Genomic DNA, 56143 nt, shown 5'->3' with positions numbered 1-56143 from the left:
CGGCTGAGCGGCTGAGCCCGCGGCGCTGTCCACAGGCCGGTGGACAAGTGATCCCGGCCTGTGGGGAAACCCGCAGGTCGGGGCGTACGTCTGAGCGCGTATGCCCACAGGTGTGCGTGAGCGTCCGGGTTTAGGCTCGGACGTAGGTACGAAGGTGCCACTCACGCCACAGCAACCTAAGGAACCACTGATGGAGCTCGGTCTCGTCGGCCTCGGCAAGATGGGCGGCAACATGCGCGAGCGGATCCGCCGCGCAGGCCACACCGTGATCGGATACGACCGCAACCCGGACCTCGCCGATGTCCACAGCCTGGAAGAGCTTGTGGGCAAGCTCAAGGGCCCGCGCGTGGTCTGGGTGATGGTCCCCGCCGGTGCCCCCACCCAGGCGACGGTCGACGAGCTGGCCGAGCTGCTGGAGCCGGGTGACGTCGTCGTGGACGGCGGCAACTCCCGCTGGACGGACGACGAGAAGCACGCCGAGGAGCTCGCGGCCAAGGGCATCGGGTTCGTGGACTGCGGTGTCTCCGGCGGCGTCTGGGGCCTGGAGAACGGCTACGCGCTGATGTACGGCGGCGACGCGGAGAACGTCGCCAAGGTGCAGCCGGTCTTCGACGCCCTCAAGCCCGAGGGCGAGTTCGGCTCGGTGCACGCCGGCAAGGTGGGCGCGGGCCACTTCGCGAAGATGGTCCACAACGGCATCGAGTACGCGATGATGCAGGCCTACGCCGAGGGCTGGGAGCTGCTGGAGAAGGTCGACTCCGTGACCGACGTCCGGGAGGTCTTCCGCTCCTGGCAGGAGGGCACCGTCATCCGGTCCTGGCTGCTGGACCTCGCGGTCAACGCCCTCGACGAGGACGAGCACCTGGACAAGCTGCGCGGTTACGCACAGGACTCCGGCGAGGGCCGCTGGACCGTGGAGGCCGCCATCGACAACGCGGTGCCGCTGCCGGCGATCACCGCGTCCCTGTTCGCGCGGTTCGCGTCCCGTCAGGACGACTCGCCGCAGATGAAGATGATCGCGGCGCTGCGCAACCAGTTCGGCGGCCACGCGGTCGAGAAGAAGTAATCCACAGGGCTGTTCACCACAGCCCACGAGCCGGGAGAGGTCGGCGCCCGACCATGCATGTCACGCATCTGTCGCTGGCCGACTTCCGCTCGTACGCCCGGGTCGAAGTCCCGCTCGACCCGGGCGTCACGGCGTTCGTCGGCCCCAACGGACAGGGCAAGACGAACCTGGTCGAGGCCGTCGGCTATCTCGCCACCCTCGGCAGCCACCGGGTCGCCTCCGACGCCCCCCTGGTCCGCATGGGCGCCGACCGCGCGGTGATCCGGGCGCAGGTCCGGCAGGGCGAGCGGCAGCAGCTGGTCGAGCTGGAGCTGAACCCGGGCAAGTCCAACCGCGCGCGCATCAACAGGTCCTCGCAGGTCAGACCGCGTGATGTGCTCGGCATCGTACGGACCGTGCTGTTCGCTCCGGAGGACCTCGCGCTGGTGAAGGGCGACCCCGGTGAGCGGCGGCGCTTCCTCGACGAGCTGATCACCGCGCGCTCCCCGCGCATGGCCGGGGTGCGCTCGGACTACGAGCGGGTCCTCAAGCAGCGCAACACCCTGCTGAAGTCGGCCGCGCTGGCCCGGCGGCACGGCGGGCGCTCGATGGACCTGTCCACCCTGGACGTCTGGGACCAGCACCTCGCGCGCGTGGGGGCCGAGCTGCTCGCCCAGCGCCTGGACCTGATCGCCGCGATCCAGCCGCTGGCCGACAAGGCGTACGAACAACTCGCTCCCAGCGGCGGCCCGATCGCCCTGGAGTACAAGCCGTCGGCGCCCGGCGAGGCGCACACGCGCGAGGATCTCCATGAGCAGCTGATGGCGGCGCTGGCGGAGGCCCGCAAGCAGGAGATCGAGCGGGGCGTCACCCTCGTGGGCCCGCATCGGGACGATCTGCTGTTCAAACTCGGTCAGCTGCCCGCCAAGGGGTACGCCTCGCACGGCGAGTCCTGGTCGTACGCGCTGGCGTTGCGGCTGGCCTCCTACGACCTGCTGCGGGCGGAGGGCAATGAGCCGGTGCTGGTCCTCGACGACGTCTTCGCCGAGCTGGACACCCGGCGGCGTGAGCGGCTGGCGGAGCTGGTGGCACCCGGCGAGCAGGTGCTGGTGACGGCCGCGGTCGACGACGACGTACCGCACCTGCTGGCGGGGGCGCGGTACTCCGTGGCCGACGGGGAGGTGGAGCGGGTATGACGACCGAGGAGCCCGCTGCCGGCAAGGAGCCGTCCGGGGTCGACCTCGCGCGCGTGGCGCTCAGGGCGGCCAAGGAGGCCGCACGCGCGCGTGGGGACGCGGCGCAGCAGAAGAAGCAGGCGCGGCGCGGTGGCCTGCGCTCCGGCGCGCGCGCGGACGGGCGCGACCCCATGGCGCTGGGTCCGGCGATCAACCGGCTGATCAGCGAGCGGGGCTGGGAGGCGCCGGCGGCGGTGGGCGGTGTGATGGGGCGCTGGCCGGAGATCGTCGGTGACGACCTGGCCAAGCACTGTGTGCCGCAGAAGTACGACGAGGACGAGCGGGTGCTGGTCGTGGGGTGCGACTCCACGGCCTGGGCGACCCAGCTGCGTCACCTCGCGCCCGCGCTGGTCGCGCGTCTCAACGAGGACCTGGGACACGGCACCGTGCGGATGATCAAAGTGCTCAACCCCGGCGGCCCCCCGCGGCGCTACGGACCCCTGCGCGCCCCGGGCAGCACGGGCCCTGGTGACACCTACGGGTGACCCGGGAACCACCAGGTGACAGACATCACATCGACGGCCGTCGGTGGTCCTTCGGGACCCTCGGCGGCCGTCGTGTCGTAGCACCGCGCGCGGCCGCGAACACCTACCTGACTCCCAAGTAGCCAAGGGTTGACAGTCCGAAGCGCTGAGTGCCTCCGTGAGCCTCTTGGAGCCCCGCTCCGTATATGGGGACCCGGCGGAGGAGGATTCAGGGCGGCACATGAGGACTCAGGTACCGGCAAACCCCCATCACTGTCGGCGCTACCGGTAGACTGGAAGCCAATCCCGCCCCACTCGTGGGGACCGTCCGGGACAAGCTGAGCAACGCTGATCAAGGCTTACCAACGCAACATGCCGCAGCCGCTCCGGCAACCCGCCGAAGAGCTTGGCTCGTGCTGTGCCAGAAAGGGCGCTTCGTGGCCGATTCCGGCAACCCCAACGAGAACATCCCGTCCACCGACGCCGGCAAGAAGCACGAGGTCACCGCCTCGTACGACGCCAGCGCCATCACCGTCCTCGAGGGCCTGGACGCGGTTCGCAAGCGACCCGGTATGTACATCGGCTCGACCGGCGAGCGCGGCCTGCACCACCTCGTGCAGGAGGTCGTCGACAACTCCGTCGACGAGGCGCTGGCCGGGCACGCGGACACCATCGACGTGACGATCCTCGCCGACGGCGGTGTGCGCGTCGTCGACAACGGCCGTGGCATTCCGGTGGGCATCCACCCCGTCGAGAAGAAGCCGGCCGTCGAGGTCGTGCTGACCGTGCTGCACGCGGGCGGCAAGTTCGGCGGCGGCGGCTACGCCGTCTCCGGTGGTCTGCACGGCGTCGGCGTCTCCGTGGTGAACGCGCTGTCCACCAAGCTGTCCGTCGACATCAGGACCGACGGCTACCGCTGGACGCAGGACTACAAGAGCGGTGCCCCGACCGCTCCGCTGGAGCGCCACGAGGCCACCACCGAGACCGGCACCACGGTCACCTTCTGGGCCGACCCGGACATCTTCGAGACGACCGTCTACTCCTTCGAGACGCTCTCGCGGCGCTTCCAGGAGATGGCGTTCCTCAACAAGGGCCTGCGCATCAACCTCACCGACGAGCGTGAGTCGGCGAAGGCCACCGCGGGTGCCGACGAGGCGGGCGAGGACGAGAAGTTCGAGGTCAAGACCGTCTCGTACTACTACGAAGGCGGCATCGTCGACTTCGTGAAGTACCTCAACTCCCGCAAGGGAGACGTGGTGCACCCCTCGATCATCGACCTCGAGGCCGAGGACAGGGAGCGCAACCTCTCGCTCGAGGTCGCGATGCAGTGGAACAGCGGCTACACCGAGGGCGTGTACTCGTTCGCCAACATCATCCACACGCATGAGGGCGGTACGCACGAAGAGGGCTTCCGCGCGGCGCTCACCAACCTGATCAACAAGTACGCGCGCGACAAGAAGCTGCTGCGGGAGAAGGACGACAACCTCACGGGTGACGACATCCGCGAGGGTCTGACGGCGATCATCTCGATCAAGCTGAGCGAGCCGCAGTTCGAGGGCCAGACGAAGACCAAGCTGGGCAACACGGAGGCGAAGACCTTCGTGCAGAAGGCCGTCTACGAGCACCTCAACGACTGGCTGGACCGCAACCCGCTGGAGGCCGCGGACATCGTCCGCAAGGGCATCCAGGCGGCCACCGCGCGCGTGGCGGCCCGCAAGGCGCGTGACCTGACGCGTCGCAAGGGCCTGCTGGAGTCGGCGTCGCTGCCGGGCAAGCTCTCCGACTGCCAGTCGAACGACCCCACCAAGTGCGAGATCTTCATCGTCGAGGGTGACTCCGCCGGCGGTTCGGCCAAGTCCGGCCGCAACCCGCAGTACCAGGCGATCCTCCCGATCCGAGGCAAGATCCTCAACGTCGAGAAGGCGCGGATCGACAAGATCCTGCAGAACCAGGAGATCCAGGCGCTGATCTCGGCCTTCGGCACGGGTGTGCACGAGGACTTCGACATCGAGAAGCTCCGCTATCACAAGATCATCCTGATGGCGGACGCCGACGTCGACGGCCAGCACATCTCCACCCTGCTGCTGACCTTCCTGTTCCGCTTCATGCGGCCGCTGGTCGAGGCCGGGCACGTGTACCTCTCCCGTCCCCCGCTGTACAAGATCAAGTGGGGTCGGGACGACGTCGAGTACGCCTACTCCGACCGCGAGCGGGACGCGCTGATCGAGATGGGCCGCCAGCGCGGCAAGCGCGTGCGTGAGGACTCCATCCAGCGCTTCAAGGGTCTCGGCGAGATGAACGCCGAGGAGCTGCGCATCACGACGATGGACCAGGAGCACCGCGTCCTCGGCCAGGTCACCCTGGACGACGCCGCCCAGGCCGACGACCTGTTCTCGGTCCTCATGGGCGAGGACGTCGAGGCCCGCCGCGCCTTCATCCAGCGCAACGCCAAGGACGTCCGCTTCCTCGACATCTGAGTCGGTCTCAGCTGACCGCACCAGGAAGGATCTTCACCAGCAATGGCCGACGAGAACACCCCCGTCACCCCTGAAGAGGGCGGCGTCATCGCCCAGCGTGTCGAGCCCGTCGGGCTCGAGACGGAGATGCAGCGCTCGTACCTGGACTACGCGATGTCCGTCATCGTGTCCCGCGCGCTGCCGGACGTCCGGGACGGCCTCAAGCCCGTCCACCGCCGCGTCCTGTACGCGATGTACGACGGCGGCTACCGCCCCGAGCGCGGCTTCTACAAGTGCGCGCGCGTGGTCGGCGACGTGATGGGCAACTACCACCCCCACGGCGACAGCTCCATCTACGACGCCCTGGTGCGCCTCGCCCAGTCCTGGTCGATGCGCATGCCGCTCGTCGACTCCAACGGCAACTTCGGCTCCCCGGGCAACGACCCGGCGGCAGCCATGCGCTACACCGAGTGCAAGATGGCGCCGCTGTCGATGGAGATGGTCCGCGACATCGACGAGGAGACCGTCGACTTCACGGACAACTACGACGGCCGCTCCCAGGAGCCGACCGTCCTGCCCGCCCGCTTCCCGAACCTGCTGATCAACGGCTCGGCCGGTATCGCGGTCGGCATGGCGACCAACATCCCGCCGCACAACCTGCGCGAGGTCGCGGCCGGCGCCCAGTGGTACCTGGAGAACCCGGAGGCCTCTCACGAGGAGCTCCTGGACGCCCTCATGGAGCGCATCAAGGGCCCCGACTTCCCGACCGGCGCCCTGGTGGTCGGCCGCAAGGGCATCGAGGAGGCGTACCGCACGGGCCGTGGCTCGATCACCATGCGGGCGGTCGTCGAGGTCGAGGAGATCCAGAACCGCCAGTGCCTGGTCGTCACGGAACTGCCGTACCAGACCAACCCCGACAACCTCGCGCAGAAGATCGCCGACCTGGTCAAGGACGGCAAGATCGGCGGCATCGCGGACGTCCGCGACGAGACCTCCTCGCGCACCGGTCAGCGCCTGGTCATCGTGCTGAAGCGGGACGCGGTCGCCAAGGTGGTGCTGAACAACCTCTACAAGCACACCGACCTTCAGTCGAACTTCAGCGCCAACATGCTGGCGCTCGTCGACGGCGTCCCGCGCACCCTCTCCCTGGACGCGTTCATCCGCCACTGGGTGACGCACCAGATCGAGGTCATCGTCCGCCGTACGAAGTTCCGACTGCGCAAGGCCGAGGAGCGGGCGCACATCCTGCGCGGCCTGCTGAAGGCCCTGGACGCCATCGACGAGGTCATCGCGCTGATCCGGCGCAGCGACACCGTCGACATCGCGCGCACGGGCCTGATGGAGCTCCTGGAGATCGACGAGATCCAGGCCAACGCCATCCTCGAGATGCAGCTGCGCCGCCTCGCCGCCCTGGAACGCCAGAAGATCATCCAGGAGCACGACGAACTCCAGGCCAAGATCCGCGAGTACAACGAGATCCTCGCCTCCCCGGTCCGTCAGCGCGGCATCGTCAGCGCGGAACTCGCCGCGATCGTCGAGAAGTACGGCGACGACCGCAAGACCATGCTGGTGCCCTACGACGGTGACATGTCCATCGAGGACCTCATCGCCGAGGAGGACATCGTCGTCACGGTCACGCGCGGCGGTTACGTCAAGCGCACCAAGACCGTCGACTACCGCGCCCAGAAGCGCGGCGGCAAGGGCGTGCGCGGCACGAAGCTCAAGGAAGACGACATCGTCGACCACTTCTTCGTGTCCACCACGCACCACTGGCTGCTCTTCTTCACCAACAAGGGCCGGGTCTACCGGGCGAAGGCGTACGAGCTCCCCGACGCCGGCCGGGACGCGCGTGGACAGCACGTCGCCAACCTGCTGGCCTTCCAGCCGGACGAGGCGATCGCCGAGATCCTGGCGATCCGCACCTACGACGTGGCGCCGTACCTGGTGCTCGCGACAAAGGGCGGTCTGGTGAAGAAGACGCCTCTGAAGGATTACGATTCGCCGCGCTCCGGCGGTGTCATCGCGATCAACCTCCGGGAGACGGAGGACGGTTCGGACGACGAACTGATCGGAGCCGAACTCGTCTCCGCCGAGGACGATCTGCTTCTGATCAGCAGGAAGGCCCAATCGATCAGGTTCACCGCTACGGACGAAGCACTGCGCCCCATGGGCCGTGCGACCTCGGGTGTCAAGGGCATGAGTTTCCGTGAGGGGGACGAGCTGCTCTCGATGAATGTTGTTCGACCCGGTACGTTCGTGTTCACTGCCACAGACGGCGGGTACGCGAAGCGGACCGCCGTCGACGAATACCGCGTCCAGGGTCGCGGCGGCCTCGGCATCAAGGCCGCCAAGATCGTGGAGGACCGTGGTTCCCTCGTCGGCGCGCTGGTGGTCGAGGAGACCGACGAGATCCTCGCCATCACGCTGGGCGGCGGTGTGATTCGTACGCGAGTCAACGAGATCAGGGAGACGGGCCGTGACACCATGGGCGTCCAACTGATCAACCTGGGCAAGCGCGATGCCGTCGTCGGTGTCGCACGTAACGCCGAGGCGGGACGCGAGGCGGAGGAAGTCGAGGGCGTTGACGCCGTCGACGAGACCGCCGAGGGTGCCGCGACCACCGGCACGGACGAGGGTGAGGCGCCCTCGGCCGAGTAGCACGAGGAGTGAGTCACGTGAGCGGAGCCACGGGCGCCGGACCGTCCAGTACCCCTTCCGGTACGGACACGGACGGCGGCGGCCGTGGCTCCGCCGCGCGCGCGACAGATTCGCACACGACCCAGCTCAAAGCGATCAAGTCACCCGCGAAGGACTCACCCTCGCGCGACACACCTGGATCACAGGGGGGAACTGTGACGGACACCCGAGGCCCGCAGACCCAGCAGTACGCGGCCGGCGCGGGCTCGGCTGCTCCGGGCGCACAGCCGCACCAGCAGCCTTCGGGCGAGGCGCCGGCGCCGTCCCCGTTGCCGGGGGAGCGCGGGCCGCAGCAGGCCTCCGAGCCCTACCACCCGCCACAGGCCTACCCGGCGCAGGCCGCCGCCTCCACGGGCGCCGTACGCCGCCCGCGCACCGGCGCGCGCACCACGCCACGCACCCGCAAGGCGCGGCTGCGGGTGGCCAAGGCCGACCCGTGGTCGGTGATGAAGGTCAGCTTCCTGCTCTCCATCGCGCTGGGCATCTGCACGATCGTGGCGGCCGCGGTGCTGTGGATGGTCATGGACGCCATGGGCGTCTTCTCGACCGTCGGCGGCACGATCTCCGAGGCGACCGGCTCCAACGAGTCGAACGGCTTCGACCTGCAGTCCTTCCTGTCGCTGCCGAACGTCCTGATGTTCACGACGATCATCGCGGTCATCGACGTCGTCCTCGCGACGGCGCTCGCGACCCTCGGCGCGTTCATCTACAACCTCTCCGCCGGCTTCGTCGGCGGTGTCGAGCTGACGCTCGCCGAGGACGAGTGACGAACGCGCTCCATTAACTGCGATCGCCGACTCAAACCTGCGGTCTGGGCCCCTTCGGGAACCGATTTTGGGACTGCCCATGTCGTGCGCTAATCTTCAGGAGTCAGCGCGCGGGACACACACCGCAGAGCGCGGCGGGGCTATAGCTCAGTTGGTTAGAGCGCATCCCTGATAAGGATGAGGCCACAGGTTCAAATCCTGTTAGCCCCACCAGCACGAAGACCCTCAACCGGTAGCGGTTGGGGGTCTTTGGCGTCCCAGGCCTGCTTCAGTGGCCGGCGGCGCGGTCCCGGGGTAGTGGTGGGGCGACGCTTCCCGGCTGGGGTGTCATGTAAGTGCCCCTGAGCCAAGCCGCATGATCCATGCGGCTTGGCTCACGAGCCCGCGCTCATCGAGTGGGCCGGAGACGCCGCAGCACGAACGCCCCCGGTCTGATCGACCGGGGGCGTTCGTCTGGGCCGTAGTCGGCGTGTACGCAAGTTCGCCTGTACGTCGTGGAGTGGAGGTAAGGGCGCGCCGTCAGCGCTGGAGAGGCGTGGCTGGCTCGGCGGGAGCGGTGTCGGCGTTCTCCTCGCAGGAGGCGTCGGAGAGTTCCGTGTCCGCGTCAGTGTCCGCGGGCGGGCGGTGGCGGCAGCTGGGGGTCTTGCCGTGGGCCTCGGCCAGGATGCGCTGTTTCATCGTGGGGGGCAGGGCCCTGGTGAAGGTCCAGGACCACAGGGCGGGTGCCGGTGTCGTGGCCTCCGCGGTGCTGTTGCGGGTCTGCTCGGTCTGCGGTACCGCCGCGGCGGCGGTGGTGGTGATGAGTCCGAGCGTCGTGCACAGCGCCAGGAAGGCGGTGACGACGGCGATCCACAGCTTCATGACCTTGTTCTGGGCCATGGCCCCTCACTTTCGGGTTGGGCGATTTGCGTACTTTCCTCATGATGTGTATGAGCGCCGCGAAATCACGGACCGACGCCCATGGCGCGTCGATCTTCAGATGAACAACACTCGGATGGGTGCAAGGAGCCCGAAAAGCGGAGGAGAAGGGATGAGAAGACCCAAATCCACCGTCCGTGCGGGTGTGATCACCCTCCGATCGGACCGGTGTCATCCGCTTCTACTGCGGTACTCAGGGCGGTAGTTGAGGGGGCTGACACAGGTCACCGATCGGTATCGGCCGGTGTGTATAGTCGGGCGCCAGAGGTCCCCTACGTCAAGGAAAGACGAGGTCGCACGGTGAAGAAGCTTCTGCTGGTCGCACTGGCCGCCATCGGCGGGCTCCTCGTGTACCGCCAGATCCAGGCGGATCGCGCCGAGCAGGATCTGTGGACGGAGGCGACTGACTCCGTGCCCACGGGTTCGTGAGCACCGACATACGGTTCTGAACAGACCCCGGCCGCCCTCGCGGTCGGGGTTTTGTGTTGCGCGAGACGCGGCCGGGCAGGATGAGCCACGGCCAGGCGACGGCGAGGGGGCGCGTGATGGGGCGGCGTACGGTGCGCGTGCGGGGGCGGCGGCGTACGGCGTGGTGGCGCGGCGTGTGCGCGGCCGCCCTGGGAACGGCCCTGGCCGTGCTGGTGCCGGGGCGGGCCGCGCTGGCTGCGGATACGCCCCCTCCCTACGCGTTCGCCCCCGGCACCGGCTCGGTGACCGGCGCCGCGACCACCACGGACGCCCGGCGCCTCGACCTGGGCGAGACGTACCGGAGCACGCTCCCGGCGGGCGGCAAGCTCTACTACGCCCTCGCACTCGACGACACGTCCGACGCGTACGTCTCCGTCGCCGCCGTCCCGCGCGCGGATGCGACGGTTTCCCCCACCGCGGGCATCAGGGTGTCCCTCCAGAACGCCGACAGCCGCTCCTGCTCCAGCGAGAGCACCTACTTCGGGGCGAGCCGCAGCCCACGGCCGATCGTCGCCTGGGGAGCACGTGAGAGCTTTTCCCAGCGGACCTCCTGCCAAGGCGGCGGCGCGTACTACGTGCTCGTCGAGCGCCTCGACGGAGCGGACGCGTCGCCGGACGCCTGGGAACTGGAACTGACGCCGGTCTCGGAGCCCCGCCTGGAGCGGGCCGTCGGCACGAGGGCACCCGAGGAATGGGACTCAGCGCCCCCGCAGCCCCCGACGAGCGCCGCCGTACGACGCCCGGGCAGCGCCGGATTCGACGAGGCCGCCCCTCTGGGGCACGGGGTCTGGAGCGCCGACGTCCGGCCCGGACAGACTCTCTTCTACGCGGTGCCGGTCGGCTGGGGGCAGCAGCTCCACGTCACCGCCGAACTCGGCAGCACGACACGCGGCGGCTATGTGGCCGGTGCCCTCACCACGTCGCTGTTCAACCCCGCGCGCGTGCCCGTCGACGACGTGGCCCTCGGCTACAGCGGCACGCAGAAGACGGGCTCCCTCGCCCCCCTGCCTCCGGTCGAGTACGCCAACCGCTACGCCAACTCCGAGCAGGTGGGCGCGATGCGGTTCGCCGGCTCGTACTACCTCGCCGTCCACCTCTCCGCGCGGATGGCCGAGAAGTACGGCGACCAGTCGTACGGCGTGACACTGCGGGTGCGGATCGACGGTACGGCCGGGGCGGCGCCCGCTTATGCGGGGCAGTCCGAGCCGCGCGGCCTCTTCGACGTGGCGGCGCGGGGCGGGGAGGTGGCGTCCGGAGGCGGGGCCGCGGGCGCGGGGGGTGACGCGGTGATGAAGGCGCTCGCCGTGGCGGGGATCGGCGGCGGGAGTCTGGTGCTGGTGGTGCTGGGGGCGTGGACGGCGGCGGCTCGGCGGAGGGGGGCCGGGGTCGCCGGGTAGGGGCGGTGTACCCGGTCCCCGTCTGCATGGGTCGCCGGGTGTTCCTCAGGCGTGCGCGGGTGCGCCGGCGTGGGCCAACGCTCAGATGCGTGTCAGAGCCCAGAAGCCCACGACGTAACAGACCAGCGCGAGCAGCAGCAGGGGGACGACCACCTTGGCCGGAGGGCCGGGTCGACGCCGTGCCCTGCGCGCCGCCGCTCTCCCGGTGGCGTGTCGCGCACTTTCCCGGCCCGGAGGCGGAACCTGCGGGACCTGAGCGGTGTACGAAGCAGTAGAGGCATCGGCGCGCCGGAGCGCCGGGGGCGAGACGGGCGGGGTCGGGTAGGGCGGCGCCTGCGGACGGGGGGAGGGCAGGACATGCGTGGGGTCGTGCGGGGAGATGTGGGGGGAGCCCTGGACGGGCTCGTGCAGCGCGCCTTGCTGTGTCTGGGGCGGTGCCTGGGGGCGTGGTCGCTGTGCCTGGGGGGAGGATCCGGTGGCCTGTGGGGGCGGCAGAGGGAAGCTGCCGGTGTCCGACATGCTGGGCGGCCGCGCGGCGCCCGAGGCCTCGGCAGGGGAGGCCGGCGGGCGCGGCTGGTCACCCGTGCGGGGGTCATCGGGCGGTACGGCCCCGGGGGCATGGCCCCGACGCGGATCGGCCGGAACGGAACCGGTTCCGGGCGGTACGACCTCGGGAGCGTGGCCCCGACGTGGATCGCCTGGAACGGAACCTGTGCCGGGCCAGCCGGAGCCGGAGTCGCCGGTCTGCCTGAAGGGCCCGGACGGCCGGGCCGGTGCCGGGGGTCCCGGTGGCGCGGAGGGGTCCGGTCCGGGTGGCCCGGGGGCTCTGGACGCGCCGGGGGAGCCGAGGTGCCCGGCGGGTCCGGACGGTGTCCGGGAGCCCGCACCCGACCCGGTGTCCCCCCATCCCGGCGCGGCGCCGGTGGACCCCGTCCGCACCCCCGGTGCGAGTTTGAGCGGTCCCCGCGGTCCGTATCCCGGTGGCAGGGGCCCCAGTTGGTCGAAGATCTCGATCAACTCGTCGTCGGGGCCGGGCTCCGGCAGCAGCTCCACGGCCGCGGCGAGCGCCTTGCGCGCCCCCGTGGCGGTGCGGAACCGCGCCTGCGGATCCGGCTGCACCAGCGTGGCCACGACCTGCCACAGCGGCTCGGGGATGCCCTGGGGGGCGCGTGGCGTCCCGTGCGCGGCGAAGTACTGCACGAGTGCCTTGGCGTCCGGCTTGGCGCCCTGCAGGAGATACAGCGCCACCAGCCCGACCGCGAACAGATCGGCGGGGAAGTCCGGTTCGGAGCCCATCATCTGCTCGGGCGAGATGTACCCCGGCGTCCCCACCACGAGGTTGGTCTCCGTCAGCCGCGGCTCCCCCAGCCGCATCGCGATACCGAAGTCGGACAGCCGCAGCCTCGGCCGGCCCGTACCGGTCGCCTCCAGCAGCACGTTGGCGGGCTTGACGTCCCGGTGCACGACATCCTCCGCGTGCACCGCGGCCAGCCCCGACAGGAGCTGGTCGAGCAGCGTGCAGACGAACGAGGGCGGCAGAGGTCCGTAGTCCCCGACCAGGTGGACCAGCGAGCCACCGCCGACCAGGTCCATGGTGAACAGGACCTTGTCGTCGTCGGCGGCCCAGCTGGCGGGTGCGAGGACATGGGGGTGGTCGATCCGCAGCGCCTGCTCACGGACGAAGCGCAGCAACGAGTGCGCGTCGCTCTGCTGCAGCACCTTGGCGGCGACATAGCGACGGCGGCGGTGGTCCCAGGCGCGCCAGACCGCGCCCACACCACCGCGTCCGATCGGGTCGACGAGTTCGTACCGGCCGGCGAAGACCTCACCCATGGCTGTGCGTCGCCCCTCCCCCTTCGGTCTGCCCTTTGCCTCCCCCGCCACGCGCGGTACGACTCCCGCCGTACCGCGTCGGGACGGGTGAGACGAGCGACACCGCTGACGCCGCTTCCCGGCGAGTGGCACGCCTGACCCCGCTCCCCGGCGAGCGGCACGGCCCGTTTCCCGGACCGGCGGGTGACACGCCCCCACGTGCCCCGCCGGACGAGTCACGGCCCCGTGTCCGTGCCGGCGCCGCGCGAAGTGCTCGCGCGCCCCGCTCACGGCCGGTCGGCCCGGCTGCCGAACCCCCTTCGGTGACCGGGCCGCGGGTCAGCTCTGGTGGGACTGGTAGTGCGTGACCGCGTCGGAGGTGCGGCCCGCGCCGTAGACCCGGAGGAACTCTGCCAGTTCCGGATGGGTCGGGGCGAGGGTGTCCGCCGCGTCGATGATGTCCCCCGCGGCGGCGACCGAGCGCAGCAGCGACTGGATCTCGCGGACGACCCGCTTGACCGTCGGCGCTCCCGAACTGCTCGTCGTGGTGGTGGCGTTGCTGAGCACCGAGCCCCCCTGGGACTTCTTGATCTCGTCCATCCGCTCGGTCGCCTCGGCCGCGCTGACGCTGCCGTCCGCGACCTGTCCCGCCAGGTCCTGGAGCAACTGCACCCGCTGGACCACGGCCGGATTTCCGATCTTCGCCCGCTGACCGCTCATCAGCTGCGACAGCATCGGCGCGGACAGTCCCAGCACCCCCGCGAGACGAGCCTGGTTGAGACCAAGATCGTCGATGAGCTTACGGAAGAGCGCCCCCAGCGGCTCCCCGTACCAGTTCCGCTGCAGTTCCCGCGCTCTCGCGGTCGCTTCCTGCTGTGCGGCGTCCATTGCGTCTCCCCATCGCTTCCCCAAATACCGTGGTTCGCTGTAGCGAACCACGCCGAGCATCTTACGGAGAGTGGTCGTGCATCGGGACCCCCAATCTTTTTGCGAGATACCGGGGGCGACCCGGTACTCTGGTCTGCGACGCCCGCCGGTATGAGTCACTTCCGGTCGGACGTTCCTCTTCCGGGGCCTTAGCTCAGTTGGTAGAGCGCTGTCTTTGCATGGCAGATGTCAGGGGTTCGACTCCCCTAGGCTCCACACCTCGGACCGGCCAGTCGCCCTCGTGGCGGCTGGCCGGTCTTCGCATGTGCCGGTTTTTCACGCGCCGGACGCGCCCCCGGGGCAGGTGTGGACGAGAGAGGTCCCCGGAGGTGACGTGGCTCACTCCGGGCCCATAGGGGCGTTGCAGTTATTTGCGCAAACGCGGAGACGCGCGTAGCGCACCAGCCCGCCGCGTCCATGCGCGAGGAGTCGGCGGAGTCTGGGATTCCGCTGGTGGAGGCCTTGTGGGGACTGACGTGAGCACGCACTTGTCACCGGCGCGACGCTCTCCGTCAACCCGACTCGTGCGGAACGTGCACACCTGGGGCGTTGCAAACGTCATCGTGAGTGCACAGGGCAAGCATCCGCCCAGTGTGCAGCGCAAGCATGCGCCGTTCCACGTGAAACATCGCTGTGGGGCAGGAGACCCTCAAGTCTCCTGCCCCACAGCGATGTTCGGAGCGCGTCGGACGTCACCGACGGTCGTCGCGGTCGGCAGCCTCCTCCTCGGCCTCCTTGACCTGGACCTCGGGGTCGAGCACGGACTGGCCGCTGCCGTCCACCGACGTCAGCCGGGGCGACTCCGGGACCTCCGTCGCGGCGGGCGGCTCGACCAGCCAGTCGGGGTTGGCCTGCTTGTCCCACCACTTCCAGGCGGCGTAAGCACCGCCCGCGACGACACCGGCGATCGCCAGCGCCTTGGCGAGACGGCCGGCCCGCGCGCGGCGGTTGTGCTTGCGGACCAGCTTCTCGATCTCCTTGGGCGAGACCTGGCCGCGCAGCGCGAGCAGCGCGGCCGCGCCGCGGGCTGCGGCCTCGTCCTTGACCGGCGTGGCCGCGGCCACGGCCTGCTCGATCCTCGGACGTGAGTAGTCGGCGGCCTGCCGGGCAGCCTTGCGGGTGCGGACGGCAGCTTCATGGGCGGCGTGGTCGACCTTCGGCGGCACATGCGTCAGGGCCTGCTCCACGCGCGGCGCGACATACGCGCCGTACTGGACGCGGGCCTGCTCGGCTGCCAGCGACACCTTCGGCGCGAGCCGTACGCGTGCCTCCTGTGCGTAGTGGGCGGCCCTGTCCTTGGCCGTGTCGGCGTAGGGCGCCACCACTTCCGCGGCGTGCAGCACGCTGTCCTTCGCCGAACCGGTCGCGGCGCGCACGCTGTCAATGCGGGTCACGGGAATCCTCCTCCTCGGTGGCGTACGGTATTTCGACTTTCCACCCTTTTACGGATCATGCCTCGCAACCGCGTGTCGGGCATGCGCGGACAGGCATCCGGGTCATGGGCGCTGACGCCGAACCCTCTCCGATCAAGCATGGCTGAAGAGCGATCACATGCAATAGCGGATGAATACAGGGCAACGGGAGCTTGTCGTCGACAATGCCACGGATCGTCGCTGAGCGCTCCCGGCCCGGGATTACTCGACCGGTTTTCTGCCCGCGCCGAGCCGAGACAGTCCTCGCGGACGGGTGACGGGTGACGGGCGCCGGGAGGCACGGGCCGTGCGAGGATCGGTGGGTCACAAGAAGACAACGGAAGGCAGCACGTGGCTGAGCAGCTCTACGCCACCCTGAAGACCAACCACGGCGACATCGAGCTCCGGCTCCTGCCGAACCACGCGCCGATGACGGTCAGGAACTTCGTCGAGCTCGCCAAGGGCGAGCGGGAGTGGACGAACCCCACCACCGGCGAGAAGTCCGCGGCCAAGCTCTACGACGGCACGGTCTTCCACCGGGTGATCAGCGGCTTCATGATCCAGGGCGGTGACCCGCTGGGCAACGGCACCGGCGGCCCCGGCTACCAGTTCAAGGACGAGTTCCACCCGGACCTCTCCTTCGACCGGCCCTACCTGCTGGCCATGGCCAACGCCGGGCCGGGCACGAACGGCTCGCAGTTCTTCATCACCCTCGGTCCCACGACGTGGCTGAACCGCAAGCACACCATCTTCGGCGAGGTCACCGACGGAGCCAGCCAGAAGGTCGTCGACGCCATCGCGGGCACGCAGACCAACCCGCGCACCGACCGGCCGCTCAACGACGTCGTCATCGAGTCGGTCGTCGTCGAGACCCGCCAAGGCTGATCACCGGCTCCCACCGGCCGCCGAGGTCCCCGAGCCGTCGGCCGGACAGGCCGGCTCCCGTCGGCACCGGGCCCCGCACAGGGAACCAAACGCCCCGCTCGTCCGTAAGGAGGGGCGGGGCGGTTTCACTGCATACGACGACTTAGGGGACCCCATGGACCAGGCGCCAGGCAGCCCGCAGGGCCCGGAGGACCAGGGCGCCCGGCCCGCCCAGGGTCTGCCGGGCTGCTACCGCCACCCGGACCGTGAGACCGGCATCAGCTGCACCCGCTGCGAGCGCCTGATCTGCCCGGAGTGCATGGTCAGCGCGTCCGTCGGCTTCCAGTGCCCGGAGTGTGTCCGCGGCGGCTCCGGCACCGGTCACCGCCCCGACGCCGCCATGCCCCGCACCCTGGCCGGCGGCACGATCGCGGCCGACCCCCGGCTGGTCACCAAGATCCTGGTCGGGATCAACCTCGCCGTCTTCATCGCCGTCCAGGCGTCCCCGTCACTGGTAAGCGACCTGTTCCTCATCGGCGCCTGGCCGCCGGCGCCGTTCGCGCCCACCGAGGGCGTCGCGGGCGGGCAGTGGTACCGCCTGGTCACCTCGATGTTCACCCATCAGGAGATCTGGCACATCGCCTTCAACATGCTGAGCCTGTGGTGGCTCGGCGGCCCCCTGGAAGCCGCCCTCGGCCGGGCCCGCTACCTCGCGCTCTACCTCGTCTCGGGACTCGTCGGCAGTGTCCTGGCCTACCTTCTGGAATCCCCGACCACGGCCACCCTCGGCGCCTCGGGCGCCATCTTCGGCCTCTTCGGGGCCACCGCCGTCCTGATGCGCCGGCGCAACCACGACCTGCGGCCGATCATCGCGCTGTTGGTGATCAACCTGCTCTTCACCTTCAACCCCATGGTCGACATCTCCTGGCAGGCCCACATCGGCGGCCTCGCGGGCGGCCTCGTAGTCGGCTACGCCATGCTGCACGCCCCGCGCGAGCGCCGTTCCCTGGTCCAGTACGGCACCTGCGCCCTGGTGCTCGCCGTGGTCGTCGTACTGACGCTGGTGAGGACCGCACAGCTCACCTGAGCTGGGGTTGTCCACAGTGGGTGGCGGAGCCTGTGCGTACGGTGCGGGAACAGCTGTGCCCCCTGTCACTGGCCGGAGTTTCCGCAGGTCAGGCAGGGGGCGAACGAGCTTTCGAGCACCGGTGTGTCAGTCGTACCGGCGTCAACAGCTGAAGGGTTATCCACAGATCGTCTGTCTTTTCCCCAGTGTGGATAACGCTGTGGATAACTCAGTGGATAGCTTGGGGCAGAGCTACTTCCACTGGGTGGAGACGCCGAATCCGGCGGCGATGAAGCCGAAGCCCACCACGATGTTCCAGTTGTCCAGCGCGTCGATGGGCAGCGACCCGTCCGTCACATAGAAGACGACGATCCAGGCCAGCCCGATGACGAACAGGGCGAGCATGACGGGCGCGACCCAGGCGCGGCTGTTCAGCTTGATGCTGGTCGCCTGCTTTGCCGGCGGCGGCGTGTAATCGGCCTTCTTGCGGATACGTGACTTCGGCACGAGGGTCTCTCCTGTCGATGCGCTGCGTGGCCGCGCAGGTAACTAGGTGGGGCTCGGGGCAGCGTACAAGGGGACACTGAGTGCTCCCCCGGGCGTCCGTTAGCGTAGTGCTTCCGCGGCGCCGAAGGAGATAAGGGTACGTTGAGCAATTCTGCCGACTCCCCCGGGACGGGATCCAGCCCTGCCCGCAGGCGAGGTTTCCGGCCCGTGCGGCTGCTCACGGTGGCCGTCTTCGCTCTCGCGGGACTCATCTTCTTCACCAGCTTCAACACGGCCAAGGGCACCAACATCCGCACGGACGCCTCGCTGCTCAAACTCTCCGACCTGATCCTGGAGCGCAGTCACAAGAACGGTCAGCTGGACGAGACCAACGGCGCCCTCAGGGAGGACGTGGAGGCGCTGGCCGAGCGGGACGACGGCAGCACCAAGGCCGAGGACGACAAGCTGGCGGCGCTGGAGAAGCAGGCGGGCACGCAGCAGCTGAAGGGCGAGGCGATCAGCGTCACCCTCAACGACGCCCCGCCGGACGCCACCGCCAAGCTCCCCGGCTATCCCGAGCCGCAGCCGGACTACCTGGTCATCCACCAGCAGGACCTCCAGGCCGTGGTGAACGCGATGTGGCAGGCCGGCGCCAAGGGCATCAAGGTCATGGACCAGCGGCTGATCTCCACCAGCGCGGTGCGCTGCGTGGGCAACACGCTCATCCTCCAAGGCCGGGTCTACTCGCCGCCGTACAAGATCACGGCGATCGGGGACCCGGAGCGGCTGAAGACATCGCTCGCGGCGAGCAAGGCCATCCAGAACTACATGGTCTACGTCAACGTCTACGGCCTCGGATGGAAAGTCGAGGACGAAGGAGCGGTGACTCTGCCCGGCTACTCGGGCACAGTGGATCTGCAGTACGCCAAGCCCGTGGAGTAGGCCTCTTCTGGAGCCGCCGGTGCGTGTCGTCGTCAGGACCGTCAGCGAACTCTGCATCACCGCCGGCGCGCTCATCGTGCTGTTCGTGGCCTACGTGCTCTTCTGGACCGGCGTGAAGGCCGACGACGTCATGGGCGACCAGATCGACCAGTTGCAGGACCAGTGGGCCAGGAAGAGCGTGCAGCCGTCGGCGGGCACCTCCGCGGGGGCGCCGGAGCCCACGGCGTACCGGAGCGGGAAGCCCTTCGCGATCATGTACATCCCGCGGCTTGGTTTCACGTGGAACAAGCCCGTGCTGGAAGGCACGGCGGTCGGCACCCTCAAGAAGGGGCTCGGGCACTACGCGCGGACCGCGCGGCTCGGGGAGACGGGCAACTTCTCGGTGGCCGGTCACCGGCGCACGTACGGCGATCCCTTCAAGGACTTTCCCCGGCTGCGGCGCGGGGACGCGGTGGTGCTCACCGACGGGACGACCTGGTTCACGTATCGGATCGACAAAGGGCCTTACAAAACCGTGCCCACGGACGTTGAGGTGATCGATCCTGTGCCACGTAAGTCGGGGTACACGCGGTCGGGCCGCTACCTCACGCTGACCACGTGCGATCCGGAATGGGGCCACAGCCACCGGCTGATCGTCTGGGCGCATCTGGACTCCACACAGCCTGTGGAGAAAGGGAAGCCCAAGGCGCTGCGCCGTTAGTCTGGTGGCTGTACGGCGTGAGTCTGGTGCCGTGGTGCGACGGAAGGGACGGCATGTACGGCTGGATCTGGCGGCATCTGCCGGGTAACGCGTGGGTGAGGGCACTGCTCTCACTCGTGCTGGCGCTCGCAGTGGTCTATGTCCTCTTCCAGTACGTCTTCCCGTGGGCCGAACCGCTGCTGCCTTTCAACGATGTGACGGTGGACAACCAGTGAGTGCGCGGATTCTCGTCGTCGACAACTACGACAGCTTCGTCTTCAACCTGGTGCAGTACCTGTACCAGCTGGGCGCCGAGTGCGAGGTGCTGCGCAACGACGAGGTGTCGACGGCGCACGCCCAGGACGGCTTCGACGGCGTGCTGCTGTCGCCCGGCCCGGGGACGCCGGAGGAGGCGGGCGTCTGCATCGAGATGGTCCGCCACTGCGCGTCCACCGGCGTGCCGGTCTTCGGCGTGTGCCTCGGGATGCAGTCCATGCAGGTGGCCTACGGCGGCGTCGTGGACCGTGCGCCGGAGCTGCTGCACGGCAAGACCTCCCTGGTCGAGCACGAGGGCAAGGGTGTCTTCGCCGGTCTGCCGACGCCCTTCACGGCGACGCGCTACCACTCGCTCGCGGCCGAGCCGGGGACGGTGCCGGCCGAGCTGGAGGTGACCGCGCGGACGCACGACGGGATCATCATGGGCCTGCGCCACCGTGAACTGCGTGTCGAGGGCGTGCAGTTCCACCCCGAGTCGGTGTTGACGGAGCACGGCCACCGGATGCTGGCCAACTGGCTGGTGGAGTGCGGCGACCAGGGTGCGGTGGCGCGGAGCGCGGGGCTGGCCCCGGTGGTGGGCAGGGCCTCGGCGTGACCGCACTGCGCCCCGAGCGCGAGTCCGGGACCTCGTACGGGGAGCAGTCGTACGAGGACACCGGTGCGCTCGGGGAGTGGCATGCGGGCCGTTCGTACCCCGATGGGCCTTTTGTCCCGCCTCTCGACGACGAGACGGTGGCGCTGCGGATACCGGAGCCGCCGCCGACCCGAATAGACGGGCCGGGAACGGCCTCTGACGCCTCATCCGCCACGGGAGCCACCGGAACCCCTACCGGCGGCCGTGCGGCCCGGAGAAAGGCCGCCAAGCGGCGTGGCGGGCGCCACGGAGGCCACGCGCGGCCCTCCTCCGAGCCGACCGAGCCTCCGCAGGAGAGGAAGTCGTCCGCGCCGCTCTCCCGGGTCGAGGCCCGGCGGCAGGCCCGCGCGCGCAAACCCAGCGCGGGTGTGCTGGCGAGCCGCGCGATCGGCGAGGTGTTCATCACCACCGGTGTGCTGATGCTGCTGTTCGTCACCTACCAGCTGTGGTGGACCAACGTGCGGGCGCACGCGCAGGCCGGCAAGGAGGCGAGCAGCCTCCAGAACGAGTGGGCGAGCGGGCAGCGGGCGCCGGGCGAGTTCGAGCCGGGGCAGGGGTTCGCGCTGCTGCACATTCCCAAGCTGGACGTGGTCGTGCCGATAGCGGAGGGCATCAGCAACAAGAAGGTGCTCGACCGGGGCATGGTCGGGCACTACTCCGAGGGACCGCTCAAGACGGCGATGCCGAGCGCGAAGACCGGGAACTTCGGGCTCGCGGGGCATCGGAACACCCATGGTGAGCCGTTCCGGTACATCAACCGGCTCAGCAAGGGCGACGAGATCGTCGTGGAGACGCAGGACGACTACTTCGTCTACAAGATGACGTCGTCGCTGCCGGTGACGCCGCCGAGCAACACGAGCGTGCTGAACCCGGTTCCGCCGCAGTCCGGGTTCACCGAACCGGGCCGTTACATCACCCTGACGACCTGCACGCCGGAGTTCACCAGCAAGTACCGGCTGATCGTCTGGGGCAAGATGGTCGAGGAACGGCCGCGCAGCAAGGGCAAGCCGGATGCGCTCGTCCAGTAAGGGCAGATGAAACAGTGGCAGCGACCACGGAGCAGCACGAGGTCACCGAACCGGCCCCCGCCCCGCGTCGGCGCCGTATGGGCCGGATCGCCATGGCGGTCAGTGTCTTCGGTGAACTCCTCATCACGGCGGGGCTGATCCTCGGCCTGTTCGTCGTCTACTCGCTGTGGTGGACGAACGTCGTCGCCGACCGCGCGGCGGGCAAGCAGGCCGACAAGGTCCGTGACTACTGGGCCCAGGACACCGGGCCGGGTGCGCTGAACACGAAGAACGGCATCGGCTTCCTGCACGTCCCCGCGATGAGGAACGGCGAGGTCCTGGTCGAGAAGGGCACGTCGGCGAAGCAGCTCAACGACGGTGTCGCCGGTTACTACACCGACCCGGTCAAGGCGACCCTGCCGATGACCGGCAAGGACGGCAACTTCTCTCTCGCGGCCCACCGCGACGGCCACGGCGCCCAGTTCCACAACATCGACAAGATCGAGAAGGGCGACCCGATCGTCTTCGAGACGAAGGACAAGTGGTACGTCTACAAGACGTACGCGATCCTTCCCGAGACCTCGAAGTACAACGTCAAGGTGCTCGGCGCGATCCCCAAGGAGTCGGGGAAGAAGAAGGCCGGCAAGTACATCACCCTGACCACCTGCACGCCGGTGTACACGAGCCGGTACCGGTACGTGGTGTGGGGCGAGCTGGTGCGGGTGGAGAAGGTCGACAGCGAGCGGACACCGCCGAGGGAACTGCGCTGACGCCGTCGTGCCCCCGGTTCGGCACCGGGGGCACGGCCTGCGGGTGATCAGACGGTCAGCAGTGCACCGCGAGCGTGACCAGCTGGGCCAGCGAGGAGCCGGACGGGTTGTGGATGACCCCGTTCAGCTTGATGCAGCGGTTCGCGGAGCCCGTGACCTGGCGGGGTCCGGCGTACGTGATGTAGTTGCCGGAGTCGGAGTCGTACTGGTCCGAGGCGCAGGACCGGCCGGCCACGCTGCCGGCGGCGCAGCGGTCGATGAAGATGGCCATGTGCTTGCGGGTACCGAAGTAGGTGTCCACGGTGACGGCGCAGTTGGTGCCGCCCTCCGCGGTGCTGTAGTAGAGGTAGACCACGCCGTACTTCACGCCGTTGCTGGTCTTGACGTCGTAGGTGTCGATCAGGTTGCCGGAACAGCCGTAGCCCGCGGCGCTCGCGGTGGGGGCCATGACGAGTCCGCCGACGAACAGCGCCAACGTGGCGAGCAGCGTGGAGATGGTCTTGCGCATGCCGAATCTCCTGGAGATGAGGGGGGTGTGCACGACAAATGCACCGTGAAGATATGTGGGGCCCCCGGGGGCGGCAAGATCGTCAACTCGGTGGAAAACCAGGCGAGGTGACCCATGATCGCCTGTGATCTACGACACCTGACGTCAGGAAAGGGCTGAGCCCCGGCATCCCTCACGGGTACCGGGGCTCAGTCGCTCGGAGCGTCGGATCAGTCCTCGGTGCGGGCCGCGGTTCCGGTCACGCCGCCGAAGAAGCCGCCGCCGTCGCCGCCGTTGTTGCCACCGTTGTTGTTCTGCTGGGCGATGGCGGCCAGGTTGACCGTGGTGCCCTTGGGCACTGTGGAGCCGGGCTGCGGATCCTGGGTGAAGACGATGGCGTTCTCGTCCTGGGAGCCGGTGACGTTGACCGACAGACCTCGATCCTCGAGGGCCTTGCGGGCGTCCTTCAGCGTCTGCTGGATCACCGACGGCACCTGGACCTGCTCCTGGGCCTTCTTCTTGCCCAGGTGGATCGTCACCGTCGAGCCCTTGTCGACCGAGGCGCCGATCTGCGGGTCGGTGCTGATGACCTTGTCGACCAGGTTGCCGTCGTCGGTCTCCGTGTCGGTCACGCAGTTGCCGGTGAGGTTGCTCTCCGTCATCCGGGCCTTGGCCTCGTCACAGCTGAGCTTGCTGACGTCCGGGACCGTGGACTTCTGGATCTCCGTGGCGACGGTCAGGGTGATCGTCGTGCCCCGTTCGACTTCCTTGCCGAAGACCGGGTTCTGGTCGAGGACGGAGCCCGTCGGCTCTGTGGACTCCTTCTCCTTCTTCTTGACCTTCAGCCCGAAGTCGTCGCCCTCCAGCTTCTCCCTGGCGTCGTCGAACTGGTCGCCGATGACGCTGGGGACGGAGACCTTCGGGGCGCCCGTGGAGACCACCAGGTTGACGATCGACTGCTTGTCGACCTTCAGGCCGCTCTCAGGGTCCTGGCTGCAGATCTTGCCCTTGGGCTGGTTCTCGCAGGTCTTGCTGGTGAAGGACAGCTTCAGGTCGCTGTTCGTCGCCATCCGCTCGGCGTTGTCCTTGGTCTCGCCGATGAAGACGGGCACCGCCACCTGGTCGTCCGCGCTGTCGTTCCCGCTGAACGCCCACTTGCCGATCAGGATCGCGCCGATCAGGACCAGCACGGCCGCGACGACCAGCAGGATCGTCGAGGTGTTGTTCTTCTTCGGCTGGCGGCGGCGGTCCGGGCGGTCGTCGTAGCCGTAGCCCCCGTCGTCCGGGTTCATGGGCGGGAGCATGGACGTGGCGCCGGCGTCCGTGGAACGCAGGGCGGTGGTCGCCTGGTCGTCGGGGTAGGCGCCGTAGCCGACCGAACCCATCGCCGCGGTGGCCGCCACCGGCTGGCCGTCCAGGCACGCCTCGATGTCGGCGCGCATCTCGTCGGCTGACTGGTAGCGGTAGTTGGGGTCCTTGACCAGGGCCTTGAGGACGATGGCGTCCATCTCGGGCGTGAGCTCGGGGTCGAAGACCGACGGGGGCTGCGGCTCCTCGCGGACGTGCTGGTAGGCCACGGCCACGGGGGAGTCGCCCACGAAGGGCGGCCGTACCGTCAGGAGCTCATAGAGGAGGCAGCCCGTCGAGTAGAGGTCGGAGCGCTGGTCGACCTGCTCGCCCTTCGCCTGCTCCGGCGAGAGGTACTGGGCCGTACCGATGACCGCCGACGTCTGGGTCATCGTCATGCCGGAGTCGCCCATGGCGCGGGCGATGCCGAAGTCCATGACCTTGACCTGGCCGTTGCGCGTGAGCATGACGTTGGCCGGCTTGATGTCGCGGTGGACGATGCCGGCCCGGTGGGAGTACTCCAGGGCCTGGAGGATGCCGATCGTCATCTCCAGCGTGCGCTCCGGCAGCAGCCGGCGGCCGGAGTGCAGCAGCTCACGGAGCGTGGAGCCGTCGACGTACTCCATGACGATGTACGGGATCGAGACCCCGTCGATGTAGTCCTCGCCCGTGTCGTAGACCGCGACGATCGCGGGATGGTTGAGCGAGGCGGCCGACTGGGCCTCCCGGCGGAACCGGGCCTGGAAGGACGGGTCGCGCGCGAGGTCCGCGCGCAGCGTCTTCACCGCCACGGTGCGGCCGAGGCGGGTGTCATGCGCGAGGTATACCTCCGCCATGCCACCACGACCGAGCACCTGGCCCAGCTCGTACCGGCCGCCGAGGCGACGCGGCTCTTCCATAGCTACCTACCAGCCCTCTCCGTCGGTCCCGACCGGCACTGGTGTGCGGTCGGAGGCTGCCGTCCGGGCCTACCGTACCCGGCTGGCTTTGTGTGACCTGGCCAAGCCCGTCACCCGATACAGGACCGGTATCGCAACGTGCACCGATGTGAGGGGGACGTGATCGGGGTCACTTCTTGGAGTTGATGACCGCCTCCATCACGCTCTTCGCGATCGGGGCCGCGAGGCCGCCGCCGGAGATGTTCTCGCGGACGGCGTCCTCGTCCTCGACGACCACGGCCACGGCGACCGGGGAGCTGCCGTCGCTGAGCTTGGCGTACGAGATGAACCAGGCGTAGGGGTTCTTGCTGTTGTTCTCGCCGTGCTGGGCGGTACCGGTCTTGCCGCCCACCGTGACGTCGTCGATCTGGGCGGCCTTGCCGGTGCCGTCCTTGACGACGGTCTCCATCATCGACTGCAGGATCTGCGCGTTCTTCGCGGACAGCGGCTCGCTGTACGTCTCCGGGTCGGTCTTCTCGATGACGTCGACGTTGCTGGCCTGGAGCTCGTCCACCATGTACGGCTTCATGAGGGTGCCGTTGTTGGCGACCGCGGAGGCGACCATGGCCATCTGCAGCGGGGTCGCGGCGGTGTTGAACTGGCCGATGGAGGAGAGCGCGACCTGCGAGTCCTCCATGTCGTCGGAGAAGACGGAGGCGCTGGAGCGCACCGGCGTGAACTGCTCCTCGGTGAAGCCGAACTTCTTCGCCTCGTCCAGCATCTTCTCGTTGCCGAGGTCGTAGCCGACCTTGCCGAAGACGGTGTTGCACGAGTACTGCAGGGCGACCCGGAGAGTGGCGTTCTCGCAGGGGATCGTGCCCTCGTTCTTCAGTTCGGTCCGGGTGCCGGGCAGCGTCCAGGGCAGCGGCGACTTGGTCTTCTCGTCGGCCGAGTCGTACAGGCCGTTCTCCAGCGCGGCGGCCGCGGTGAGGACCTTGAAGGTGGAGCCGGGCGGGTAGACCTCGCGCAGCGCGCGGTTGAGCATGGGGTCGTCGGGGTTGTTCTTCTTGTCCAGCGCCTTCCAGGTCTTCTCGTCCGACTCGCCGCCGCCCGCGATCTTTCCGGGGTCGTACGACGGGTAGGAGGCCAGCGCCAGGATCTTGCCGGTGGCCGGTTCGAGGGCGACGACGGCACCCTTGCCGCGCTCCTTGAGGCCGTCGTACGCGGCCTTCTGGGCGGCGCCGTTGAGGGTGGTGACGACGTTGCCGCCCTCCTTCGGCTTGCCCGTGACCATGTCGAGGGTGTTGCGGAAGAACAGCCGGTCGTCGTTGCCGGTGAGGATGCCGTCCTCGAGGTACTCCAGCTGGTTGGCGCCGTACGCCTGGGAGACGAACCCGGTGACGGGCGCCCACATGGGGCCGTCCTTGTAGGTGCGCTTGTACTTGAAGTCGCCCGAGGTCTCGCTGTAGCCGGTGATGGCCTTGCCGTCGACGATGATGTCGCCGCGCGGGCTGGCGTACCGCTCGATGGCGACCCGGCGGTTGGCGGTGTCGGTCCGCAGCTCGTCGGCCTTGACGTACTGGAGCCAGTTGTCCCGGACGAGCAGGGCCAGGACGAGGAGCCCGCAGAAGATCGCGATCCGGCGCAGGGGCTTGTTCATGACGGGCGGACCACCTGGGTCATCTCGGCGTCGGGGTTGGGTGCGGGGGCGGGCGCGGGGCGGCGGGCGGTGTCGCTGATGCGCAACAGGATGCCGATGAGGGCCCAGTTGGCGATCACGGACGAACCGCCGTAGGCCACGAACGGCAGCGTCATACCGGTCAGCGGGATGAGGCCCATGACACCGCCGGCCACCACGAAGACCTGGAGCGCGAAGGCGCCGGACAGGCCGATGGCCAGCAGCTTGCCGAACGGGTCCCGGGCCGCGAGGGCCGTGCGGACACCGCGCTCGACGATCAGCCCGTAGAGCAGCAGGATCGCCATGACGCCGGCGAGGCCCAGCTCCTCGCCGAAGGTGGCGAGGATGAAGTCGGAGTTGGCGGCGAAGCCGATGAGGTCGGAGTTGCCCTGCCCGAGACCGGTGCCGAGGGTGCCGCCGGAGCCGAAGGCCCACAGGGCCTGCATGGCCTGCTCGGAGTGGACGATGCCGTCCTGGACGCCGGAGCGGCTGAGCTCGAACTCGTGCATCGGGTCGAGCCAGGCCTGCACACGGGTCTGGATGTGCGGCTCGAAGCTCGCCACGCCGACCGCGCCGACCGCGGACATCAGCAGACCGAAGACGATCCAGCTGGTCCGCTCGGTGGCGACGTACAGCATGATGATGAACATCCCGAAGAACAGCAGGGATGTACCGAGGTCGGTCTCGAAGACCAGGATGAGGATCGACATCACCCAGACGACGAGGATCGGACCGAGGTCGCGGCCGCGCGGCAGGTACAGGCCCATGAAGCGACGGCTGGCCAGGGCCAGGGCGTCTCTCTTGACCATGAGATAGCCGGCGAAGAACACCGCGAGGGCGATCTTCGCGAACTCACCGGGCTGGAGCGTGCCGAGGCCGGGGATCTTGATCCAGATCTTGGCGCCGTAGGTGGGAGCGCTGATGCCGGGGATCAGCGGCAGCACCAGGAGGAGCATGGCTCCGGCCATGGAGATGTACGTGTAGCGCTGCAGGACGCGGTGGTCCTTGAGGAAGATCAGTACGACCACCAGCAGGGCGACGCCCATCGCCGAGTACAGCAGCTGGCGCGGTGCCGCCTCGACGAAGGTGTTGCTCCGCTGCAGGCGCTTGGACTGGTCCAGGCGCCAGATGATGACCAGGCCGAGCCCGTTCAGCAGGGTGGCCAGCGGGAGCATCAGCGGGTCCGCGTACGGCGCGAACTTCCGGACGACGAGATGGCCTACGCCGGCCAGCAAACTGAGACCCAGGCCATAGCCCAGCAGTCCGGCCGGCAGCTCGTCGTTGATGGCCAACCCGACGTTGGCGTAGGCGAAGACCGGGATGACCACGGCGAACACCAGCAGCGCGAGCTCGGTGTTGCGTCGGCTCGGGGTGCCGATGGAGCCGATCGTGGACGTGTGGTGCGTCGACGTGTGGGAAGTACTGCTCATCGTGTGACGGGGCCTCTCACGGCTTGCCTACTGCGTTCCGCACTGCGAGACGACCTTCTGCTCTTCCTCCGAGAGAGTGGGGCCGGGGCTGGGAGTGGGAGCGGTCGGGGTGGCGGAAGCGGTCGGGGACGGTGAGGAAGAGGTGGACGGGGTCGGTGACGCCTTGGACGTGAGGGAGGTCCGGGTGGTTCCCGTGGTGCCTCCGGCCTCGCCCTCGCCGGTCTTGGAGTTCTGCTTGCTCTCGGCTGCCTGCTGCTCGGCGCGCTTCTGGCACGCGGCGGCCTGCACCGAGAGTTCGTCGATCTTCTTCTGGGCGGTCTTGAGATCGCCCTCGGCGATGGTGCCCTCGACGAGCTTCTGCTGGTACGGCGGCAGGTACTTGAGTTCGATCTCGGGGTGGTCCTTGGAGACCTTCGACAACGACACCCAGGCCAGGTCCTGGCTGATGCCGCGGTACAGGGCCACATGCCGACCGTTGGCGCCCACGTAGTACTGGGTCTGGGTCCAGCGCCAGCCGCCGTAGAGGCCACCGCCGATGACGCCGAGGGCGAGCGCGATGTAGAAGGATCTCTTCAGCCACGTGCGGCTCTTGCGCGGCTTGACGAAGTCCTCGTCGCCGTAGTCGCCGAAGCCGTCGGTCGGGATGAACCCGGTCACGTCGCCGGAGCCGGGCGGACCGAACTCGCCCCCGCCCCGTCCGGGCGCCTGACGGCCGAGCCCGGAGGCGCGGCCCGCCGGGGTCTGCATCAGGCCCGGGTCGTGCAGGTGGTTCTGGTTCTCGGCGACCGCGCCGACCACCACGGGGACGTCGGACAGCTGGCCCGCGAGGGTGTCGCCGGTGTCGAGGTCGAGGACGTCGGCGACGATGACCGTGATGTTGTCGGGGCCGCCACCGCGCAGCGCGAGCTGAATCAGCTCCTGCACGGTCTCCTGGGGGCCCTGGTAGCTGGCGAGGGTGTCTTCCAGCGTCTGGTGCGAGACGACGCCGGAGAGGCCGTCGGAGCAGATCAAGTACCGGTCGCCGGCACGGACTTCACGGATCGACAGGTCCGGCTCGACATGCTCGCCGCTGCCCAGCGCGCGCATCAGCAGGGAGCGCTGCGGGTGGGTGGTGGCCTCTTCCTCGGTGATCCGGCCCTCGTCGACCAGGCGCTGCACCCAGGTGTGGTCCTGTGTGATCTGGGTGAGGACGCCGTCGCGCAGCAGGTACGCGCGCGAGTCGCCGACGTGGACGAGGCCGAGGCGCTGTCCGGTCCACAGCAGGGCGGTGAGCGTGGTGCCCATGCCCTCCAGCTGGGGGTCCTCCTCGACCAGGGCGCGCAACTGGTCGTTGGCACGCTGGACGGCGGTGCCGAGGGAGGTGAGGACGTCGGAGCCGGGCACGTCGTCGTCGAGGGCGACGATGGTGGAGATGGCCTCGGAGGAGGCGACCTCACCGGCGGCGGCGCCGCCCATGCCGTCGGCGATGGCGAGCAGGCGGGGACCGGCGTATCCGGAGTCCTCGTTGCCCTCCCGGATCATGCCTTTGTGCGATCCGGCGGCGAAGCGCAGTGACAGACTCATGCGCACCTCGCCCGTCGGCTCCGGGTACATCCGCACGGTGCCCACCCTCCGGTCGGGAGCGCGCCGGGACCCGGGGTGGGGGCCCACGCCGCGTGCTCGCTCCGCTCGCGCCTATTCATGATGTAGCACTACTTCCGCAGCTCGATGACGGTCTTGCCGATGCGGATCGGCGCGCCCAGCGGAATCGGTGTGGGGGTCGTCAGCCGGTTCCGGTCCAGGTAGGTGCCGTTGGTGGAGCCGAGGTCCTCGACGATCCACTGACCGTCCCGGTCCGGGTAGATCCTGGCGTGCCTGCTGGAGGCGTAGTCGTCGTCCAGCACGATGGTGCTGTCGTGCGCCCGGCCCAGCGTGATGGTCTGGCCCTGCAGCGCGACGGTGGTGCCGGTGAGGGTGCCCTCGCTGACGACCAGCTTGCTGGGGGCGTTACGGCCCCGGCGGCCGCCCGAGGGCTGCTGGCGCTGCTGCGGGGGCGCCTGCTGCCGCTGGGCCTGCTGCGGCCGGGCCGCCTCGCGCCGGGCGCCGCGCTGAGTGACGCGCGTTCCGAACAGGTCGCTGCGGATGACCTGCACGGCCACGATCACGAACAGCCACAGTACGGCCAGGAAACCCAGCCGCATGACCGTGAGGGTCAGCTCTGACATTGCCCCCGCTTCACCCTTCGGCTTGCCGGTAAATGATGGTGGTGCTGCCCACGACGATCCGCGAGCCGTCGCGGAGCGTAGCGCGGGTGGTGTGCTGCCCGTCCACCACGATGCCGTTGGTGGAGCCGAGATCCTGGATCGTCGAGGGCGTTCCGGTCCGGATCTCGCAGTGCCGGCGGGAGACGCCGGGGTCGTCGATCCGCACGTCGGCCTCGGTGCTGCGGCCCAGCACCAGCGTCGCGCGGGAGATCTGATGGCGGGCGCCGTTGATCTCGATCCAGTGGCGGGTTCTGCCGCCGGCCGCCGCCGCGGGAGCGGGCGCGGCCGGGGGCCGGGCACCGTTCGCGGGCTGCGGGTATCCGTAACCGCCGGGGCGGCCGCCGGGCGGCGGCGCGGCCGGCATGGGAGGGGCGCCCGGAGCTCCGGCGGGAGCGACGGCCGGCGGGTAGCCGTAGCCGCCGGGGGCCGCGGGGCGGCCGGCCGGGGCGGCGGGCGCGGAGGCCTGCTGGTCGGTGGAGGAGGCGAGCGTGCGGCTGCGCACCCGGTACAGGCCGGTGTCGAGGTCCTCGGCCTTCTCCAGGTGGACCTTGATGGGGCCCATGAAGGTGTAGCGCTGCTGCTTGGCGTAGTCGCGCACCATGCCGGCGAGTTCGTCGCCGAGCTGGCCGGAGTACGGGCTCAGCCGCTCGAAGTCCGGCGTGCTCAACTCCACGATGAAGTCGTTGGGGACGACCGTGCGGTCGCGGTTCCAGATGGTGGCGTTGTTGTCGCACTCGCGCTGGAGCGCTCCCGCGATCTCCACGGGCTGTACCTCGGACTTGAACACCTTCGCGAAGGTGCCGTTGACCAGACCTTCGAGACGCTGCTCGAACTTCTTCAGGACTCCCATGGGGCACCTCCTCCGTAGCTGCTGCCGTCCTGCACCCCGCAGAGCGGGTACTGCCTTACCTGGTACTGCTTACTGATCGTATCCACGCGCCGGTCGATCGGCTGGTTCCCCCTGTCGGCCTCGTCGACGGGTGTCGACGCCTCCGAAGTTCCCTGTGGAGTCCCTCTTCGAACTCCCCCGGCCGACTCGTCCTGCCAAGGATCGTAGAGGCGGCCGCACACAAGTGTCCCGCACCCGGCTGTGGACCCCGACCGGCTCCCGGTGAGAGGGGCGGTACCGGTACGAGGTTGAGACGTGAGCAGACACTCGTCGATACGTGGCCGTCGGGCGGGCGGTTCGGTGCGGGATGTCCGCGTCCCCGGTGGGGGGTTGTCCCTGCGGCTGCCCCTCGACAAGGGATGTGAACCCACCCCCACCAGCGTGCTAATGTTCTGGATGTCGGAAGGCGCCAGCCCCAAGGGGAACGGAGCCCGAGGACACACCCAATGCGCGGGTGGCGGAATAGGCAGACGCGCTGGATTCAGGTTCCAGTGCCCGAAAGGGCGTGGGGGTTCAACTCCCCCCTCGCGCACAGCTGAAAGCCCCGCAGGTCTTTGACCTGCGGGGCTTTTGCGTTGCCTGGGGCGGTGGCGTGAAGCCGTGGGGCGCGGGTGGGCGGGCGCGTCGGCCGTGAGGACAATCACACCGCGTGAGGTCGGCCTGTCCGAGGTGTGGTGGCCGAGGTGGGTGCGCTTACGCGGCCAGGCGCTGGGCGAGGCTCTTCGCCTTGGTCTCCGCCTCCTGGTGGACGCGGGCGCGGGAGGCCTCGTAGAGGGGGATCAGCTCGGTCATCGCCGGGTTGTGCGGGGCCATGGTCAGCTCCGGGACGATGAAGTCGACGTCCAGGGCGAGGGTGTCGCCGAGGACCGCCGCCAGGTAGTTCTGCACGTACTCGTAGGACTCGCGCGGGGTGCCGGGCGCGTAGGAGCCGCCGCGGCTGGCGACCACGGTGACCGGAGTGCCCTGGATCTTCGAGTCCTCGGCCATCGCGGTGCGGCCCATGACGATCACGTTGTCCAGCCAGGCCTTGAGGGTCGAGGGGATCCCGTAGTTGTACATCGGAGCGCCGATCAGCACGGCGTCCGCCGCCTCCAGCTCCTCGATGAGCCGCACGCGCGCGTGGAAGGCGGCGGCCTGCTCGGGGGTGTGGGTGGCCGAATCCAAGAAGGCGGCGGTGTGGGCGTCGGCGGTGATGTGCGGCACGGGGTTCGCGGAGAGGTCGCGGTAGATCACCGTGCCCCCGGGGTGCTGCTCCTCCCAGGTCCTGCGGAAGGCGCCCGTGACCGAGCGCGAGGCGGAGGCGCCCTCGGGGAACACGGAGGAGTCGATGTGCAGAAGGGTGGCCATGGGGGTCTCCTGGGGAGTAGTGCGTGGCTAAACTTTCGTACTCGACTATTGATAACACAGGGACTTACTTTTTTTCACCCCCGTACGGGAGCGCAGTACCCTGAACGCATGACGGTCGAGGAGAGACACGGGACAGAGGCGTGCAAGCGGGTGGACGGCGGGATCACCCGCGTCTTCCAGTTGCTGGGAAAGCGCTGGACCGGGCCGATCGTGGCCGTGCTGACGCCTGGACCTGCGTACTTCGTCGACCTGCGCCGGGCGATCCCCGGCATCAGCGAGCGGATGCTGTCCGACCGCCTCACCGAGCTCGCCGCGGCGGGGCTCGTGGTGCGCGAGGTCGACGAGGGTCCTCCGCTGCGGGTGTCGTACCGGCTGACGGACGCGGGGGCGGCGCTGGAGCCGGCGTTCGCGGAGCTGAAGGAGTGGGCCGCGCGGTATCTGCCGGAGGGGGGCGGGTGCTGAGGGTCCGGCGACCCGGCGGGGCGTCGGCGCGGGGTGTGGGTGCGCGGGGGTGCAGGGCGCTGGGCGTTGGGCGTGGGGCGTGGGGCGTGGGGCGGCCGACCCGGGGGCGGACGGTCGGTGCGGGCTCGGTTGACCGGCCTGGCGGTGGGTGAGTGCCGCGGCGGCCCGGCGTGAGGTGGGGTTTTCACAGCTGTGGAGTTGTCCACAGGGTCTGACGCGTTTCGGCCACCGGCTGTACGGTCTGCACGAGTTGATGTGCGGGTCCGTGGGTGTTCGGGGGAGGCGGTCGACATGACCGAGGTCGGTGCGGAGTTTTCGGGCGGTACGTCCGCCGAGGCCGCTGTGGGCGCGGTGCGCAGGCTGCCGCGGACGCGCGGCTTCGCCGAGTGGCCGGTCAAGGGGTCGCCCAAGCAGGAGGGCAAGGCCCTGCGAGAGCGCGTCCCGCGCAGCGCGCACGCGGCGCTCGACCTGGACGGGTCCCGGCCCGACGCGGTGAGCGCGGTGGAGGAGTCCAGCCGCGACCGACTCCCCGAACTCACCCCGCTGCGCGTCGGACGCATGGCGGCCACACCCTTCGCCTTCCTGCGCGGCTCGGCGGGCCTCATGGCCTACGACCTGGCCCGCACCCCCATGACCCGGATACGGGCGCAGATCTGCGGCGACGCCCACGCGGCCAACTTCGGGCTGTACGGTGACGCGCGCGGCGGCCTGGTCATCGACCTCAACGACTTCGACGAGACGGTGCACGGTCCCTGGGAGTGGGACCTCAAGCGGCTCGCCGCCTCCCTGGTGCTCGCCGGCCGGGAGGCGGGTGCGGACGAGGACACCTGCCGCGCCGCGGCGCACGGCGCGGTGGGCGCGTACCGCCGCACCATGCGACTGCTGGCCAAGCTGCCGGTACTGGACGCGTGGAACGCGATCGCGGACGAGGAACTCGTCTCGCACACCGACGCCCACGACCTGGTCGGCACGCTGGAGCGGGTCTCGGAGAAGGCACGGGCCAACACCAGCGGGCGGTTCGCGGCGAAGTCGACGGAGGCGACCGAGGACGGCGGGCGCCGTTTCGTGGACGCCCCGCCGGTGCTGCGGCGGGTACCGGACGAGGAGGCCGCGGCGGTGGCCGGGGCCCTGGAGGACTACCTCGACTCGCTCTCCGAGGACCGTCTGCCGCTGCTGTCCCGGCACGCGGTGCAGGACGTGGCGTTCCGGGTCGTCGGCACGGGCAGCGTCGGTACCCGGTCCTACGTCGTGCTGCTCCTGGACCACCGCGGTGAGCCCCTGGTCCTGCAGGTCAAGGAGGCCCGTCCGTCGGTGCTGCTGCCGCACCTGGTGACCGCGGGGTTCGAGGCGTCCGTGGTCGAGCACGAGGGTCGCCGGGTGGTCATCGGGCAGAAGCGGATGCAGGTCGTCAGCGACATGCTGCTGGGCTGGACGTCGGTGCAGGGGCGGCCCTTCCAGGTGCGGCAGTTCCGCAACCGCAAGGGCAGCGTCGACCCCGCCGCGCTCGCCGCCGACCAGATGGACGACTACGGCCGTATGACGGGGGCGCTCCTGGCACGCGCCCACTCGCACAGCGTCGACCCGCGTCTCGTCGCCGGGTACTGCGGCAAGAACGAGGAACTGGACGAGGCGATGGCCGCGTTCGCCGTGTCCTACGCCGACCGCACGGAGGCCGATCACGCGGAGCTGGTGGCCGCGGTGCGCTCGGGGCGGCTCGCGGGGGAGACGGGGGCGTGAGGGACGGGGTGTGAGGGGTGAGGGGTGCGCTGGGGGCTCCGGTGAGAGGTGTGGGGCTCGCAGGGGCTTGCGGTGAGAGGCGTGGGGCTCGCAGGGGGCTTGCGGTGAGAGGCGTGGTGGTCGATGTCGCCTGTCGTCCGGGACGCTGATCGTCGGCCGCCGGGTCGCCTGCCGGCCAAGACGCTGGTCGTCGCCCGCCAGGGCCTCGTGGCGCGGTGGGTGCCGGCGGACTGACCGGACGCGCGCGGGGGTCGACGTACGCCGTGTTCGAGAGGGCGCCGCGGCCGTGGCCTAGGCTGGTCGGGTGACGACCCCGGAAGCTGAGCAGGGGGGTGCCGCCGACGTGACGCGGGCGGTGCCCGAGGACGGCGCGCCCCGGCCCGAGGAGCGACTGGAGCGGGCCGTGCGGGCCGCCGAGCAGGCGCTGATCGAGTACGAGATCGCGGTGGAGACCTTCCGGGTCGAGGTGGAGAACTTCTCCCGGCTGCACCACCAGAAGCTCGGCCCGATGTACACCCGGCTCGACGAGCTGGAAGCGCAGATCGCCGAGATCACCGCCGCGCGCACCGGCGATCCCGAGGACCGCCGGAAGGCGGACGAGGCCCGTGCCCGGGTGATGCCGATGCCTGCCGTGGAGGAGTTGTTCCATGGCTGGATGGACGGGGACGGGCTGTTCCCGGAGGCCGCGGCGATGCTCACCGACCAGCCGGTGCGGCCCCCGCAGCGGGTGCGGCCCAGCGACGAGGCCCGCAAGCTCTACCGCGAACTGGTCCGCAAGGTCCACCCCGACCTGGCGCAGGACGAGACCGAGCGGGCCCGGCGCGAGGAGTTCATCACCCGCGTCAACGCCGCCTACGCCCGGGGGGACGAGACGCTGCTGCGGGAGCTGGCCGAGGAGTGGGCCGCGGGGCCGAAGCCGCCGGAGCAGGGGCCGACGCCGAGCGAGGAGCTCTACGCCCGCCTCGAGTGGCTCGCCCGGCGCAAGGAACTGCTGAGCGTGGTCGCGCGGGACCTGGAGGAGAGCGCGATCGGGGCGATGCTCAAGCTGGCCCCGGACGACCCCGACCGGCTCCTGGAGGAGATCGCCGAGCAGCTGCTGACGCAGGTCGCCGAGCGGGAGCGGGAGTTGGCGGAGCTGCTCGAGCAGTAGCCCGTCGAACGGCAGCGGTGACAGTCCGTTTCGATGGCTGGGTCGGCCTGTGCCGGTGGTTGCGTCAGCCCGTGCCGGTGGCTGCGGTGGCCCGTTCGGCGGCGTCCGCGGAAGCTCGCCATCGGCCGACGCGGTAGGCCGTCACCGGCGGATGTCGTCACCCTTCACCGGTGAACGGGGCAGCCCGTCCCGGTGGCTGTGGAGCGTCGGGGCCGGGGCCGCTCAGGTAGCCTCTGGCCATGAGTTTCGGAGCTGGCTTGCCCTCGGTCGATGTCGCGGGTGTACCCGCCGACGGTCTCGTTGTGGACGTCCGTGAGGCCGACGAATGGGCCGCGGGGCATGTCGAGGGTGCGCTGCATGTGCCCATGAGTGAGTTCGTGGCCCGGTTCGGCGAGGTGACCGAGGCGGTGGCGGACGGGCGGCGCGCGTATGTGATGTGCCGTGTCGGCGGGCGCTCCGCGCAGGTCACCCAGTATCTGGTCCAGCAGGGCATCGACGCCGTGAACATCGACGGCGGCATGCTGGCCTGGGACGGCGCCGGGCGCCCGATGGTGACGGACGACGGTTCGCCGGCGTTCGTCCTCTGAGTCGAGCGGTGCCGTAGGGCCGCCTACGGGCGTCAGGCCAGGGGGTGGGCGGCCAGTAGGTCGCCGAGGGCCTCCTCGTGGGCCGCCGCCGGGCCGAGAGACAGTTCCAGGTGCTTGGCCCAGGCGTGGTAGCGGTGCAGCGGGTAGTCGACGTCGGCGCCGAATCCGCCGTGCAGATGCTGTGCCGTCTGCACGACCCGGCGTACCCCCTCCGAGGCCCAGATCTTCGCGACGGCGACCTCACCGGAGACCGGCAGCGCCCCGTGCGTCCCGGATGCGGTCCGCCAGGCGGCCTGCCACAGCGTGGCCTCCATCGCCTTCAGGTCGATGTAGCGGTCGGCGGCCTGCACGGCGACCGCCTGGAACGTGGCGACCGGGAAGCCGAACTGCTCCCGCTTGGCGGTGTACTCGCTGGTCATCCGCAGCACCTGACGGCCGAGGCCGAGCGCCTGCGCGCAGGTGCCGACGGTCAGCAGCTGCCGCAGCCACTCCCAGGCGCCGTCCGCGTCGACGACGTCCCGGGCCGTGACACGCGCCGACTCCAGCCGTAGCTCGCCGAGCCGCTCGCCCGTGGTGGAGACCTGCTCGGCGAGGGTGGCCCCGTCGCCGGCCGGGGCGACGAGCGCGAGCACGGTGCGCCCGCCGGACGTGTGCGCGGGTACGAGGACGAAGTCCGCGTCGTACGCCCAGGGCACCGCCGTCTGCACCCCGTCCAGGATCCAGTCCGTGCCCTCCTGCCGTGCCGTCACGGCGAGTTCGGCGGGGTCGTGGCCGGTGCGGCCGCTCGCGGCGACGGTCAGGACGACCTCGCCGCGGCCCGCCCGGGTGAGCAGGTCCGACCGCACCTCCTCGGTGCCGTAGGCCTGGAGGACCGCCGCGGCCGCGCTGCTCTCCAGCAACGGCACCCGGGCCAGCACCCTCGCCGACTCGGCCAGCACCAGGCACAGCGCGACCGCGTCCAGACCGGCCCCGCCGTACTCCTCCTCCAGCAGCAGGCTGAGCAGGTCCGCGTCGGCGAGCCTGTCCCACAGCGCGCGGTCGAAGTGGTCGGCGACGGCGCCCGCGGAGAGCGCCGGACTGGGCACCCCGTCCGGCGCGACCCCGGCGAACACACCCCGCGCCGCCTCGGCCGCCGCCTGCTGCTCCTCGCTGAAGGTGAAGTCCACGGTCCCTGTCCTCCCGACGGGTCGGCAGACCGGCCGGGGGGCCGATCTGACGGACCGTCAAGATAGAACAGGTTCTAGAAGAAGGGAACGGGGTGGGCGGCCTCGGGGCGCGTGCGCCCCGCTCCCCAGGGTCAGCGGTCGAAGTCCAGCTCCACCCGCTCCGTCGCCGGATGGGACTGGCAGGCCAGTACGTACCCCGCGTCCGTCTCCTCCGGCTCCAGCGCGAAGTTGCGGTCCATGCGGACCTCGCCCGAGACCAGGAAGGCCCGGCAGGTGCCGCACACACCGCCCTTGCAGGCGTAGGGCGCGTCGGGGCGGTTGCGCAGGACGGTGTCCAGGAGGGACTCGCCGTCCTGGACCGGCCAGGTGCCACCGCGGCCGTCCAGACGGGCGGTCACCGTGCTGTGCACGGGCGCGGGGGTCCTGGGGGTCGGGGCCGCTCCTTCGTCCACGTGGAAGATCTCCTCATGGACACGGGCCCGGGGGACGCCGAGCTCCCGCAGCGTGCGCTCCGCGCCCTGCACCAGCCCGTACGGGCCGCACAGGAACCAGCCCGCGACGTCCGAGACCGGCAGCAGCGCCGGCAGCAGTCCGCTCAGCCGCTCCTGGTCGAGCCGCCCGGACGGCAGACCCGCCTGCTGCTCCTCCCGGGACAGCACCGTCACCAGCTGGAGGCGCTCGGGGTAGCGGTCCTTCAGGTCGGCGACCTCGTCCAGGAACATCGTCGAGGCGGCCGTACGGTCGCTGCGGATCAGGCAGAAGCGGGCGCGCGGTTCGCGTGCCAGGAGGGTCGACACGATCGACAGCACCGGGGTGATGCCGCTGCCGCCGACGATCGCCGCGTACAGACCGGGCGCGGGTGTCAGCGTGAAACGGCCGGCCGGGGTCATCACCTCCAGCTCGTCGCCGACGGCGATCTCCTTGAGCGCGTACGTCGAGAAGGAGCCGCCCTCGACCAGCCGTACGCCGACCCGTAGTTCGCTGGGCGCTGCGCCGTCGGGCGCCGGGGAGCAGATCGAGTAGGTGCGGCGGATCTCCTCGCCGTCGGCCGCGCGGCGCAGGGCGAGGTGCTGGCCGGGCGCGAACCGGTACGCCTCGCGCAGGGCCGGCGGCACGGCGAAGGTGAGTGCCACGGAGTCGTCGGTGAGCCGGTCGACCGCCGCCACCGGGAGCGCGTGGAAGCGGGCCATCACAACTCCTTGAAGTGGTCGAACGGTTCACGGCAGGCGAGACAGCGCCGCAGCGCCTTGCAGGCCGTGGAGGAGAAGCGGCTGAGCAGTTCGGTGTCGGCGGAGTCGCAGTGCGGGCAGCGGACGGCCTCGAGCGTCCGGGTGGGTCCCAGGGACAGGGCGACCGGCCCCGTCGCCTGCTGTGCGCGCGGGGGCGCGATGCCGAACTCCCGCAGCTTGCGGCGCCCTTCGGCCGAGATGTCGTCCGTCGACCAGGCGGGGCTCAGTACCGTGCGGACGGTGACATCGCGGACGCCGTGCGCGTGCAGCACTCGCTCGATGTCCACGGACATGGCCTCGATCGCCGGGCAGCCGGTGTACGTCGGGGTCAGTTCGACCTCGGCGGCGGTCTCGCCCGGCTCCTCGCCGTGCACGCGCACCGCGCGGACGACTCCCAGCTCCCGCAGGGTGAGCACGGGCAGTTCGGGGTCCAGGACCGAGCCCGCCACCTCCAGGAGCTCCGCCTCCAGCGGGGTCACGGTCACCATGACGCCCCCGGGTGGCTGCGGTGCAGGTGCTGCATCTCGGCGAGCATCCGCCCGAACGACTCGGTGTGCAGGCCCTCGCGACCCGCGCCGGCCGCCCACGCGCCCGTGCGGGGGCCCTCGGGGACGGCCAGGCCGGCCCGCCCCAGGACGGCCGTGACGGACTCCAGCCACGCCGCCTCCAGCGCGGCCCAGTCGACGTCGACGCCCTCCACCGGCCGGAACATCTCGCCGGTGAACCGCCACAGCGCCTCGCAGGCCGCCCACATCCGCTCCCGGCTGAGGTCGGTGCCGTCGCCGAGCCGCAGGGTCCACTGCTCGGCGTGGTCGCGGTGGTAGGCGACTTCCTTGACGGCCTTCGCGGCGAGCGGTGCGAACGGGCCGTCCCCCGCCGCCAGTTCGGCGTGGAGGAGGTGCTGGTAGGTGGAGAAGTACAGCTGGCGGGCGATGGTGTGGGCGAAGTCGCCGTTGGGCTGCTCCACGAGTTGAAGGTTGCGGAAGGCGCGCTCCTCGCGCAGATAGGCCAGATCGTCCTCGTCGCCGGCCATCGACAGCAGGACGCGGGCCTGGCCCAGCAGGTCGAGGGCGATGTTGGCGAGGGCGACCTCCTCCTCCAGCACGGGCGCGTGGCCGGCCCATTCGCCGAGGCGGTGGGAGAGCACCAGGGCGTCGTCGCCGAGGGCCAGGGCGGCGGCGTTCGTGGTCAGGTCGACGCTCACAGGTGCTTCACCCCGTCCGGGATCTCGTAGAACGTCGGATGGCGGTAGGGCTTGTCGGCGGACGGCTCGAAGAACGGGTCCTTCTCGTCCGGTGAGGAGGCGGTGATCGAGGCGGACGGCACGACCCAGATCGAGATGCCCTCGCCGCGGCGGGTGTACAGGTCGCGCGCGTTGCGCAGGGCGAGCTCCGCGTCCGGCGCGTGCAGGCTGCCGGCGTGGGTGTGCGAGAGACCGCGGCGGGAGCGTACGAAGACCTCCCACAGAGGCCAGTCGGAGTTCGTCATGCGTGTGCCGCTCCCGTCTCGGTGTGCTTGCCGCTGTGCTTGGAGGCGTAGGCCGCGGCGGCTTCGCGGACCCAGGCGCCCTCGTCGTGGGCGCGCCTGCGCTGGGTGATCCGCTGTTCGTTGCAGGGCCCGTTGCCCTTGAGCACGCTCCAGAACTCGGTCCAGTCGATCGGGCCGAAGTCGTGCTGACCCCGTTCCTCGTTCCACCTCAGGTCCGGGTCGGGGAGGGTGAGGCCCAGGGACTCGGCCTGGGGGACGCAGATGTCGACGAAGCGCTGGCGCAGCTCGTCGTTGGAGTGCCGCTTGATCTTCCAGGCCATCGACTGCGCGGAGTGCGAGGACTCGTCGTCGGGCGGGCCGAACATCATCAGCGAGGGCCACCACCAGCGGTCCACCGCGTCCTGGGCCATCGCGTGCTGTGCGGGGGTGCCCCGGCTCAGGGCCAGCAGCAGCTCGTAGCCCTGGCGCTGGTGGAAGGACTCCTCCTTGCAGATCCGGACCATCGCGCGCGCGTACGGGCCGTAGGAGCAGCGGCACAGGGGGACCTGGTTGGTGATGGCGGCGCCGTCCACCAGCCAGCCGATCGCGCCGACGTCGGCCCAGGTGAGGGTGGGGTAGTTGAAGATCGAGGAGTACTTCTGGCGGCCGGAGTGCAGCTTGTCGAGCAGCTCGTCGCGGCCGGTGCCGAGGGTCTCGGCGGCGCTGTAGAGGTACAGGCCGTGCCCGGCCTCGTCCTGGACCTTGGCCATCAGGATGGCCTTGCGGCGCAGCGAGGGCGCGCGGGTGATCCAGTTCGCCTCGGGCTGCATGCCGATGATCTCGGAGTGGGCGTGCTGGGCGATCTGGCGGACCAGGGTCGCGCGGTAGGCGTCCGGCATCCAGTCCCGTGGCTCGATGCGTTCGTCGGCGGCGACGGCGGCGTCGAAGGCGCGCTCGTGGGCGCCCTGGTCGACGGCGTCCTGGAGGTCGTACGCCTGTGCTGCTGTTGCCATGTGGCCCCCTCGACCCTGTGCGCTGCCGGAGCAGGCTCCCGACCGATCGTTCGGTTCGTCGATTCCATGGTGTGCCGGGCGCCGTAAGGTGTCAACCGCTGTGGATAACCCGCCGACGGGGTGTGCGGCGGGGAGGGCATGAGTACCGTTCCCGTGCGAGCGCCGGAAGGTGCGTGCGGGCGGGTGGCACCCGCGGCCGGTGCGGCGGCCGGAACATCGGGAAACGGGGCGGAATGGACGCGTACGACACAGGTTCGGGCGGTCGGCAGGGGCCGGCCGGCGAACCGGCGGCGCCGGAGGGCGGCGCCGGGTCGCGCTCCGCCCTGCCCGCGTCCGAGCCGTCGGCCGGCGGAGTTCCACCGTCGTACGAGCGCTTCTCGACCACGACTCCCCCGCGGGCGCCCCACGACCCCGGCGCCGAACCCCGCACCGGTGTGGCCGCGCTCTCGCTGCCCTGTCAGATCGGGGCCGCGCTCGCGCTGGCGATCGTGGCGGTCACCGTCTGCGTCCATCTCGGGATGACGTTCCTGCACGTCGCGCCGGCCAACGCGGTCACCAAGCAGCACGGCCGGGCCATCGACGACTGGATCTACCCGGAGTTCGAGCAGAACTGGAAGCTGTTCGCGCCGAACCCGTTGCAGCAGAACATCGCGGTCCAGGTGCGCGCCCAGGTGCTCGCCGAGGACGGCACGGTGCGCACCACCGGGTGGTACGACCTGTCCGCCGAGGACGGCCGGGCCATCGACGGCAATCCGCTGCCCAGCCACACCCAGCAGAACGAGCTGCGCCGCGCCTGGGACTTCTTCGTCGCCACCCACGGCTCCGACAACCGCCCCGTGGGGCTGCGCGGCGCCCTGTCCGAGACGTATCTGCGCCGCATCGTGATGATGCGGCTGGACCGGGACGGCGCGGCCGGGCTCGACGCCAGCGTCGAGCGGGTGCAGGTGCGCTCCACCACCACCAACGTGCCGCCGCCCGAATGGAGCCAGGAGCAGGTCTCCGACAAGCCGGTCCACCGCGAACTGCCCTGGTGGTCGGTCACGCCGGCCGACCTGCCCGGAGGTGGCCGGTGAACCGCTTCGCCCTGTCCCTGTCGACCGGCATCGCCCGGATCACCGGTTCGGCGCTCGGGCCGTACCAGAGCGCCGTGGTCCGGATCGGCTTCAGCGCCACCTGGCTGCTGTTCCTGCTGCGCGAGCTGCCGCACCGCCAGGAACTGTACGGACCCGACGGGCCGTGGAGCTGGGACCTCGCCGAGCAGCTGATCGCGGGCAACGGCGCCTTCACGGCGCTGATGTGGTCCGACGGCCAGGTGTGGTTCGAGATCGTCTACGGTCTCGCCGTCCTGTCCAGCGCCCTGCTGCTGCTGGGCTGGCGGACCCGGACCCTGTCCGTGCTCTTCATGGTCGGCGTGCTCTCGCTCCAGAACCGCTCCATCTTCATGGGTGACGGGGGCGACAACGTCCTGCACCTGATGTGCGTCTACCTCGTCTTCACGCGCTGCGGCCAGGTCTGGTCGCTGGACGCCCGCAGGCAGCGGCGCGAGCGGGAGGCACGCGCGCGTGGGGAGCGGGTCACGGACCGGACGGGGCCCGCGCTGTGGATCGTGCTCGGCCTGGCGCTCGTCGCGGTGACCGGGTCGGGCCGGCTGCTGGAGGGCGATCCGTTCGTCCCCGCGCTGCTGTGGGGCGTGTGGCTGGCCCTCGGCGTGCGGTGGGCGGTGGGACGGTTCGCGCGCACGGACCAGCCGCGGATCCTGCTCGACGTGATCACCGACACCGTGCACAACGGCGCGCTGCTGGTGATCATGGCCGAGGCCTGTCTGATCTACGCGACGGCCGGCTGGTACAAGATCCAGGGCTCGCGCTGGCAGGACGGCACCGCCGTCTACTACCCCCTGCACCTGGACTACTTCTCGCCGTGGCCCGCGCTCGCCGACGCGCTGTCCGCCGGCGCCACCATGGTGCTGCTGGTGACCTACGGGACGGTCCTCGTCCAGGTCGCCTTCCCGTTCACCCTGTTCAACCGGCGGGTCAAGAACGTCCTGCTGGCGGTCATGATGACCGAGCACGCGGTGATCGCGGTCGTGCTCGGGCTGCCCTTCTTCTCGCTGGCCATGATCGCCGCCGACGCGGTCTTCCTGCCCACGCCGTTCCTGCGCCGCCTCGGCGAACGGGCCGCACGCGTGCGTGACCGCCTCAGGGCGCGACGCGGGGACCGCATGCCGGTCCCGGAGCCGCGCGCGGCCGAGAGCGCCGAGGAGACGCACGTAGGCTTCACCGCATGAACGACCACGCCGGACCGTGGCACCGGCTCGCCGACCACTGCGTCCTGCTCGACGGCTTCCACGCCCTCAAGCACGCGGTGCGCTTCGGGGCCGAGATCCCGGTCGCGGTCACCACCGACCGGGCCGCCACCCTCGCCCTGGCCGCCGAACTCGCCCCCGACGTCACCGAGGCGCTGGACGCGCTGCTGAGGCAGGTCCCGGAGTCGACGTACGCCTCGCTGGTGCCGCGTCCGCACCCGACCGCGGTCGCCGCGCTGGCCGTACGGCCCTCTCGCGCGGGCCATCTGGAGCGGCTGGCCCGCATGCCGCGCACCGCCCCGGTCGTCGTCCTCGACCAGCCGCGCAACCTCGGCAACGCCGGGGCCGTGATCCGGCTGGCGGCGGGCTTCGGGGCGACCGGTGTGGTCACCACCGGCACGCTCGACCCCTGGCACCCGACGGTCGTGCGCGGCGGCGCCGGACTGCACTTCGCGACCGCCGTGGAGCGGCTGTCCGTCGACGAGCTGCCGCCGGGTCCGGTGTTCGCCTTCGACGCGGAGGGCGACGACATCCGGGCCGTCAAGCTCCCGGACGACGCCGTCCTCGCGTTCGGGTCGGAACGCAGCGGGCTCTCCGCCGAGCTGCGCGCCCGGGCCGACCATCTGCTGTCCCTGCCGATGCGCCCCCAGGTCTCCAGCTACAACCTCGCCACGAGCGTGGCGATGACGCTGTACCACTGGAGCGCGGCGGGCTTCTGAGGCGGCCGCCTGGTGCTTCGGGCGGCCTCTGGGACGGTCGCTTCTCGTCCGGCCGGTTCTGGTCCGACCGGCTTCGGGCCGGCCCGCTTGGGGCCGGCCCCCGCTCCTAGGCCTCCCGGCGGACCTCGACCACCCGGAAGCGGTTCGCCACGAACGCCCCGTCGCACAGCGCGGCGTTCGCCGCCGGGTTGCCGCCCGAGCCGTGGAAGTCCGAGAAGGCGGCCGTCTGGTTGACGTACACCCCGCCGGTGAGGTTCAGCGACAACTGGGCCGCTTCCTCCAGGCAGGCCTCCCGCACCAGCCGCTCGACGTCCTCGTCGGTGGTGTACGCGCCGACGGTCATCGCGCCCTTCTCGCGGATGGTGCGCCGCAGCAGCTCCACGGCGTCGGCCGAGGAGTCGACGGCGACCGCGAAGGAGACCGGGCCGAAGCACTCGCTCATGTAGGCGGCCTCGGCGTCCGGCTTGGCCCCGTCGAGCGTGACGATGACCGGGGTGCGCACGACCGCGTCCGGGAACTCCGGGTTGGCGATCTCGCGGGAGGCGAGGGCGACTTCGCCGAGCCCTGAGGCGGCCTCCAGGCGGGCCTTGACGTCCGGGTTGACGATCGCGCCGAGCAGGGCGTTCGCGCGCGCGTCGTCGCCGAGCAGGCCGTCGACCGAGCGGGCGAGGTCGGCGACGACCTCGTCGAAGGTGCGGGGGCCCTCCTCGGTGCGGATGCCGTCGCGGGGGATCAGGAGGTTCTGCGGGGTCGTGCACATCTGGCCGCTGTACAGCGACAGCGAGAAGGCCAGGTTGGAGAGCATGCCCTTGTAGTTCGCCGTCGAGTCCACGAGCACCGTGTTGACGCCGGCCTTCTCGGTGTAGACCTGCGCCTGGCGGGCGTTGGCCTCGAGCCAGTCCCCGAACGCCGTGGAGCCCGTGTAGTCGATGATCCGGATCTCCGGGCGGGTGGCGAGGGTCTTGGCGATGCCCTCGCCCGGGCGCTCGGCGGCGAGCGCGACCAGGTTGGGGTCGAAGCCGGCCTGGCCGAGGACCTCGCGCGCCACCTGGACGGTGAGCGCGAGCGGCAGCGCCGCGCGCGGGTGGGGCTTGACCAGGACGGCGTTGCCGGTGGCCAGGGAGGCGAACAGGCCCGGGTAGCCGTTCCAGGTCGGGAAGGTGTTGCAGCCGATGACCAGGCCGATCCCGCGCGGGACGGGCGTGAACTGCTTGGTGAGCGCCAGCGGGTCGCGCTTGCCCTGCGGCTTGGTCCACTCCGCGGTGTCGGGGGTGCGGGCCTGCTCCACGTACGCGTACGCCACCGCCTCCAGACCGCGGTCCTGCGCGTGCGGGCCGCCCGCCTGGAACGCCATCATGAAGGCCTGGCCGGAGGTGTGCATGACCGCGTGCGCGAACTCGTGGGTCCGGTCGCTGATCCGCTTGAGGATCTCCAGGCAGACCACCGCGCGCATCTCCGCGCCCGCGTCCCGCCAGGCCTTCTGGCCCGCCTTCATGGCGGGCAGGAGCACGTCGACGTCCGCGTGCGGGTACTCGACGCCCAGTTCGATGCCGTACGGCGACACCTCGCCGCCCACCCAGCCGTCCGTGCCGGGCTGGCCGAGGTCGAGGCGGGTGCCCAGAAGGGCGTCGAAGGCCGCCTTGCCCGCGGCCGCGTCCAGGCTGCCGTTCTCGCCGTAGGCCTTCGGGTGCTCCGGGTGCGGCGACCAGTACGCGCGCGTACGGATCGCTTCCAGCGCCTGGTCGAGGGTGGGCCGGTGCTGGGCGATCAGCTCGTGTGCGGTCAGTTCGGCGGCGGCCATGCGGGACCAACTCCTCGTCTTGTGAACTCTTCGTCGAGCTCATGACCTGGGCGAAACATGGGCAGAAACAGGCAGTCGGAGTTAGAGTAACCGAACGATCGGTCGGGACAAGGGGGTCCGCCGCATCTGTGGAAAACCCCGTGCGGGAGGATCGCGCACATGACAGCACTCGACCTCAGCAGCCCCGTGGCCGTCGTCGGCACCGGCACCATGGGCCAGGGCATCGCCCAGGTCGCTCTGGTCGCCGGCCACCCCGTACGGCTCTACGACGCCGCCCCCGGGCGGGCCCAGGACGCGGCCGACGCGATCGGCGCCCGGCTCGACCGGCTCGTCGAGAAGGACCGCCTCACCCGCGCCGACCGGGACGCGGCGCACGCGCGTCTGACGGCCGCCGACAGCCTCGCCGACCTCGCGGACTGCGCCCTGGTGGTCGAGGCCGTCCTGGAGCGGCTGGACGTCAAGCAGGAGCTGTTCCGGGAGCTGGAAGACGTCGTGGACGAGGACTGTCTGCTCGCCACCAACACCTCCTCCCTGTCGGTGACCGCCATCGGCGGCGCCCTGCGCAACCCGGGCCGCTTCGTGGGCCTGCACTTCTTCAACCCCGCCCCGCTGCTGCCGCTGGTCGAGGTCGTCTCCGGGTTCGCCAGCGACGTCACCTCGGCCACGCGCGCGTACGAGACCGCACGCGCCTGGGGCAAGACCCCGGTCGCCTGCGCCGACACCCCCGGCTTCATCGTCAACCGCATCGCCCGGCCCTTCTACGCCGAGGCCTTCGCGGTCTACGAGGCCCAGGGCGCCGACCCCGCGACCATCGACGCGGTGCTGCGCGAGTCCGGCGGCTTCAAGATGGGCGCCTTCGAACTCACCGACCTCATCGGACAGGACGTCAACGAGTCCGTGACGCACTCGGTCTGGCAGTCCTTCTTCCAGGACGTCCGCTTCACGCCCTCGCTCGCCCAGCGGCGGCTGGTGGAGTCGGGCCGGCTCGGCCGCAAGAGCGGCCACGGCTGGTACGACCACGGCCCCGACGCCGAGGCCGCCGAGCCGCACACCGCGGAACCGGCGCAGGCGCCCGCGTACGTCGTCACCGAGGGCGACCTGGGCCCCGCGTCCGAGCTGCTCACCCTGATCCGCGAGGCGGGCATCCCGGTGCGCGAGGACGACGAGGACCATGGCACCCGGCTGGTGCTGCCGAGCGGCGGCCAGCTGGCGCTCGCCGACGGCCAGACCTCGGTGGAGTTCCGTGACGTCGTCTACTTCGACCTCGCGCTCGACTACCGGCGCGCGACCCGGATCGCCCTGTCCGCCTCCCAGGACACCGCCCCGCAGACCCTCAGCGAGGCGATCGGTCTCTTCCAGGCGCTCGGCAAGGACGTCAGCGTCATCGGCGACGTGCCCGGCATGATCGTCGCCCGCACGGTCGCCCGGATCATCGACCTCGCGCACGACGCGGTCGCCAAGGGCGTGGCCACGGAGGAGGACGTCGACACCGCGATGCGGCTCGGCGTCAACTACCCGCTGGGGCCCTTCGAGTGGAGCCGCAAGCTCGGCCGCAACTGGGCCTACGCGCTCCTCGACGATCTCCACCTGCGCGACCCCTCCGGGCGGTACGCGCCCTCCCTCGCGCTGTACCGCCACGCGTACGCCACCGACAAGAGGGAGGGCAGCACCTCATGACCACCGCCAAGCGCGACACGTACACCCCCGAGACGCTGCTGTCCGTCGCCGTCCAGGTGTTCATCGAGCGCGGCTACGACGGCACCTCCATGGAGCACCTCTCCAAGGCGGCCGGCATCTCCAAGTCCTCGATCTACCACCATGTGACGGGCAAGGAGGAACTGCTGCGCCGGGCCGTCAGCCGTGCCCTCGACGGCCTCTTCGGCATCCTCGACGAGGAGCACGCGCGCGTGGGGAACGCCGCCGGGCGCCTGGAGTACGTCGTCCGCCGCATGGTCGAGGTCCTCATCGCCGAGCTGCCCTACGTCACCCTGCTGCTGCGGGTGCGCGGCAACACCGGCACCGAGCGCTGGGCCCTGGAACGGCGCCGCGACTTCGACCACCGGGTCGCCGAGCTGCTGAAGGCGGCCGCCGCCGAGGGGGACGTGCGCGGGGACGTGGAGGTGCGGCTCGCGACCCGGCTGGTCTTCGGGATGATCAACTCGATCGTGGAGTGGTACCGGCCGGACGCGCGCGGGATGAGCGAGCGCGAGGTGGCGGACGCGGTGGCGCAGCTGGTGTTCTCGGGGTTGCGCAGGAAGGGTCCGGCCCGCTGAAGTCCGGCCCCCGCGGCCCCACAGCTCACGCCGGTGCCGTCGGCCCGCCCGACCGTCGCCCCCTCGGTCGGCCCCTTCACCCCTGTGGCTTCACGTCCTCCTCCTCGAACACCAGCAGGGTGCGGGAGCTGAGGACCTCCGGGATCGCCTGGAGGCGGGTGAGGACCAGTTCGCGCAGGGACCGGTTGTCCGGGGTGTGGACCAGGAGCAGGACGTCGAAGTCACCGCCCACCAGGGCGATGTGGGAGGCCCCGGGAAGCTGTCTGAGCTGCTCTCGGACGGTGCGCCAGGAGTTCTGGACGATCTTCAGGGTGATGTACGCCGAGGTGCCCTGACCCGCGCGTTCGTGGTTGACGCGGGCGCCGAAACCGCGGATGACGCCGTCCTCGATGAGACGGTTGATGCGGGCGTAGGCGTTGGCCCGGGAGACGTGGACGCGTTCGGCGACGGACCGTATCGACGCGCGGCCGTCCACCTGGAGCATCTGCAGGATGTCCTGATCGATGGCGTCCAGCGGGCGCGGTGGCGGCAGGGGGGTGCCGCCCTCCGGGCTTTCGGCCATTTGTTCAGGTGCCATGTCCCCCCGCCTCCCTACCATGGACGTACTGCGTTCATTGCAGGCTGTGCAGAACCGTTTGTCCACAGCCTGAGGGTGCCTGTAGCCAAAATGTGCCGACGACCGAACAATCGGTAGGTGAGGCGCATCACAACCCGTGACGCGTCGGAAGCCGCTCCCACGAGGAGGTGCCGTCATGACGGTCATGGAGCAGCGGGGCGCGTACCGGCCATCGCCGCCGCCCGCCTGGCAGCCCCGTACCGACCCCGCGCCGCTGCTGCCCGACGCGGAGCCGTACCGCGTCCTCGGCACGGAAGCCGCGGGCAAGGCCGACCCCGGCCTGCTGCGCCGCCTCTACGCCGAACTGGTGCGCGGCCGTCGGTACAACGCGCAGGCCACCGCACTGACCAAGCAGGGCCGGCTCGCCGTCTACCCCTCCAGCACCGGTCAGGAGGCGTGCGAGGTCGCCGCCGCGCTGGTGCTCGAGGAGCGCGACTGGCTCTTCCCCAGCTACCGCGACACCCTCGCCGCCGTGGCCCGGGGTCTGGACCCCGTCCAGGCGCTGACCCTGCTGCGCGGGGACTGGCACACCGGCTACGACCCGCGCGAGCATCGCGTCGCGCCCCTGTGCACCCCGCTCGCCACCCAGCTCCCGCACGCCGTGGGCCTCGCGCACGCCGCCCGCCTCAAGGGCGACGACGTGGTCGCGCTCGCCATGGTCGGCGACGGCGGCACCAGCGAGGGCGACTTCCACGAGGCGCTGAACTTCGCCGCGGTGTGGCAGGCGCCGGTCGTCTTCCTGGTGCAGAACAACGGCTTCGCGATCTCCGTCCCGCTCGCCAAGCAGACCGCGGCACCGTCGCTGGCCCACAAGGCCGTCGGCTACGGGATGCCGGGCCGCCTGGTCGACGGCAACGACGCGGCCGCCGTGCACGAGGTCCTCGCCGACGCCGTACGGCGCGCCCGTGAGGGCGGTGGCCCCACCCTGGTCGAGGCCATCACCTACCGCGTCGAGGCCCACACCAACGCCGACGACGCGACCCGCTACCGCGGCGACGCGGAGGTCGAGACCTGGCGGCAGCACGACCCGATCACGCTCCTGGAGCACGAGCTCACCGCGCGCGGGCTCATCGACGAGGACGGCATCCAGGCCGCCCGGGACGCCGCCGAGGCCATGGCCGCCGACCTGCGCGAGCACATGAACCAGGACCCGGCGCTCGACCCCATGGACCTGTTCGACCACGTCTACGCCGAGCAGACCGAGCAACTGCGCGAGCAGCGCGCCCAGTTGCAGGCGGAGCTCGAAGCCGAGGGGGACACTCCATGACCACCGTCGCGGTGAAGCCCGCCACCATGGCGCAGGCCCTCACGCGCGCGATGCGCGACGCGATGGCCGCCGACCCGACCGTTCACGTCATGGGCGAGGACGTCGGCACCCTCGGCGGCGTCTTCCGCGTCACCGACGGCCTCGCCAAGGAGTTCGGCGAGGACCGCTGCACCGACACCCCGCTCGCCGAGGCAGGCATCCTCGGCACCGCGGTCGGCATGGCGATGTACGGGCTGCGGCCGGTCGTGGAGATGCAGTTCGACGCGTTCGCCTACCCCGCGTTCGAGCAGCTCATCAGCCATGTGGCGCGGATGCGCAACCGCACGCGCGGTGCGATGCCGCTGCCGATCACCGTTCGCGTCCCCTACGGCGGCGGCATCGGCGGCGTCGAGCACCACAGCGACTCCTCCGAGGCGTACTACATGGCGACTCCGGGGCTCCATGTCGTCACGCCCGCGACCGTCGCCGACGCGTACGGGCTGCTGCGCGCCGCCATCGCCTCCGACGACCCGGTGGTGTTCCTCGAACCCAAGCGGCTGTACTGGTCGAAGGACTCCTGGAACCCGGAGCACCCCACGGACGTGGAACCGATCGGCCGTGCGGTGGTGCGCCGCTCGGGTCGGAGCGCCACCCTCATCACCTACGGGCCGTCCGTACCCGTCTGCCTCGAAGCCGCCGAGGCGGCGCGGGCGGAGGGCTGGGACCTCGAAGTCGTCGACCTGCGCTCGCTGGTGCCGTTCGACGACGAGACGGTCTGCGCGTCGGTACGGCGGACCGGACGCGCGGTCGTCGTGCACGAGTCGGGCGGGTTCGGCGGGCCGGGCGGGGAGATCGCGGCCCGTGTCACGGAGCGCTGCTTCCATCACCTGGAGGCGCCGGTGCTGCGCGTGGCCGGGTTCGACATCCCCTACCCGCCGCCGATGCTGGAGCGTCACCACCTGCCCGGCGTGGACCGGATCCTGGACGCCGTGGGGCGTCTTCAGTGGGAGGCCGAGGGCTGATGGCACAGGTGCTGGAGTTCAAGCTCCCCGATCTCGGGGAGGGGCTCACCGAGGCGGAGATCGTGCGCTGGCTGGTGGAGGTCGGCGACGTGGTCGCCGTGGACCAGCCGGTCGTCGAGGTCGAGACGGCCAAGGCGATGGTCGAGGTGCCGTGCCCGTACGGCGGTGTCGTCACGGCCCGGTACGGCGAGGAGGGCACGGAGCTTCCCGTCGGGGCGCCGTTGATCACGGTCGCGGTCGGGGCGCCGGTCACCGCGGGTTCCGGCGGAGGGGCCGTCGGTTCCGCCGAAGGTGCGGTCCGTTCAGCCGAAGGTGCCGTCGGTTCCGGCGAAGGTGCCGCCGGGAAGAGCGAGGGCTCCGGGAACGTCCTGGTGGGATACGGCACGTCCGAGGCGCCCGCGCGGCGGCGCAGGGTGCGGCCGGGGCAGGGGAAGCCCGCGGCGCCCTCCGCGTCCCCGGTGCCCCCGGAACCCGCTGCGAACGGGCGGGCCGTGGTCCGTGAGGTCGTGGAGGGGCCGGTCCCCGTGATCTCGCCCCTGGTGCGCAGGCTGGCCCGCGAGAACGGCCTCGATCTGCGGAAGTTGACCGGTTCAGGTCCGGACGGGCTGATCCTGCGGGCCGACGTCGATTACGCGCTGCGCGCGGCCGCCGCCCAGGAGCGCACCGCACCCGTGGCGGCCGTCACCGAGACCGCCGCCGCCGTGGTCGCCGGGGGTGTGCGGACCCCCCTCAAGGGCATCCGCGGTGCCGTCGCCGACAAGCTCTCGCGCAGCCGGCGCGAGATTCCCGACGCGACCTGCTGGGTGGACGCCGACGCGACGGAGCTCATGCGCGCGCGGACCGCCATGAACGCGGCGGGCGGGCCGAAGATCTCCCTGCTCGCCCTCCTGGCCCGGATCTGCACGGCCGCCCTCGCCCGCTTCCCCGAGCTCAACTCCACGGTGGACATGGCGGCCAGGGAGGTCGTCCAGTTCGACCAGGTGCACATCGGGTTCGCCGCGCAGACCGAGCGGGGGCTCGTGGTGCCAGTGGTCCGGGACGCGCACGCGCGCGACGCCGAGGCGCTGACCGCGGAGTTCGCGCGGCTGACCGAGGCGGCCCGGACCGGGAGCCTGACGCCGGGCGACCTCACCGGTGGGACCTTCACGTTGAACAACTACGGGGTCTTCGGCGTCGACGGCTCCACGCCGATCATCAACCACCCCGAGGCCGCGATGCTCGGCGTCGGCCGCATCATCCCCAAGCCGTGGGTGCACGAGGGCGAGCTGGCGGTACGGCAGGTGGTCCAGCTGTCGCTCACCTTCGACCACCGGGTCTGCGACGGCGGTACGGCGGGTGGCTTCCTGCGGTACGTGGCGGACTGCGTGGAACAGCCGGCGGTGCTGCTGCGGACTCTGTGAGTCCGGACCGGACCCTGGGCGCGTATCGGTCGGGTCCGGTTCCGGGGACCGAAGGGAAGGGCTTCGGCGCAGGGGCGGATCTCGGCGCTGGTCCGCTGCCGGGAGAGCGGGGGGTCGGTTTTGTCGGAGGGTCCGGACCCTGGGGGGAGGGGCGGGCTCCGGCGGACGCGCTGGCGCCGGCGGACGCTCTGGCCCGGGGAAGGGCCGGGCGCCGGGGAAGGGCCAGGCTTCGCCGACGGCCCGGGCTCCGGCAAGGCCTGGTCTCCGGCAAGGCCCGGTCTCGGGCAAGGGACCGGTCTCGGGCGAATGGGCCCGCCCGTCGGACGATTCGGGCGCTCTGATCGCAGGGCCTCCCCACGGGGCCACGCGCGCGTACGAGACCGCAGGGCCTCCCCACGGGACCTCGCCCTCTGATCGCACCCCCTCCCCTGCGTTCCCTGTGATCGCCACGGCACGCATACTCGGGGGGTGACCGCTTACGACGTCGTCGTGCTCGCCGGGGGGGCCGCCCGGCGGCTCGGCGGTGCGGACAAACCCGGGGTGCGTGTGGGCGGCCGGGCGCTGCTGGACCGGGTGCTGGCGGCCTGTGCCGACGCGCGGACGACCGTCGTAGTCGCCGACCCCCGGCCCACCGCGCGTCCCGTGACCTGGGCGCGTGAGGACCCGCCCGGCGGTGGTCCGTTGGCCGCGCTGGGCGCCGGGCTCGACCACACCACGGCACCGGATGTCGTCGTACTCTCCGCCGACCTGCCCTTCCTCGCCGTGGACACCGTCCGGCACCTGCTGACCGCCCTGCGCACGACCGGCGCCGAAGGGGCGCTGCTCACCGATGCCGAGGGCCGCGACCAGCCGCTCGTGGCGGCGTACCGCGCGTCCGCCCTGCGCCGCGAAATGGCCGCACTTACCGCTGGGCAGGCCACGGCCCCCGCCGGGCACGCCGCGGCCCCCGCCGGGCAGGCCGCTGGGCGCCCCGATCGCACCAGTCGCACTGGCCACACCGGACACACCGCTCCCACCGGCCTCGCCGGGCTCCCCCTTCGTCGCCTCACCGCAAGCTTGCATCTCACCCGGGTCCCGGACCCCGTCGCGTCCTTCGACTGCGACACCTGGGACGACATCGCCACCGCCAGGGCACGTATCAGGGAGCATGGGCACGTGTTGGATGAATGGATTTCCGCAGTCAAGGACGAGCTGGGCATCGATCTCGACGTCGACACCGGCGCCTTGCTCGACCTCGCGCGCGATGCCGCCCACAACGTGGCCAGGCCGGCGGCCCCGCTGACCACGTTCCTTGTCGGGTACGCGGCCGCACAGGCCGGGGGAGGTCCGCAGCAGGTGGCCGAACTCGCCCGCAGGGCCGCCGACCTCGCGCTCGGCTGGTCCGAGGAGTCCGCACAGGACGCCCCCGCCGCCGCCGAGGCGCCGGACGCTCCCGGCGCCACGCCCGGTACGGACGCCGGATGACCCCCCGGACCGGTGCGGACGCCAGGGACGCCGAGGATCTGGACGTCGAGGAGGTGCTCGCCCTCGTGAACGGCGACAACGGCCGTGCGTCCGCCGACCGGGCGCCCGCGCCGCAGCCCGCCTCACCTTCCGGCGCCCCCCGGCCCGATGCCGACCACCAGGCGACCGCCTGGCCCGAGGCCCGCGCCCTCGCCGGCCGCGCCGCCCGCGTCGGGGCCCGCCGCGCTCCCGTCTCCGTCCCCCTCGACGCCGCTCTCGGCCTCACCCTGGCCGCCCCTCTCACCGCCCTCACCGACCTGCCCTCCTTCGATACCTCCGCGATGGATGGCTGGGCGGTCGCCGGACCGGGCCCCTGGGACGTCCGGGAGGAGGGCGTGCTGGCCGGGCACGCGGAACCGCGGCCGCTCAGCGACGGCGAGGCCGTGCGGATCGCCACCGGCGCCAGGATCCCCCTGGACACCACCGCCGTCCTGCGCAGCGAGCACGGCCGTACGGACACCCAGGGCCGGCTGCACGCCACCCGCGAGACCAAGCACGGTCAGGACATCCGCCCCCGCGGCCAGGAGTGCCGCAGCGGCGACCAACTCCTGCCCGTCGGCACCCTCGTGACCCCGGCCGCCCTCGGACTCGCCGCGGCCGCCGGGTACGACACGCTCACCGCGGTCCCCCGGCCCCGCGTCGACGTCCTCGTCCTCGGCGACGAGTTGCTCACCGAGGGCCGCCCGCACGACGGCCTCATCCGTGACGCGCTCGGCCCGATGCTGCCGCCCTGGCTGCGCGCGCTGGGCGCCGAGGTGATCGCCGTACGGCGGCTCGGGGACGACGCCCAGGCCCTGCACAAGGCGATCACCACCTCCGACGCCGACCTGATCGTCACCACCGGCGGCACGGCGGCGGGCCCCGTCGACCATGTCCACCCCACCCTGAAGCGGATCGGTGCCGAACTCCTCGTCAACGGCGTCAAGGTGCGCCCTGGCCACCCCATGCTGCTGGCCCGCGTCAAGGAGAACCAGCACCTCGTCGGACTGCCGGGCAACCCCCTCGCCGCTGTCTCCGGTCTGCTGACGCTCGCCGAACCGCTGCTGCGGACGCTCGCGGCACGCCCCGCCCTGGAGCCGTACACCCTCCCCCTGCGGGAGGAAGCGCACGGGCATCCCTACGACACCCGGCTCATCCCCGTCGCCCTGCGCGGTGACAGTGCCCTCCCGCTGCGCTACAACGGCCCGGCGATGCTGCGCGGGATCGCGGCGGCGGATGCGCTGGCGGTCGTACCCCCCGGTGGTGCCCGTGCCGGTCAGGAGCTCGAACTGCTCGACCTGCCCTGGGCGTCCGCGGGAATCGAGGTGTGTTTCACGTGAAACTTCCGGGCCATGACGCGATCGCCCGTCAGGCGGACGAACATCTCGTGACCCATCGGGTGAAACTCCCGAGGAAGGTCGTGGAGCACCCGTTCCGGCAGGTGGCCAGGCGGGTCATCATGGCCCTGATGCTCCTGGTCGGCACCGCGCTGATCGTCTACGCCGATCGCGGTGGCTACAACGACAACTCCGACGGCTCGGTCGACCTTCTCGACGCCTTCTACTACGCGACCGTCACCCTTTCGACCACCGGCTACGGCGACGTCACCCCGGTCAGCGACGCCGCCCGGTTCATCAACATCTTCGTCATCACGCCCATGCGAGTGCTGTTCCTGATCATCCTGGTCGGCACCACGCTCGAGGTCCTCACCGAACGCACCCGGGAGGAATGGCGCCTGAACCGCTGGAGGTCCGCCTTGCGCGAGCACACCGTCGTCATCGGATTCGGCACGAAGGGGCGTTCGGCCATCCAGACCGTGTGTGCGACGGGGTTGAGGAAGGAGCAGG

Annotated in this window: 53 protein-coding genes and 3 tRNA genes (2 of these 56 running past the window's edge); 35 read left to right on the top strand and 21 right to left on the bottom strand. The window is 70.8% G+C overall.

Annotated elements, in window-relative coordinates; all coding sequences use genetic code 11:
* The 8 genes from dnaN to ACZ56U_RS08245 form a co-directional block, all read left to right on the top strand.
* Positions 1-15 carry the end of a DNA polymerase III subunit beta gene (gene dnaN / locus ACZ56U_RS08280; protein ID WP_469083227.1) on the top strand. Its footprint begins 1116 nt before the window's first position, so the window shows 15 of its 1131 coding nt (coding positions 1117-1131); the start codon falls outside the window, past its left edge; the stop codon is at positions 13-15.
* Between the two features lie 175 nt (positions 16-190).
* Positions 191-1066, top strand: a complete 876-nt coding sequence (gnd, locus tag ACZ56U_RS08275; RefSeq protein ID WP_391233461.1) for a phosphogluconate dehydrogenase (NAD(+)-dependent, decarboxylating) — start codon at positions 191-193, stop codon at positions 1064-1066.
* A gap of 53 nt (positions 1067-1119) precedes the next feature.
* Positions 1120-2241: a DNA replication/repair protein RecF gene (recF, locus tag ACZ56U_RS08270; protein ID WP_469083226.1), complete on the top strand. Its 1122-nt coding sequence runs from the start codon at positions 1120-1122 to the stop codon at positions 2239-2241.
* Positions 2238-2765 carry a DciA family protein gene (locus tag ACZ56U_RS08265; RefSeq protein WP_469083225.1) on the top strand — a complete coding sequence of 176 codons (528 nt, stop codon included), beginning with the start codon at positions 2238-2240 and terminating at the stop codon, positions 2763-2765. Before recF ends, ACZ56U_RS08265 begins: the two co-directional genes overlap by 4 nt.
* 392 nt (positions 2766-3157) lie before the next feature.
* On the top strand, positions 3158-5221 hold the full coding sequence (gyrB, locus tag ACZ56U_RS08260; RefSeq protein ID WP_469083224.1) for a DNA topoisomerase (ATP-hydrolyzing) subunit B: 2064 nt from the start codon (positions 3158-3160) through the stop codon (positions 5219-5221).
* A 42-nt stretch (positions 5222-5263) separates the two neighbouring features.
* A complete protein-coding gene (gene gyrA, locus ACZ56U_RS08255; RefSeq protein WP_469083223.1) occupies positions 5264-7858 on the top strand; it encodes a DNA gyrase subunit A in 2595 nt (864 codons plus the stop codon).
* Positions 7859-7875: 17 nt separating this feature from the next.
* Entirely contained in the window at positions 7876-8664 is a 789-nt protein-coding gene (locus tag ACZ56U_RS08250) for a DUF3566 domain-containing protein (RefSeq protein WP_469083222.1), read from the top strand.
* A gap of 136 nt (positions 8665-8800) precedes the next feature.
* Positions 8801-8877, top strand: a tRNA-Ile gene (locus ACZ56U_RS08245).
* 306 nt (positions 8878-9183) lie between these two features.
* Here the strand turns inward: ACZ56U_RS08245 and ACZ56U_RS08240 are convergent.
* Complete coding sequence (locus ACZ56U_RS08240; protein WP_469083221.1) at positions 9184-9543, bottom strand: DUF6344 domain-containing protein; 360 nt, start codon at positions 9541-9543, stop codon at positions 9184-9186.
* A gap of 339 nt (positions 9544-9882) precedes the next feature.
* Here ACZ56U_RS08240 and ACZ56U_RS08235 point away from each other — a divergent pair, with 339 nt between their 5' ends.
* Positions 9883-10011: a DLW-39 family protein gene (locus ACZ56U_RS08235; protein WP_003999697.1), complete on the top strand. Its 129-nt coding sequence runs from the start codon at positions 9883-9885 to the stop codon at positions 10009-10011.
* Between the two features lie 116 nt (positions 10012-10127).
* Entirely contained in the window at positions 10128-11447 is a 1320-nt protein-coding gene (locus ACZ56U_RS08230; protein ID WP_469083220.1) for a hypothetical protein, read from the top strand.
* Between the two features lie 81 nt (positions 11448-11528).
* Here ACZ56U_RS08230 and ACZ56U_RS08225 read toward each other — a convergent pair whose 3' ends face one another.
* A complete protein-coding gene (locus ACZ56U_RS08225; RefSeq protein WP_469083219.1) occupies positions 11529-13280 on the bottom strand; it encodes a serine/threonine protein kinase in 1752 nt (583 codons plus the stop codon).
* 318 nt (positions 13281-13598) lie between these two features.
* The gene (locus ACZ56U_RS08220) at positions 13599-14147 is read right to left on the bottom strand and encodes a helix-turn-helix domain-containing protein (protein WP_109497163.1); all 549 of its coding nucleotides are present in this window, start codon (positions 14145-14147) and stop codon (positions 13599-13601) included.
* 182 nt (positions 14148-14329) lie between these two features.
* Here ACZ56U_RS08220 and ACZ56U_RS08215 point away from each other — a divergent pair.
* A tRNA-Ala gene (locus tag ACZ56U_RS08215) sits at positions 14330-14402 on the top strand.
* A 476-nt stretch (positions 14403-14878) separates the two neighbouring features.
* On the opposite strand, the gene ACZ56U_RS08210 is transcribed toward ACZ56U_RS08215, so the two are convergent.
* Positions 14879-15580 (bottom strand): DUF5324 family protein, encoded by a 702-nt coding sequence (locus ACZ56U_RS08210; protein WP_469083218.1) that lies wholly within the window; start codon positions 15578-15580, stop codon positions 14879-14881.
* Between the two features lie 369 nt (positions 15581-15949).
* Here ACZ56U_RS08210 and ACZ56U_RS08205 point away from each other — a divergent pair, with 369 nt between their 5' ends.
* Both ACZ56U_RS08205 and ACZ56U_RS08200 read left to right on the top strand, forming a co-directional pair.
* Positions 15950-16483 (top strand): peptidylprolyl isomerase, encoded by a 534-nt coding sequence (locus tag ACZ56U_RS08205; protein WP_469083217.1) that lies wholly within the window; start codon positions 15950-15952, stop codon positions 16481-16483.
* A gap of 154 nt (positions 16484-16637) precedes the next feature.
* On the top strand, positions 16638-17549 hold the full coding sequence (locus ACZ56U_RS08200) for a rhomboid family intramembrane serine protease (RefSeq protein ID WP_469083216.1): 912 nt from the start codon (positions 16638-16640) through the stop codon (positions 17547-17549).
* A 231-nt stretch (positions 17550-17780) separates the two neighbouring features.
* Here ACZ56U_RS08200 and crgA read toward each other — a convergent pair whose 3' ends face one another.
* Entirely contained in the window at positions 17781-18035 is a 255-nt protein-coding gene (gene crgA, locus ACZ56U_RS08195; protein WP_059194346.1) for a cell division protein CrgA, read from the bottom strand.
* Positions 18036-18176: 141 nt separating this feature from the next.
* Between crgA and ACZ56U_RS08190 the strand changes: the two genes are divergently transcribed.
* Genes ACZ56U_RS08190 through ACZ56U_RS08165 form a run of 6 tightly spaced genes read left to right on the top strand, consistent with a single transcriptional unit; the run spans position 18177 to position 22322 of the window.
* Positions 18177-18956: a DUF881 domain-containing protein gene (locus tag ACZ56U_RS08190; protein ID WP_469083215.1), complete on the top strand. Its 780-nt coding sequence runs from the start codon at positions 18177-18179 to the stop codon at positions 18954-18956.
* Positions 18957-18975: 19 nt separating this feature from the next.
* Entirely contained in the window at positions 18976-19656 is a 681-nt protein-coding gene (locus ACZ56U_RS08185; RefSeq protein WP_469083214.1) for a class E sortase, read from the top strand.
* Positions 19657-19673: 17 nt separating this feature from the next.
* Positions 19674-19871, top strand: coding sequence for a hypothetical protein (locus ACZ56U_RS08180; RefSeq protein WP_469083422.1), 198 nt, complete (start codon positions 19674-19676; stop codon positions 19869-19871).
* Positions 19868-20506: an aminodeoxychorismate/anthranilate synthase component II gene (locus ACZ56U_RS08175; protein WP_469083213.1), complete on the top strand. Its 639-nt coding sequence runs from the start codon at positions 19868-19870 to the stop codon at positions 20504-20506. Before ACZ56U_RS08180 ends, ACZ56U_RS08175 begins: the two co-directional genes overlap by 4 nt.
* On the top strand, positions 20503-21573 hold the full coding sequence (locus ACZ56U_RS08170) for a class E sortase (RefSeq protein ID WP_469083212.1): 1071 nt from the start codon (positions 20503-20505) through the stop codon (positions 21571-21573). The genes ACZ56U_RS08175 and ACZ56U_RS08170 overlap by 4 nt, the downstream gene beginning before the upstream one ends.
* A 14-nt stretch (positions 21574-21587) precedes the next feature.
* On the top strand, positions 21588-22322 hold the full coding sequence (locus tag ACZ56U_RS08165; protein ID WP_469083211.1) for a class E sortase: 735 nt from the start codon (positions 21588-21590) through the stop codon (positions 22320-22322).
* A gap of 55 nt (positions 22323-22377) precedes the next feature.
* On the opposite strand, the gene ACZ56U_RS08160 is transcribed toward ACZ56U_RS08165, so the two are convergent.
* From ACZ56U_RS08160 to ACZ56U_RS08130, 7 genes are all read right to left on the bottom strand, one after another.
* On the bottom strand, positions 22378-22830 hold the full coding sequence (locus ACZ56U_RS08160; protein ID WP_469083210.1) for a hypothetical protein: 453 nt from the start codon (positions 22828-22830) through the stop codon (positions 22378-22380).
* Positions 22831-23039: 209 nt separating this feature from the next.
* Positions 23040-25055 (bottom strand): Stk1 family PASTA domain-containing Ser/Thr kinase, encoded by a 2016-nt coding sequence (pknB, locus tag ACZ56U_RS08155; protein ID WP_469083209.1) that lies wholly within the window; start codon positions 25053-25055, stop codon positions 23040-23042.
* A gap of 169 nt (positions 25056-25224) precedes the next feature.
* On the bottom strand, positions 25225-26694 hold the full coding sequence (locus ACZ56U_RS08150; RefSeq protein WP_469083208.1) for a peptidoglycan D,D-transpeptidase FtsI family protein: 1470 nt from the start codon (positions 26692-26694) through the stop codon (positions 25225-25227).
* Complete coding sequence (locus ACZ56U_RS08145; protein WP_469083207.1) at positions 26691-28142, bottom strand: FtsW/RodA/SpoVE family cell cycle protein; 1452 nt, start codon at positions 28140-28142, stop codon at positions 26691-26693. Before ACZ56U_RS08145 ends, ACZ56U_RS08150 begins: the two co-directional genes overlap by 4 nt.
* A gap of 27 nt (positions 28143-28169) precedes the next feature.
* Positions 28170-29735 (bottom strand): Stp1/IreP family PP2C-type Ser/Thr phosphatase, encoded by a 1566-nt coding sequence (locus ACZ56U_RS08140; protein ID WP_469083407.1) that lies wholly within the window; start codon positions 29733-29735, stop codon positions 28170-28172.
* 98 nt (positions 29736-29833) lie between these two features.
* On the bottom strand, positions 29834-30346 hold the full coding sequence (locus ACZ56U_RS08135; RefSeq protein WP_391233424.1) for an FHA domain-containing protein FhaB/FipA: 513 nt from the start codon (positions 30344-30346) through the stop codon (positions 29834-29836).
* Positions 30347-30356: 10 nt separating this feature from the next.
* Positions 30357-31235, bottom strand: a complete 879-nt coding sequence (locus ACZ56U_RS08130) for an FhaA domain-containing protein (RefSeq protein ID WP_469083206.1) — start codon at positions 31233-31235, stop codon at positions 30357-30359.
* A 487-nt stretch (positions 31236-31722) separates the two neighbouring features.
* Between ACZ56U_RS08130 and ACZ56U_RS08125 the strand changes: the two genes are divergently transcribed.
* Positions 31723-31806, top strand: a tRNA-Leu gene (locus tag ACZ56U_RS08125).
* A 161-nt stretch (positions 31807-31967) separates the two neighbouring features.
* Here ACZ56U_RS08125 and ACZ56U_RS08120 read toward each other — a convergent pair.
* On the bottom strand, positions 31968-32621 hold the full coding sequence (locus ACZ56U_RS08120) for an FMN-dependent NADH-azoreductase (protein ID WP_469083205.1): 654 nt from the start codon (positions 32619-32621) through the stop codon (positions 31968-31970).
* 108 nt (positions 32622-32729) lie between these two features.
* Here ACZ56U_RS08120 and ACZ56U_RS08115 point away from each other — a divergent pair, with 108 nt between their 5' ends.
* The 4 genes from ACZ56U_RS08115 (at position 32730) to ACZ56U_RS08100 (ending at position 36557) form a co-directional block, all read left to right on the top strand.
* A complete protein-coding gene (locus ACZ56U_RS08115; RefSeq protein WP_469083204.1) occupies positions 32730-33083 on the top strand; it encodes a winged helix-turn-helix transcriptional regulator in 354 nt (117 codons plus the stop codon).
* 291 nt (positions 33084-33374) lie between these two features.
* A complete protein-coding gene (locus ACZ56U_RS08110) occupies positions 33375-34820 on the top strand; it encodes a DUF2252 domain-containing protein (protein ID WP_469083203.1) in 1446 nt (481 codons plus the stop codon).
* A 304-nt stretch (positions 34821-35124) separates the two neighbouring features.
* Entirely contained in the window at positions 35125-35970 is an 846-nt protein-coding gene (locus ACZ56U_RS08105; RefSeq protein WP_469083202.1) for a J domain-containing protein, read from the top strand.
* Between the two features lie 239 nt (positions 35971-36209).
* Complete coding sequence (locus ACZ56U_RS08100) at positions 36210-36557, top strand: rhodanese-like domain-containing protein (RefSeq protein ID WP_469083201.1); 348 nt, start codon at positions 36210-36212, stop codon at positions 36555-36557.
* A gap of 32 nt (positions 36558-36589) precedes the next feature.
* Here ACZ56U_RS08100 and ACZ56U_RS08095 read toward each other — a convergent pair whose 3' ends face one another.
* The 6 genes from ACZ56U_RS08095 to paaA form a co-directional block, all read right to left on the bottom strand.
* Positions 36590-37723: an acyl-CoA dehydrogenase family protein gene (locus ACZ56U_RS08095; protein ID WP_469083200.1), complete on the bottom strand. Its 1134-nt coding sequence runs from the start codon at positions 37721-37723 to the stop codon at positions 36590-36592.
* Between the two features lie 131 nt (positions 37724-37854).
* Positions 37855-38913 (bottom strand): 2Fe-2S iron-sulfur cluster-binding protein, encoded by a 1059-nt coding sequence (locus ACZ56U_RS08090; RefSeq protein WP_469083199.1) that lies wholly within the window; start codon positions 38911-38913, stop codon positions 37855-37857.
* A complete protein-coding gene (gene paaD, locus ACZ56U_RS08085; RefSeq protein ID WP_469083198.1) occupies positions 38913-39440 on the bottom strand; it encodes a 1,2-phenylacetyl-CoA epoxidase subunit PaaD in 528 nt (175 codons plus the stop codon). The genes ACZ56U_RS08090 and paaD overlap by 1 nt, the downstream gene beginning before the upstream one ends.
* Entirely contained in the window at positions 39434-40156 is a 723-nt protein-coding gene (paaC, locus tag ACZ56U_RS08080; RefSeq protein ID WP_469083197.1) for a 1,2-phenylacetyl-CoA epoxidase subunit PaaC, read from the bottom strand. Before paaC ends, paaD begins: the two co-directional genes overlap by 7 nt.
* Positions 40153-40440, bottom strand: coding sequence for a 1,2-phenylacetyl-CoA epoxidase subunit PaaB (gene paaB, locus ACZ56U_RS08075; protein ID WP_469083196.1), 288 nt, complete (start codon positions 40438-40440; stop codon positions 40153-40155). The genes paaC and paaB overlap by 4 nt, the downstream gene beginning before the upstream one ends.
* Positions 40437-41432, bottom strand: coding sequence for a 1,2-phenylacetyl-CoA epoxidase subunit PaaA (paaA, locus tag ACZ56U_RS08070; protein WP_469083195.1), 996 nt, complete (start codon positions 41430-41432; stop codon positions 40437-40439). Before paaA ends, paaB begins: the two co-directional genes overlap by 4 nt.
* A 233-nt stretch (positions 41433-41665) precedes the next feature.
* Between paaA and ACZ56U_RS08065 the strand changes: the two genes are divergently transcribed.
* Genes ACZ56U_RS08065 through ACZ56U_RS08055 form a run of 3 tightly spaced genes read left to right on the top strand, consistent with a single transcriptional unit; the run spans position 41666 to position 44456 of the window.
* Positions 41666-42505 (top strand): DUF5819 family protein, encoded by an 840-nt coding sequence (locus tag ACZ56U_RS08065; RefSeq protein WP_469083194.1) that lies wholly within the window; start codon positions 41666-41668, stop codon positions 42503-42505.
* Positions 42502-43719, top strand: a complete 1218-nt coding sequence (locus tag ACZ56U_RS08060) for an HTTM domain-containing protein (protein ID WP_469083193.1) — start codon at positions 42502-42504, stop codon at positions 43717-43719. The genes ACZ56U_RS08065 and ACZ56U_RS08060 overlap by 4 nt, the downstream gene beginning before the upstream one ends.
* Positions 43716-44456 (top strand): TrmH family RNA methyltransferase, encoded by a 741-nt coding sequence (locus ACZ56U_RS08055; RefSeq protein WP_469083192.1) that lies wholly within the window; start codon positions 43716-43718, stop codon positions 44454-44456. Before ACZ56U_RS08060 ends, ACZ56U_RS08055 begins: the two co-directional genes overlap by 4 nt.
* 106 nt (positions 44457-44562) lie before the next feature.
* Here ACZ56U_RS08055 and paaN read toward each other — a convergent pair whose 3' ends face one another.
* A complete protein-coding gene (gene paaN, locus ACZ56U_RS08050) occupies positions 44563-46257 on the bottom strand; it encodes a phenylacetic acid degradation protein PaaN (protein ID WP_469083191.1) in 1695 nt (564 codons plus the stop codon).
* A gap of 159 nt (positions 46258-46416) precedes the next feature.
* Here paaN and ACZ56U_RS08045 point away from each other — a divergent pair, with 159 nt between their 5' ends.
* Together ACZ56U_RS08045 and ACZ56U_RS08040 are read left to right on the top strand one after the other, a co-directional pair.
* The gene (locus tag ACZ56U_RS08045) at positions 46417-47934 is read left to right on the top strand and encodes a 3-hydroxyacyl-CoA dehydrogenase (RefSeq protein WP_469083190.1); all 1518 of its coding nucleotides are present in this window, start codon (positions 46417-46419) and stop codon (positions 47932-47934) included.
* Positions 47931-48530, top strand: coding sequence for a TetR/AcrR family transcriptional regulator (locus ACZ56U_RS08040; protein ID WP_469083189.1), 600 nt, complete (start codon positions 47931-47933; stop codon positions 48528-48530). Before ACZ56U_RS08045 ends, ACZ56U_RS08040 begins: the two co-directional genes overlap by 4 nt.
* 76 nt (positions 48531-48606) lie before the next feature.
* Here the strand turns inward: ACZ56U_RS08040 and ACZ56U_RS08035 are convergent, their stop codons facing one another.
* Entirely contained in the window at positions 48607-49092 is a 486-nt protein-coding gene (locus ACZ56U_RS08035) for an Lrp/AsnC family transcriptional regulator (RefSeq protein WP_391233661.1), read from the bottom strand.
* Positions 49093-49282: 190 nt separating this feature from the next.
* Here ACZ56U_RS08035 and pdhA point away from each other — a divergent pair, with 190 nt between their 5' ends.
* From pdhA to ACZ56U_RS08005, 6 genes are all read left to right on the top strand, one after another.
* Positions 49283-50413, top strand: coding sequence for a pyruvate dehydrogenase (acetyl-transferring) E1 component subunit alpha (gene pdhA / locus ACZ56U_RS08030; RefSeq protein ID WP_469083188.1), 1131 nt, complete (start codon positions 49283-49285; stop codon positions 50411-50413).
* Complete coding sequence (locus ACZ56U_RS08025; protein WP_469083187.1) at positions 50410-51414, top strand: alpha-ketoacid dehydrogenase subunit beta; 1005 nt, start codon at positions 50410-50412, stop codon at positions 51412-51414. Before pdhA ends, ACZ56U_RS08025 begins: the two co-directional genes overlap by 4 nt.
* The gene (locus tag ACZ56U_RS08020) at positions 51414-52814 is read left to right on the top strand and encodes a dihydrolipoamide acetyltransferase family protein (protein ID WP_469083186.1); all 1401 of its coding nucleotides are present in this window, start codon (positions 51414-51416) and stop codon (positions 52812-52814) included. The genes ACZ56U_RS08025 and ACZ56U_RS08020 overlap by 1 nt, the downstream gene beginning before the upstream one ends.
* Before the next feature lie 468 nt (positions 52815-53282).
* Entirely contained in the window at positions 53283-54278 is a 996-nt protein-coding gene (locus ACZ56U_RS08015) for an NTP transferase domain-containing protein (RefSeq protein WP_469083185.1), read from the top strand.
* On the top strand, positions 54275-55636 hold the full coding sequence (locus tag ACZ56U_RS08010) for a molybdopterin molybdotransferase MoeA (protein WP_469083184.1): 1362 nt from the start codon (positions 54275-54277) through the stop codon (positions 55634-55636). Before ACZ56U_RS08015 ends, ACZ56U_RS08010 begins: the two co-directional genes overlap by 4 nt.
* Positions 55624-56143: the 5' end (the start) of a potassium channel family protein gene (locus ACZ56U_RS08005; protein WP_469083183.1), read on the top strand. It continues 587 nt past the right edge of the window; only the first 520 of its 1107 coding nucleotides appear in the window; it begins with the start codon at positions 55624-55626; the stop codon falls past the right edge of the window. Before ACZ56U_RS08010 ends, ACZ56U_RS08005 begins: the two co-directional genes overlap by 13 nt.

The sequence above is a fragment of the Streptomyces sp. NPDC034103 genome, from assembly GCF_055575395.1.
This window is presented reverse-complemented; position numbering and strand designations above follow the sequence as displayed.

Coding starts and splice junctions, on each gene's coding strand:
- gnd (WP_391233461.1), top strand. CDS start 191: ATGGAGCTCGGTCTCGTCGGCCTCGGCAAGATGGGCGGCAACATGCGC.
- recF (WP_469083226.1), top strand. CDS start 1,120: ATGCATGTCACGCATCTGTCGCTGGCCGACTTCCGCTCGTACGCCCGG.
- ACZ56U_RS08265 (WP_469083225.1), top strand. CDS start 2,238: ATGACGACCGAGGAGCCCGCTGCCGGCAAGGAGCCGTCCGGGGTCGAC.
- gyrA (WP_469083223.1), top strand. CDS start 5,264: ATGGCCGACGAGAACACCCCCGTCACCCCTGAAGAGGGCGGCGTCATC.
- ACZ56U_RS08240 (WP_469083221.1), bottom strand. CDS start 9,543: ATGGCCCAGAACAAGGTCATGAAGCTGTGGATCGCCGTCGTCACCGCC.
- ACZ56U_RS08230 (WP_469083220.1), top strand. CDS start 10,128: ATGGGGCGGCGTACGGTGCGCGTGCGGGGGCGGCGGCGTACGGCGTGG.
- ACZ56U_RS08225 (WP_469083219.1), bottom strand. CDS start 13,280: ATGGGTGAGGTCTTCGCCGGCCGGTACGAACTCGTCGACCCGATCGGA.
- ACZ56U_RS08220 (WP_109497163.1), bottom strand. CDS start 14,147: ATGGACGCCGCACAGCAGGAAGCGACCGCGAGAGCGCGGGAACTGCAG.
- ACZ56U_RS08200 (WP_469083216.1), top strand. CDS start 16,638: ATGGACCAGGCGCCAGGCAGCCCGCAGGGCCCGGAGGACCAGGGCGCC.
- ACZ56U_RS08160 (WP_469083210.1), bottom strand. CDS start 22,830: ATGCGCAAGACCATCTCCACGCTGCTCGCCACGTTGGCGCTGTTCGTC.
- pknB (WP_469083209.1), bottom strand. CDS start 25,055: ATGGAAGAGCCGCGTCGCCTCGGCGGCCGGTACGAGCTGGGCCAGGTG.
- ACZ56U_RS08150 (WP_469083208.1), bottom strand. CDS start 26,694: ATGAACAAGCCCCTGCGCCGGATCGCGATCTTCTGCGGGCTCCTCGTC.
- ACZ56U_RS08145 (WP_469083207.1), bottom strand. CDS start 28,142: ATGAGCAGTACTTCCCACACGTCGACGCACCACACGTCCACGATCGGC.
- ACZ56U_RS08140 (WP_469083407.1), bottom strand. CDS start 29,735: ATGTACCCGGAGCCGACGGGCGAGGTGCGCATGAGTCTGTCACTGCGC.
- ACZ56U_RS08135 (WP_391233424.1), bottom strand. CDS start 30,346: ATGTCAGAGCTGACCCTCACGGTCATGCGGCTGGGTTTCCTGGCCGTA.
- ACZ56U_RS08130 (WP_469083206.1), bottom strand. CDS start 31,235: ATGGGAGTCCTGAAGAAGTTCGAGCAGCGTCTCGAAGGTCTGGTCAAC.
- ACZ56U_RS08120 (WP_469083205.1), bottom strand. CDS start 32,621: ATGGCCACCCTTCTGCACATCGACTCCTCCGTGTTCCCCGAGGGCGCC.
- ACZ56U_RS08115 (WP_469083204.1), top strand. CDS start 32,730: ATGACGGTCGAGGAGAGACACGGGACAGAGGCGTGCAAGCGGGTGGAC.
- ACZ56U_RS08110 (WP_469083203.1), top strand. CDS start 33,375: ATGACCGAGGTCGGTGCGGAGTTTTCGGGCGGTACGTCCGCCGAGGCC.
- ACZ56U_RS08100 (WP_469083201.1), top strand. CDS start 36,210: ATGAGTTTCGGAGCTGGCTTGCCCTCGGTCGATGTCGCGGGTGTACCC.
- ACZ56U_RS08090 (WP_469083199.1), bottom strand. CDS start 38,913: ATGGCCCGCTTCCACGCGCTCCCGGTGGCGGCGGTCGACCGGCTCACC.
- paaD (WP_469083198.1), bottom strand. CDS start 39,440: ATGGTGACCGTGACCCCGCTGGAGGCGGAGCTCCTGGAGGTGGCGGGC.
- paaB (WP_469083196.1), bottom strand. CDS start 40,440: ATGACGAACTCCGACTGGCCTCTGTGGGAGGTCTTCGTACGCTCCCGC.
- paaA (WP_469083195.1), bottom strand. CDS start 41,432: ATGGCAACAGCAGCACAGGCGTACGACCTCCAGGACGCCGTCGACCAG.
- ACZ56U_RS08065 (WP_469083194.1), top strand. CDS start 41,666: ATGGACGCGTACGACACAGGTTCGGGCGGTCGGCAGGGGCCGGCCGGC.
- ACZ56U_RS08055 (WP_469083192.1), top strand. CDS start 43,716: ATGAACGACCACGCCGGACCGTGGCACCGGCTCGCCGACCACTGCGTC.
- paaN (WP_469083191.1), bottom strand. CDS start 46,257: ATGGCCGCCGCCGAACTGACCGCACACGAGCTGATCGCCCAGCACCGG.
- ACZ56U_RS08045 (WP_469083190.1), top strand. CDS start 46,417: ATGACAGCACTCGACCTCAGCAGCCCCGTGGCCGTCGTCGGCACCGGC.
- ACZ56U_RS08040 (WP_469083189.1), top strand. CDS start 47,931: ATGACCACCGCCAAGCGCGACACGTACACCCCCGAGACGCTGCTGTCC.
- ACZ56U_RS08035 (WP_391233661.1), bottom strand. CDS start 49,092: ATGGCCGAAAGCCCGGAGGGCGGCACCCCCCTGCCGCCACCGCGCCCG.
- pdhA (WP_469083188.1), top strand. CDS start 49,283: ATGACGGTCATGGAGCAGCGGGGCGCGTACCGGCCATCGCCGCCGCCC.
- ACZ56U_RS08025 (WP_469083187.1), top strand. CDS start 50,410: ATGACCACCGTCGCGGTGAAGCCCGCCACCATGGCGCAGGCCCTCACG.
- ACZ56U_RS08020 (WP_469083186.1), top strand. CDS start 51,414: ATGGCACAGGTGCTGGAGTTCAAGCTCCCCGATCTCGGGGAGGGGCTC.
- ACZ56U_RS08010 (WP_469083184.1), top strand. CDS start 54,275: ATGACCCCCCGGACCGGTGCGGACGCCAGGGACGCCGAGGATCTGGAC.